We start from the raw sequence: 57671 nt of genomic DNA, 5'->3' as shown, positions 1-57671 counted from the left end.
CTGCCGGGCGGCAAGCGCAAGGTGCGCCCGGACGGCGTGTGGCAGGCCCCTCAGATTGGGGTGCCGGTCCTCATGGTCGAGGTCGACCGCTCCACCATGACGCCGGCCGACGTCCCCGCGAAGTTCCCCCGCTACCGCGAGCTGTTCCGCACCAAGGTCCGCAACAACGACCCGGCCCTCGCCGACCGGGAACCGGCCGACCGTACGGTGCACTGGTGGCGCCGGGCCTACCCCGGCCACACCCGGCCCGGGTACCCGCCCGTCGCCCTGGTCGCCACCGACGCCGGACCCGTCGCGCTGGAGCGCCGGGCAGCAGGCCGTCGCGGACCTGTCCGCCGACTGCTGGCGCGGCCGGTGGTGCAGGGAGGGCCGCGACTACAACGACGACGCCGTGCCCATCGTCGCGACCACGCTGGAGCTGCTGGCCGGGCACGGGCCGCTTGGGCCCATCTGGTGGCGCTTCGGCCGGCTCGGGGCGGCACTCCCTCGTCGAGGCGCTGGAGAACCCGAACAGCCGGGCCGCCTACGACCTGCGCCAGGCCGCCCGCGAGGACGAGGAGGACAGATGACGGCGCTGGTGGACGTTCGGGGAGGGTGCTGCCGCGGGCTTTGGTGGTGAGGCGTCTGGTGGAGCGGCAGGTGGCCGGTGAGCTGACGTCGCGGCATGTGGGGGCGGTGGCCGTCACGGTCGGTGTGTCGGTGCGCACGGTGTGGCGGTGGCTGGCGGAGGCGAAGGCAACCGGAGAGGTGGACGGGAAGCCCGCTCGTCAGGGCTACGCACTGTCGGATGAGACGTGGGCGCTGCTGGCGGCTTCGGGCGGCAATGTCGCGGAGCTGCGCCGCCGTATGCTGGCCGCCGGCGACGATGGCTCTGCCACCGTCGTGCCGCCTCTGGGGACGTTGCACCGGGTGGTGGCTTTATACGTGAGTAGTGAGAGCACCTGTCGCTCGGCGGCGAGAGCACCCCGTGCCACGGGAGAGTGATGTCGCCGAGTTTCGAGAACACCTGGGTGCTTGCTTCGGGACCATGGTTGTGCACTGCACGACGAGGGGGCCCGGGTGCTGCCGAAGTCCAAGGTCGATCTGTACGCGGCGATCCGCCGTGACTCGCGTTCCGGTCTGTCGAACCGCGCCCTGATGCGGAAGTACGGCGTCGGCTTCCTGACGGTGAAGAAGGCCCTGGAGTCGGCGTGGCCCGAGCCGCGCAAGAAGCTGGCGCCCAGGGCGACGCGGCTGGATCCGTTCAAGCCGCTGATCGACCAGATGCTGCGGGCCGACCTGGACGCCCCGCGCAAGCAGCGCCACACGGTGAAGCGGATCTTCGACCGGCTGGTGGACGAGCACGGCGCCGACGAGGTCTCGTACCAGATGGTCCGCGGCTACGTGGCCGAGCGCCGCGGGGAGATCCGCCTGCAGGCGGGCCTCGGGGTGGTGGACGCGTTCATCCCGCAGACCCACAAGCCCGGTGCGGAGGCGGAGGTCGACTTCGGTGACGTGACGGTGCGTCTGGCCGGCGAGTTGGTGACCTGCTACCTGTTCGCGTTCCGGCTGTCCTACTCCGGCAAGGCGGTGCACCGGATCTTCGCCTCGTGCGGGCAGGAGGCGTTTTTCGAGGGCCACGTCCACGCTCTCAACACGCTGGGCGGGGTGCCGACCGGGAGGGTCCGCTACGACAACCTTAGGGCCGCCGTCGCCCGGGTGCTGGGCTTCTCCCGGCAGCGGGTGGAGGCCGAGCGGTGGACCGCGTTCCGCTCGCACTACGGCCTGGACGTCCTCTACTGCCAGCCCGGCATCGGCGGCGCGCACGAGAAGGGCGGCGTCGAGGGACAGATCGGCTGGTTCCGCCGCAACCACCTGGTCCCCGTCCCCGAGGTCGCGACGCTGGCCGAGCTCAACGCGAGGATCGACCGGTGGGACGAGGAGGACGAGGCCCGCCGGATCCGCTCTCGGCCTCGCACCATCGGCGAGTACTTCGCCGCCGAGCGGTCGCTGCTGGCACCGCTGCCGGAGGAGACGTTCGAGACGGGCCGGCTGTTCACCCCACGGGTCGACCGCTACAGCCAGATCGGGGTGCGCAACAACCGCTACTCGGTGCCCGTGCGGATGATCGGCCGGACCGTCCGGGTCATGCTGCACGCCTCCGAGCTGGTCGTCTACGACGGCCGGGAGGAGATCGCCCGGCACGAGCGGCTGATCGCCAAGGGCGGCACCCGGCTCGATCTGGACCACTACCTGGAGGCCCTGGTCCGCAAGCCCGGCGCTCTGCCCGGGGCGACCGCGCTCGACCAGGCCCGCTCGGCCGGCCGGTTCACCCCGGTCCATGACGCCTGGTGGGCGGCCGTCCGCAAGGCCCATGGGGAGCGCGAAGGCACCCGCGCGCTGATTGAGGTCCTGCTGCTGGGCCGGCACCTGCCCCACGAGCACCTCGTCGCCGGCCTCGCCGCCGCCCTCCGTTCTGGCGCGCTGACCGCCGACGCGGTCGCGCTGGAGGCCCGCAAGGCTGCCGAGGCCGACACCGGGACTCCCGCAGAACCGCGGCCGCCCGCCACCGACCGGGCGACAGTGACCTCGCTGACCGAGCGGCGCCTGGCCCAGCTGCCGCTCGACACGAGGCCGCTGCCCTCGGTGGCCCACTACGACCAGCTGCTGCGACACCGCAGGCCGGACCGCCCGACCCCTTGAAGGAGAACGCCGTGACCTTCCCCCGTCAGCGAGGAATCACCGAGCAGGCTGCCACCGCCGCCATCGACCAGGCCTGCCGGATGCTGCGGCTGCCCACGGTCCGATCTCAGTTCCCCGAACTCGCCGAAAGCGCCGCCCGCGAGCAGATGTCCTACCTCGGCTTCCTCTCCGAGCTGCTGATGTCCGAGTGCGACGACCGGGCCCGGCGCCGCTCGGAACGGCGGATCAAGGCCGCCGGCTTCCCCCGGGACAAGTCCTTGCGGAAGTTCGACTTCGACGCGAACCCGAACATCGACCCGGCGGCGATCCACACCCTCGCGACCTGCGAGTGGATCAAGAAGAGCCTGCCGCTCTGCCTGATCGGCGACTCCGGCACCGGCAAGTCCCACCTGCTGATCGCGCTCGGCACCGAGGCCGCGATGGCCGGCTTCCGGGTCAAGTACGTGCTGGCCACCAAGCTCGTCAACGAGCTGGTCGAGGCCGCGGACGAGAAGCAACTGGCCAAGACCATCGCCCGCTACGGCCGCGTCGACCTTTTGTGCATCGACCTATGCCGAGACCGCGACTATGCCGAAGGGGCACTTGAAGTCGGTGTTCTGATGCTCAGGATGCAGGTTCCTCGTCGGCATAGTCCTGAGTCAGGTCGTACTCATCAACGTCGAGGACGGCCCCGGTGCGGTGGAGGAAGCCGAGCACGTCGCGGCCGAGATGCCAGCCGAACAGCTTCGGGGCTTCTGCGGGGGCGTCGCTGAGGGGATAGTCCTGCCGACCGGGTCCGTCGTTGAAGTAGCGCACGACCTCAAGGACGGCGCTCGGGCCTTGAGGGTCCTCGGCGTCCAGGCGTCGAGCGAGAGTGGCGATGGCGTCGGCGTGCGGGGTGAGTCGTTCGAGCACGCGGGCAATCTGCTCGTCGACGGACAGTCCCGGTTCACGGCAGACGATCTTCCAACGGTGCAGGACCGGGATCGCCTTGGGTTCGGGGATGCGGCTGCCGCGGACGACCGCTTCGTCTGGTTCCAGCCCGAGGACTGCGGTCATTTCCACTGCGGTGGTGACGTGGCTGGACAATGCGAAGTAAACGTACTGATCGACGGGCACGCAGGAAGGATAGGAGTCGGCTCGGTTCGTGGCTCGGGAATTTTCGGCCGCGTGCGGGTTTCTGGAGAACGTCACAGGCGGTCGAGGAAGGCGAGGACCTTGTCGGTGGGCCGGTAGCGGCCCGGCCGGACGGTGACTGGCGCGGTCAGCGCGAGCGCCTTCTCCTTGATGGTCATGTCGGCGTGGACGTAGGCGTCGGTGGAGCGGACGCCGGCGTGGCCGAGCCAGAGCGCGATGACCGTGGTGTCGACGCCTGCCTGCAGCAGCGACATCGCACAACTGTGCCGCAGGACGTGCGGGTGGATGCTCTTCTCCAGCAGGGACGGGCAGGCTCGCGCGGCAGCCTGGGCATGGACGCTCAGACGCTGTGCAACGGCGTCGCGACTGAGGCGCCGCCCGGCGCGGGTGCAGAAGAGGGGGTCGCCGCGACGTCCGACGCGCTCGTTCAGCCAGGAGCCCAGCAGCTTCTGGACGGGGCGGTCGAGCGGGACGGTGCGCTGTTTGCGCCCTTTCCCCTCGCAGCGGACCGCGGCGCCGTCGCCGAGGGTGATGTCGTCGCAGTTCAAGCTGGTGAGTTCGGAGACGCGCAGGCCGGTCTGGACGGCCAGCGCCAGCATGACCTTGTCCCGTCGTCCCTCCCAGCGCCTCGGGTCCGGTGCCGCCAGCAGCGCGTCGACCTCGCCGGCGGTCAGGAACGTGACGGTCCTCTTGTCGAACCGCTTCGGCGGGATGTCGAGAACCCGCTGGATGAGGAGGGCGTGTTCGGGGTGCTGCAGGGCGGCGTAGGAGAACAGGGAGCGGATCGCGGTCAGGCGGACGTTGCGGGTCCGGGTGCTGTTGCCGCGCTCGACCTCCAAGTGGTTTAAGAACGCGGAGATCACGTCCGCGTTCAGGTCGTTCCAGTCGAGCCTCGCCGGGGCGGTCCCGGTTTGCTGCTGGACGAAGCCGAGCAGGAGGCGGAGCGCGTCGCGGTAGGCGGCGATGGTGCGGGGGCTGGCCTGGCGTTGGCGGGCGAGCCGTTCGGTGAAGAACGCCTGCAGGGTGGGTGCGATCAGGGTCATCGGCTGGGCGCCTTGCGGATGCCGTCGCGGCGGGCAGCGGCCAGGGCGAGCAGTTCCGGGGCTGCCGACAAGTACCAGTATGTGCAGGCCGGTTCGCGGTGTCCCATATAGGTCGACAGCGACGGGATCTTCGCCTGGATGTTGTCCTCGGTGCGATACCAGTGCAGCAGGGTCCGGACGGCGAAGGTGTGTCGCAGCTCGTGCAGCCGGGGCCGGTGCGGGGCGTCCAGGCCGACGCCAGCGGTGTCGACCAGGGCCCGGAACACCGGATGCACGCACGCGTAGAGCAGCCGCTTGCCGGTCAGGGACAGGAAGAACGCCGGGTCCTTGCCCCTGGGCATCAGCCTTTCGCGCAGTCTGTCGTACTCGCGAAGCGCGCTCGTGGTGCTGTCCTGCAGCGGGACCAGTCGGGACTTGCCGAACTTGGACTCGCGGATGTGCAGCACTCCCTCGGTCCAGTCGATGTCGTCGCGGTCCAGCTTGATGGCCTCGCCGATGCGCAGGCCGGACGCGGCCAGCAGCCCAACCAGTGTGTGATAGGTCGCCGCTCGCAGCGGCTGCGAGATCGTCTCTTTGGCCGCCGTCATGATCGCTGCGATGTCCGCGTCGGAGTAGAGGAAGATCTGGCCCCGGCGCAGGTTGTAGGGCACCAGCCCCAGCGGCGGCACCTCGGTCGCAGGGTCGATCCCGCTCAGGTAGCGGGCGAACCCGCGAACGGCGGTGATCCGTCGGGGACTGACCGTCGTGACGACCTCGGGCTCGCGGGCCCGCATCCAGTCCAGTGCGGCGGTGACGGTGACGGTCTGTTCACCGCGGCCGTCCATGAAGCTGACGAAGTCCGGCAGCAGATAGGCCGCTTCGGCCATCTGGTGCCCCAGCGAACGGCGAAGCCGCAGGTAGTCGTCGACCGCCTGGCGAAGATCGGTCATGCCGCCTCCGTCCCAGGCCAGGGCTTTGCAACCGCGCGCAGGGCGATGAAGTCGACCTTCGCGTAGAGCGCGGTCGTGGCCAGGTCCTGGTGCCGGAGCACCTGCCCGATCGCGGTGAGACCGGCGCCGTGCCGGAGCATGTCAGCGGCCAGAGCGTGACGTAGTCGGTGCGGCCCGACCTTCGGCGAGCCAGCCCGCCGACAGGCTCGTTCCACGACGTCGCCGACCAGGTCCGCCCGGATCGGACCGTGCGGAGCTTTGCAGGTCAGGAACACGTGACGGGCGTCCGAGCGAGGTCTTGGGCAGGACAGGTAAGCGACCAGGGCCTCGCCGACGTCGGCCGGGAGCGGCAGCCGGTCCTCACGGCGCCCCTTGCCGCGGACAACGATCTCGCCGCATCGCCAGTCGATGTCGCCCAGCAGCAGCCGGGCCACCTCGATCGACCGCAGCCCGAGCCTGGCCACCAGCATCAAGATCGCGTAGTCGCGGACACCGACCACCTCTCGGCGCGGCGTATGGTCCAGCAGTCGCTGAACGTCGCCGGACGCCATCGTCGGAGGCACCGAGGCGAAACGCCAGCCGCCCACCGGAGGCACCGCACCGCCGAGCTTCATCGGGATGACGCCGTGCAGGTGAAGGAACCGCATCAGCGACCGCAGTTCGGCCACCCGCCCCTTCGCCGAGCCTGCCGAGACCCTGGCGCACTCCCGCAACAGGAACGCGTTCAGATCCGCCCCGGTCAGACCCTCCGGTGTGAACTCTCCCTCGGTCCGGGCCTGTTCGGCCAGGAAGCGTCGGGCGGTGTTCCCGTAGCGCAGCATCGTCGACGCCGACAGACCACGCTCGGACTCCATCCAGTGCTGGTACCGCTCCAGCAGAACATCCGCTGGCGACGGTGACACCTGTGGCGCGGGCACCACCCCGGCCTCGCGCAGGAACGTCAGCAGCGGGATCAAGCCGCGCGGCCCGGCTACCCGGCGGCGACCCGACATCCGCAGGTCGGCAAGGTGCTGGTTCAGCCGCCCCTCGTCCAGATCGGCAGCATCGAGGCCCTGCCTCGACAGCCACAAGCCGACCTGCCCCAGATCCTTGAGCATGTTCCTGGTGGTCTGAGTCGTGTACCCGCGCTCCGCCAGCCAGGCCCGATATGCCTCGACCTGCGGTGCCAGAGCACCCGCCTTCCGACGCGTACTTCCGAACGGCATCGCCACCCCCTCGCGGGAGCACCCCGCCCCCACCCTCACGAGGCTGCCCGGCGCGAAAACTATGCAGAGCCACGAACAGCCGAAACCCCACGAAGGAGCGGAACAGCTCGAATGGCATCGGCATAGTCGCGGTTTCGGCATAGGTCAATCTATGCCGATATCCGCATAGATCGACGAGCTGGGCTACATGGAACTCGACCGCCGGGGCGCCGAGTTGCTGTTCCAGGTCCTGACCGAGCGCGAGGAGAAGAACAGCGTCGCCATCGCCTCGAACGAGTCGTTCGCCGGCTGGACCAAGACCTTCACCGATCCCCGGCTCTGCGCGGCCATCGTCGACCGCCTCACCTTCAACGGCACCATCATCGAGACCGGCACCGACTCCTACCGACTCGCCAGCACCCGCGCCCGCGCCGAACAGCAAGCAGCTGCCGGCTGACCCGCCTGGCCGCTCACAGAGCGATCGGTCGATAGCTGAGGGCCTCGTCGACGATCTGCTCAGCCGAGCCGTCCCGGAGTTCGACCGCAGGATGAAAGATCAGGTCGCTGACCCGGGGATGCTGCACGTTGGCTTCAAGAAGCCGCAGGTAGTAGTCGCACTCCGGGTCACCGGCGAGGATCCTGCGGACGACTTCGACGAGTTCGTCCGTGGTGACGTCAGCGATCCGGGGCCGAGCTAGCCGGGCAGCCTCCAACGCGAACTCGCCCAGGCTCCGGCTGCTGTCGTACTCGGTGAAGTTCAAGGCCACGTAGTCGTGGCCCGTCTTCGCGTTGAATGCCTTGATCTCGTCGTCCACGCTCTCGTCCCCGACGAGCACAACCTCGGCGATCCGCTCGATCTCACGGCTGAGCTCGTCCAGCCGCTGCCGGCTCACCGACGGGGGAAGCAGTTCCGCTCTCAGGTCCATGGCCCCGAATTATGCCGTCGGCCCCCGACACGGCCTTCACGGTGCTCTCGGTTCTCACCGACATCTCCCGGCATCTCGATCATGAACCGCTGCCAGAACTCACCGATACTCGCTCTCCGTTTTCACCTACGCAGCCACCACGACCTCGGCCTGCACACCCTCCTCGCCTCACCGCCGCCAACGTCTGGGTCCAAGCCCACGACGGCGTCGGCCGTGCCCATGCTGTTGCCGCGGGGTTGGCGGCCGGACCGGCGAGCGAGGGAAGAGCCGCTCGGCAACAGCCACCAGGTCGCGCCCGTAGGTGCGGTCCTCGACGGTCGCCTCGGCGAGCATGTTCTCGTCCGGGCCATCGAAGGCCTCCCGGCACGGGCAGGACCCGGTTGGCGCCGGCCAGCGAGGTTCAACCAAGGGCGCCGACGGCGAGGGCGGCGTCGAAGGGGGTGTTCATGACGGCACAGCTGCGGCAGAGCGCCAGCGCCCTCAACTACTGCGGTTGGGAAAGCGAGGTCGACGGCGGCGAGGATCGCCAGGGCCAACGCCTCTCCGGGTGACAGGTGGTTCTGTTCACGAGTTTCGGTTCTGCTCCAACTTCGAGATTGGACCAGAACCGAAACGCGTGATCAGCGCCAGTGCTGAAGCGCCCCGCTCCGCAGCGCCCGAAGCCGCGCGGACACCCTCGGGCCGCCCGCTCCCCTAGTGACCCGCCGACGACGCCCTCGCGCGGGAGCCGTGCCCCACGGCGTCCGGGCGGTCGCGCCCAGCCGATCCCGGAGACCTCACACGATCGCTGAGAACGCCGGGTAGCCGGGCAGGTCGGGCACCTCCCACCCCGAGGCGAGCTCGGAGAGCAGCAGCCGCACGGTCGCGGTGAAGGCCGGGTACCCCGTCAGCCCGAGCGCGCCCGTCCAGCGGTGGCGCAGCACCTGGCGGCGGGTGGGTACCGGCCGGCGGGTGCGGTGCATCGGGCCGTCCTCGGGCAGCGCGCGGCGTAGCAGGTGCAGTGTCGAGAAGACCGTCCAGACCACCACCGCCTGCGCCATCCCGGCCTGCCAGAGCATCTCGTCGGCCAGTTCCGGGTACGGGGCCAGCACCTCGAGCCGGTAGGACTGCTCGATCCGCCGGGCCAGGTCGTCGGGCAGCCGGTAGACGCACCAGCAGCTGGAGAACGGCATCCGGCAGTAGGCGGCGGTCAGGAAGACCGACTGGTACCCGGCCGCCTCGAAGTCGATCAGTCGCAGGCCGTCCGCGGTGATCAGGTTGTTGTCGGGGCAGGTGTCTCCCGGCGTGAAGCCGGGGTATCGCTCGCCGCCGGCGGTGCCGATCGCGGTGAGCTCCTCGGCCAGCCCGGGCGGTACGGTCAGGCCGCACTCAGCGAGCAGATCGAGGAAGGCATCGACGTTCTGCCGCTGCCACGGTTCGTCCTCCCAGCTCGGTCGGCCCTGGTCGTGGCGCTGCCAGAGCGCCGCGAACTCGGCACGCCGCGGCACCGAGGACGCGGCCAGCCGACCCAGGCCGCAGGCCCACTCCAGCAGGCCGCGCTCGGCAGCCTTCGGGTCGGTGCCCAGCAGCAAGTCCGCCAGGGTGGGGGCCTCCCCCAGGTCCGCCATCACCAGCAGCCGCCGCTCGGGGTCTGCGGCGATCAGCTCGGGCCCGGCAAGGCCGAGCGAGAGGCCGACCGTCTCGCCGGTGTACGCGCGCCGCGCCTCCGGGCCATCGGCGAACGCCTTGACGACGACGCTGCCGCCGGATGCCGTCCGGCAGCGCAGCACGGTGCTTCGCGAGCTGCCACCGAGATCGACGGGGTCTCGGAGGGGCTGGCCCAGCAGTGCGCCCGCGGCGCGGATGATCTCGTCCACCCCGGCATCCTGCCAGCGCGTCGGCCCCGGTGTCGCGCTGCCACCGGTCACGGCCTTTCTCTCGGGTTCGGAGGTCAAGTGGACGCGGAGGGGCGCCGGGTTCTCCCTGGTCAGTGGCATGAACCATCCTGTGCCTGGTGTGCGACAGGTGTCGTGGACGGGGGCGGCCTGATGCTGTTCTTCGAGAACCTGCTGCGGCGCTCGGGACTCGGTGCGCCGCCCTGCCCATGGACAGTTTCGGTCTGCGACCGCCAGGACTCGATCAGGTGGCGTCACCTTCTAGACGGCTCCGAGTAGCAGCACCAGGAGCGGCAGGACAAACTTGCCTCGAAGCGTTAATTAACCACCAGGAATCCACATCTGTGCATGAGCTGGATTCGGGAGAAAAATGCTAGGGTGAGCGATGTCAGCTGAAGACTTGCCGTCAATGGTCAATCGCAGCTCGCAGAGGCTCAATTTCTTGTGGCTGGAAATCACTGGGCGGTGTCAGCTTAATTGCGAGCATTGCTACGCCGACAGTGGACCCATGGGAACACATGGCAGCATGACCATTGAGCGATGGAAGAGTGTAATCGATCAGGCGGCGGCTCTAGGTGTCAAAGCGGTACAGTTTATTGGCGGAGAGCCTACCCTGCACCCGGGCCTGCCCACACTAATTCGCCACAGCCTGGCTAAAGGGATGGATGTCGAAGTATTTTCGAATCTTTTGCGAATCCCTCGGAGCCTATGGGATGAGTTCTCTCGATCGGGGATCCGCCTTGCTACGAGCTACTACTCCAATGACGCTTCCCAGCACGATGAAATCACTGGCCGAACTGGCAGCTACGTAAATACTCGCAATGGAATCAAAGAGGCCATTTTGCGGGGAATTCCTCTTCGAGTGGGTGTTATTGGTGTTCGCAAGGGCCAGAATGTGGGTCGGGCTGTTCGGGAGCTGAAGTCCCTCGGAGTGAGCGATATTGGAATTGACTACCTGCGCGAGGTAGGACGCGGGCAGCGTGAGCAGGCTCAAGATATGACGCAGCTATGCGGCCAGTGTGCCAGTGGGGTGCTAGCCGTAGGGCCGGACGGCACTGTCTGGCCGTGTGTGTTTTCTAGATGGCTTCCTGTTGGGAGCCTTGCAAGGCAATCCCTGGAGGAGGTAGCGCATGGAGAAGACCTAAGAGTGACACGGAAATCCCTAGCCAACAATTTCAATTCGCGGCTTCATGATTACGACCTAAACTACTGTCCTCCTGACTGCGACCCTTGCCGCTGCGGCCCTTTGCACTGCGACCCTGGCCGCTGCCAACCCTTCTGGCGGTGCGTCCCCCGTGACTGCGGCCCTGACTCGTCAACTTGATTTTGATCCACCTGGCGAGGCAGAGTACGCCGCCAACCTGTTTCCTGGCACGAAGTCGGGCTAGACGACCAGGGCCTTCGGCACATCTATGTTAATTGAGCTCGGAAGCGCGCGACCGCGCCTGCCTGACCCCGGCCGCTGCAGCGAGGAGTTCAAGTCGATGGCGGACTGAAGACACGATCAGGGTAGAAGGCAAACGCCTTGAGGGCTTCGTTCTGAATCTCGACCCTTGGCTTGTCTAGCTAACACGCTGGTCTCGCGGGCAATATGGCGCATTTGGCGATCAACGCCGCTGCCCTGGTGTGGTGGGGGTGACGGCGATGAAGCGGTCAGCAGTTGAGCTGGGCCATCAGCTCACGGTTGGCGGCGCGGGCGGCTTCGAGGTCCTCGTCCCGTTCCGCGAGTTCGCCGCGGAGGTCGAGAATCTGCTGTTCCAGCTCGGTGGTGCGGCGTGTGAGCGTCTCGACGTCGGCCGGGGCCCCGAGGCCGGAGGCCTCCCAAGCCGTCTGGCCCAGGGTCTCTGACAGGCGCCGTTCGAGTCGGGTGATGTGCGCCGAGAGTCGCCCGTTGCGGGCCGTGAGGTTCGCGACGTCGGCCAGCAGCGACTTACGGCTGACCTGCGTTCCGGCGGTCGTGCCGGGCGGGGGCTGGCCCGCTCGGGCGATGACGGCCGCATGCAGGTCTCCGTGACGGTAAATCAGGCTGCGGTGGACGCCGGCGGCGCGGGCGACCGACGAGACGCTGATCTCCTCGCCGGCGGCGGTCAGTTGGTCGAGGGCTTTGAACACCTGGTTTCGGCGACGGTCGGAGTCCGCGGCCCGCGCTCGGGCCAGGTGGTCCGGTGATGTGCTCACGCGTCACGCTCCAGCCGCAGGTCCGGCTCGGGTGGACGGACCCCGGGCATGCCCAGGGAGACGCTGCGGGTCTTGCGCAGGGTCCGGGTTGCGTCCTTGATCTGCTCGCGTTCGTCGTCGGTGAGCCCGTCGAGGTCGGTCTCGACGCGGCGGATCAGAGTCCGGATGCGCTTGATCTCCTCCTCGGAGGGGTCGCTTCGGTGCGTGCCCAGGCGTCGAGGTCGGTTGCTGCGGCGAGGCGTTCGCGGTCCCGCAGCAGGGTGTCGAGGTAGGTCCGCAGCTCGGGCAGGTAGGACGGGTCGGTGCGGAAGTGGTCGCAGCCCACGCAGCGGAACCGGAACGGGCAGCCGTGGCCGCCGGCCTTGACGTTGCTCGGTTCGACGCAGATGCCGTAGGGGACGGAGACCTGGCCGATCCGCAGGCGGGCGTGTTCGTGCTCCAGGAGCTGGCGGGCCTGGGTCCAGATCTTGTTGCCGTGCCGGTCGAACTGGTGCGAGACGAGTTTGTCGACCGCGGCGCGGGTGCGTTTCTCGGTGACCCGGTAGTAGCCCTGGGTGGTCTGCAACGATCGGTGGCCCATGAGCTCGCGCAGCACGTCGGGCAGGGTGCCGGCGTCGGCGTGCCGTTGGGCGTAGGAGTGCCGGTAGGAGTAGGGCACGACGTCCAGCTTGGGGAACTCGGTGCCGTCGGCCAGCAGCAGCGGGGGCATGGCGTTGACCCAGCGGCGGTGAACGTTGCCGATGTGCTGCATCCGGAAGGGCTGGGTGCCGTTCGAGTTCTGCCGGGGCCGGGGGAAGAGGACCAGCTTGGACAGCTCGGTGTCCGGGAAGCGGGCGCGGATGGATTTCTTCTGACGGACGATGATCTCTGCGGTGGAGTCCGGGATCGGCAGGCGGCAGCCGACGCGGTTGTTCTTGAAGTCGGTGTAGACGAGCACGGATTTGCCGTGTTCATCGGTCTCCATGCAGTCCCAGGGCAAGCACCCGATCTCGTCGGGGCGTCGGCCGGTGTCGACGAGGACCTCGATGGCGGCTCGCATGTCGTCGCTGCCGTCGCGGATCTGGTCGAGGGTGGGCAGGCGGTCGCAGAGCTGGCTGAGGATTTCCTTCGGCAGGGCTCTGCCTGGGCCTTCCTCGGTGATGAGCGGGGGCATGTCGTGCCGTCGCAGTGCGAAGTCGTCGGGCAGGTCGGCGAGGATCTCGCCGGGCCGGGTCAGGCCCAGGTCGCGGATTTCGCGCAGGAACCGGCCGGTGAAGCGGCAGACCGTCGTGCGGCGGAAGGCGCTGATCGCGCCGGTGTGGGCCAGGTGGGCCACGTACTGCGTGAACGCCTCGATGTCGCTTCGGCCGAGCGCGGCCATGTCCACCCCGCCGTCATGGCGGGAGCGGACCAGGCTCTGCGAGAGGTGGCGGAGGCAGAGGATCATCTCGGAGAGGCTGTTGGGGATGTTCTTGCCGTAGCGGCGGGGGATCTCGTCCAGCACCCACGCCTTGCAGGCCCGGCGCATCCACTCCTGGTGCAGCGGCGTGAAGTCCAGCTTGCGCCACTGGCCCAGTCCGAAGGCGCCCATGTTCCAGACGTCCTTGATCTGTTCCAGCTCCGGAGTGGAGACGGCGGCCGCAAGCGTGCGGCGCATGCCGTTGACCATGCCGGCCAGGTGGGTGTTGCGGAGGACCTGAACGTCGTCGAACTGCTCGACGCGTTGCTCGCGCAGGTGCCGGACGACGCCTCGCAGCAGAACCGGCGGGGTCTTGACCTCTACGTCCGTGCGGGTCTGAAGGAGGTAGAGGATCTCGGTGGTCACCAGGGCCGGCAGACCCCGCAGGCTCAGCGCGGTGGACTCCGCCGTGCCAGGCTCCATGCGGCACCACGTCTCGAAATCGGCGTCGGTGAGTCGTGCCTCTTGCCACCTCACCCAGTGGGGAGGGCAGAACAGGTTCGAGCTGTTCGCCTGGTGCCGGTGGCAGGCATCCACCGAGCACAGGCCGAAGCCCGGCAGCGGGCGAACGCGCGGGTCGGCGAAGAACTCTTCCAGCGGCGGCCGCCCCAGCTTCGTGAACAACTCGCGGTGCCGCATGCACATCTGCGTGCGGGACGACGTCCAGGGGCGCCGGCACTTGGGGACCGCGCACCCGCCCGAGATGTTGCTGATCTGCTTCGGCTCGGTGGCCAAGAAGTCCTCCGGCGTCTTGCCGCTCTTCTTCCAGCTGCCGCGGCAGGCCGAGCACAACCCCAGGTCCGTCTTCCGGGCCGCCGCCCAGCAGCCGGAACGGGCACAGATGTGCATGCCGAGGAAAGGGTGATCCGGTGACGGCCGAAGAATCCGGGACTTCTCATCCCAGTTCAGAACCTCCAGCGTCTCCGGTCGGATCAGCGCGCGCAGCCGCTTCGCACGGGCGGGCAGCAGATCCGATGCGGGAGCGGGCACCAGCCGCAGGGCCGCGGTCATCCGTTCCTCCGGGGAGCGAGAGCACCGACCCGTTCGACGGCGGACCGCAGTCGCTGCGGATCGGGATGCAAGTAGACCTGCGAGCTGGACACGCTGGCGTGCCCGAGCAGGTCGGCGATCTCGTCCAGGACGGCGCCGGCGTCGGCCGCGTTGCTGGCGAATCCGTGTCGCAGAGCGTGGGGATGGACGCCGTCGCTCAGGCCGGCCCGGCGGGAGAGCCGGTCGAAGAGGTCGTTCAGAGCCCCCGGCGGCATGGGTGCCCCCAGTGGAGGCCGGAACAGGTTCACCAGCACGAAGTCGCTGTTGCGGGCCTCGCGGCAGGCGTCTCGCTCGACGACGTACTGGTCGTAGGCCTGGACCAGCAGGAAGTCGACCGGGACGGCGCGCGAGCGTTTCGACTTCGCCCAGGCGCCGTTGTCGTTGTCCCGGCGCACCACGTGCAGGTGGGAGCCGGGAATCCGGCAGCCCAGCACGCTGGCGTCCAGGACGAAGTGGATGTCCTCGCGCCGCATGCCCACGGCCTCGCTGCGACGCAGCCCGGCCCTGGCCAGCAGAAGGACGATGAACCGGTCCCGGGCCGAGCGGCAGACCCGCAACAAGGCGAGCACCTCCTCGTCGCTTGCGCGGCCGACCGGCTCGTGCGGTTCGGCGGCCCGGTGCCGGGCCTTGGCGTAGTAGCGAAGGTGGCTTCCCTCGCCGCGGGCCTGGACCGGCAAGTCCCGGTCGTCAGCAACCTCGTAGAGCTGGGACAGTACGAATGTCGGCACCGTGCCGAGCGTCGTGCCGTGGGTCAGGAACTCGCGGACGCCAGCCAGCACGGTGTTGATCCGGCGCGGCCCGCGGACGGGTTCACTGCCCGGCCCGGCCACCACCGGACCGCCGTCACCGGTCGAGTGCCGTAGCCAGAACATGAAGCTTCCCAGCCGGCCCGCCGCCGTCGTCCAGTCCCGGCCGGTGCAGCGGCACCACGTCAGGTAGAGCACGACCGCCCCGGCGTACGTACGCGTCGTCGATTCCGCCTGATCGCGGCCGAAGCGCACATGCCGCAAGAACTCGTCCGCTTCCGGCACGGGCACCAACCGCTCGTCGTCCAACACGGTCCAGTACCGCTGTCCCGACGGCATGTGCACCGGGAAGGGCCGCAGACCCTTGGAGATCACCTGATGAGTCACGGGCCTTCAACGACACCCACGACGTGCACGACACGGCCACGCGAACCGTCGTACACAACACCGCTCTTGTGGGTGATGCGACAGTGCACGACGCCTCTACAAACCAGAGAGAACGGCGCCACCTGTCACGCCGCCATGGCCTGCGCCACCGCCGCTGCCCGGCCGGCCGGCCACGCGACTTCCTCCCGCGGTCCTTCCACCCGCACCCGGGCTGTTGTCTCGCGCTCCTCCAGCATTCCCCGTACCGACACCATCGTGCACCCGTCGATCACGGAGCCGAAACAAGCTGTCGCCTTGAGCTCAGCGGTCAAACTGACCTGTCAATCGGTCAAGATCGCGTGTCACAGGACGCCGGGCGGGGCGTCTTCGATGCTGGCGAGCAGGTGGGTGTGGACGGCGCCGGCGGCCTCGCGGGTGGCCGGGTCCGGGTCCTCCAACTGCGCGGCGATCAGCGCGGCGGCCGCGGCGAGGACGGACACCGGGACTATCGCAGGTGCAGGAGCTGGGCGGCCGCGAGCTTGCCGGGCGTCGCCTGGGCGCGGGCGTTCGGGGTTAGGGCGTTGATGCCGCGGGGTAGGGCTGGGTGCTGGTCCCCCGGCTCATTCTCCCGCGCGGCGGGCACCGGTGATCACCACGGCCGGTCGTCCGGCACTGTGGCGGGAAGGGGGCCGTGGTGGCCGCGGTGAGCGCGCGGCCGAGGTCGCCGATCGCGCGCTGCCAGTGGTCGAGTTCCAGCAGCAGGGTGCGCACCAGCTGGTCGACGGCGCTGGCCGGATCGGTGCCGAAGGAGCGGGCCTCGGCGGCGGTCTCGGCGAGGACGTCCTCGTCCAGGTCCTCGAAGGCCTCCCGCCACGGCTCAGCGGTCCGCTCGAACTCCTCCAGCACGGCGCGGAGGGCGCCTTCGACGGCGGCCGGCGACCACGGTGGCGGAGTGCGGGGCGCCCGGACGTTGTCGGTCAGTACCCGGGCCGCGCCGGGCCCCAGCGCCCGGCGCCTGGTCGTGCTCACCCGGCCGAGCCGGGGTCCGCGGTGTCGTGCTCTCCGGTTGGAGGGCGTACTGGTGGCGCTGGGATGTCTGCGGAGCGGAGGAAGCGTCATCGAACTGAATCGTCGACTGACGGTGTCTCGGTGACCTGTTTTGGTTCGAATTGTCTGTCAGATCTGATTGGCCGTCCTGACCTGCCCCGGCTTCAAGGCGTGAAGACTTGAGTGCAGGTCAGAGGTGCGACGACTACTGAGGTGCGGCTTTGACGTGTCGGATCACGGTCGATAGCGTCCGCTTGGTTTTCTCTTTGTCGGCGCGGGGGGCGGCTGGCGTCTCCCGGCTGGCGTTTTACCGGGAGTTTTGAATGCGTACTGTTAGAAGGCTGGCTCTGCCTCTGGGTGTGGCGCTGGCGATACCGGTGGTGGCCGGTTCGATGCCGGTCGTGGCGACGGCCGCTGAGGCCTCCGCTCCGGTGGCGGTGGAGAACTTCGCCTACCCGGACGCTGCGAAGGTCCTGGCAGAGCGGAACATCACCCTGAAGTCGGGCGACGGCCACATCGTGCTCGCGGACTGCGCCGCGGGGCCCGGTCAGGTGCAGCTCTACAGTCGGGCGGCGAACCCGAGCAAGGTCTGCTTCAAGATCAACGGGCCGGCCGGGTACCTCGCGTTGGAGATCCCGAAGATCTACAACATCAAGGGCGATGACCACACGGTCAAGGCGACGGTGAGCACCGACGGCAACGCCTCCACCTTCGACGTGGTCAAGAACACCTGGACCCCGATCGGGGAGGGCGGGACCGCGAGCAGTGCCACGACGCTGCTCGAACTCACCGCCACTGACGGGCCCACCGTACCGGCGAACACCGACTTTCCGGCCGTTGGCACGGTGACGGCGGGGAAGGCCGGCCGCGCCGACGCGCGTTCCTGCACGGCCACGCTCGTCGACCGCTACTGGGTGCTCACCGCGGCCGGCTGCTTCGGCGACGCCTCGGGTGCTCCGGCGGCCGGAACCACTGCCACCGTCAGCGGCCACACCGCCACCGTCGCCGAGTTGGTGACCCGTTCCGACCGTGACCTTGTGCTGGCTCGCTTGGCCACCCCGATCGACGGCGTCACCCCGGCGGCCCTGGCCACCGCCGCACCCACGAGCGGGCAGAGCCTGCAGGTGGCCGGCTTCGGGCGCACCGCTACCGAGTGGGCGCCGCTGAAGCCCCACACCGCCACCCACACCGCCACCGCCGTTGCCGCCACGACCGTGGACACGACGCCGGCCGCCGGGAACGCGGCGGTCTGCCAGGGCGACGCCGGGGCGCCGCTGCTGCGCGACGCCAACGGCACGAGCGAGGTCGTCGCAGTGGCCTCCCGCTCCTGGCAGGGTGGCTGCCTGGGCACCCCCGGGACCGAGACCCGCACCGGCGCGACCAGCAGCCGGGTGGACGGCCTGGCCGGCTGGGTGGCGCAGGTGAAGGCCTCCCGCCCCGGCAGCCAGGTGTTCGCGGTCGGTGGTGACACCAAGATCTGGACCAACGAGGGCTCCTACAGCACGAACGTGTGGGGCACCTTCGGACAGGTGCCGAACAACAGCGGCATCCGCCAGGTCAGCGCCGTCACTATGGGCGACAAGGTCCGCGTGTTCGCGATTGGCAGTGACCAGCAGATCTGGACCGCCACCAGGAGCACCACGACCGGCGCCTGGAGCGTGTTCGAGGCCGTACCGGGCAACAGTGGGATCCAGCAGGTGAGCGCCGTCGCCATGGGGGACAAGGTGCGCCTGTTCGCCATCGGCGGCGACCAGCGCATCTGGAGCGCCACCGGCGACTACACCGCCGGCACCTGGACCGCCTTCGAGGCCCTGCCCAGCAGCGGCATCAAGCAGGTCACCGCCACCACCGTCGGCAACACCGTGCGACTGTTCGCCATCGGCGGCGACCAGCAGATCTGGACCACCACCGGCGACTACACCGCCGGCACCTGGACCCCGTTCGCAGCAGTCCCCAGCAGCGGCATCCAGCACATCACCGCCACCAGCATCGGCAACACCGTGAGCCTCTTCGCCGTCGGCGCCGACCAGCAGATCTGGACCACCGACAGCACCGGCGCCGGCCCCTGGGCTCCGTTCGACGCAGTCCCCAACGCCAGCGGCATCAAGCAGGTGACCGCCACCACCGTCGGCGACACCGTGCGCCTGTTCGCCATCGGCAGCGACAACCAGATCTGGACCGCAGACAAGAAGGCCGACGGCAGCTGGACCACCTTCTACGCCGTCACCAGCAGCGCCATCCAGAACATCACCGCCACCCCGACCGGCTGACCCCGGCACCGGCCCAGAGCCGGCCCGCGCCCTGCTACGGGCCCTGGCCCCCCCGCCGGCGCCGCGCAGTCCCGGGCAGGCCGGTCACCCGGCCGGGCCCACACAGCCACCTGCCGCCCCGCCCCACCAGGCGGGGCGGCAGACCCTGTGCGCGTGCTGCATCCAGCCGCGCCCCCCAAATCCAGCAGTGCTTAGGGCCGTCCACCTCCAGGCCGGCCCCGGGCCGGCACCCCGGTGGGTGCCCCGACACAGACAGGAATACGAATTCCGATGAGGGAATTCTGGACCTCACGAGTCCCACGGTGGCGACTGGCCACCGGGCTCGTGGCAGGCGGCCTCCTCACAGGGCTGCTCACCGTCCCGGCCGCAGCGGCGGACACACCGCCGGCGACCGGGCCAAACCCCGACCGGGTAAAAACGGTTGCCGCCTGGCAGGCCGGCGGCCCCGCGGTGCGCCAAGCCGCGGAGAACGCGCTGACCGGATCCGACGACGACCTGAAGAAGTTCCTGGCCACCGGTCAGGCGGCCGCCGCCGACCAGGACCTGCGGGCGCAGATCGAGGAACTGGTCGCAAAGTCCGGCCCCGGTGTGCGCGAGGCCGGCACGGCCGCGCTGAAGGGTTCCGCAGCCGACCTCAAGGCCTTCCTCGACAAGGGCGTCAAGAAGGCCTTCGAGGACGACCAACGGGTTCTCCTGTCGCAGATCATGGCGGCCGGCGGCCCGGGGGTGAAGGACGCGGCGGGCAAGGCCATGGACGGCTCCCTGGAGGACGTTACGGCGTTCCTCAACGAGGGCCAGTTCAAGGCCAGGAACGACGACGACCGTGTCCACCTCTCCCAGCTGATGGCTTCCGGCGGTTCGGAGGTGAAGAAGGCCGCGGGCGCCGCCCTGGACGGCACCATGGAAGACGTCCAGCTGTTCCTCCAGTACGGCTACCAGACAGCCGCCGCCCACGACCAGGAGACCCTGACGGTCTCCCAGCTGGCGGACCTGACGACCAATGCCTCCACCCAGGCCGGGCAGCAGGCCCAGACTGCCAAGGACGCGGCCGGCAAGGCACTGGACGCCACCAAGCTGGCAAAGGAGGCCGCCGAGCGCGCCGCGTCCGAGACCAAGGCCGCCCAGGGCTCGGCCGGGCAGGCCTCCAACGCCGCCGGGCGCGCGGCGGACGCGGCCACCCGGGCTGCGGCCGCCGCGCAGACCGCCTCCACCGCAGCCAAGGCCGCCAACGAGTCCGCCCGCCAGGCCGCCAACGCCGCGGCCGATGCCGCCTCGGCCGCCACCAAGGCCGGCGACGCCGCCTCCCGGGCACTGGCCGCCGCCGGCGGGGCAGCCGGTGATGCGAGCAAGGCCGACCTGGCCCGCAACGCCGCCGTCACCGCCCGCAACGCCGCCGCCGACGCCCGCACCGCGGGGGAGGCCAGCCAGTGGGCCGGCCGGGCCGCCGCCCAGGCCGGCATCGCCGCGCAGGCCGCCGCCTCCGCCGGCATCAACGCCGCAGCCGCCGCCCAGGCCGCCCTGGAGGCAGCCGGCTACTCCGGTGAGGCCGACGGCGCCGCCGGCCGTGCCCGCCAGGCCGCCGCCCGCGCCAAGAGCGCGGCCACCGAGGCCACCCGCGCCGCCAACGCCGCCGGCAAGATCGCCGGCGACGCCGCGTCCGCCGCCGCCGACGCCCAACGGGCCGCCAACTCCGCCGCCGCGCACGCCGACGCGGCCGCAGCCGCCGCCGACGAGGCCGCCAACCACGCCGGCAACGCGGGGACCTGGGCCAACACCGCCCAGGCCGCCGCCACCGCCGCCAGCGCCGCCGCCGACTCCGCCGCGAACTCCGCCGAACAGGCCCACAAGATCGCGGACGTCGCCCGCGCCAGCGACACCGAGCGCCTCACCGCACAGCAGGCCGCCGAGATGGCCGCCGCCGAGGAAGCCTCCCGACAGGCCGACCAGAAGGCCAAGACCGCCGCCTGGGAATCCGGCAAGGCCACCCGGCTCGCCGCCGACACCGAGCAGCTGATCAAGGACGCCACCGCCGCCAGCACCGACCCCAAGACCGCAGCGCTCAAAGGCCGGCAAGCAGCCCTGCGCCTGATGGACTCCGCCGGCCCCTGGACCAAGGCCGCCGCCCAGAGCGCCCTGGAAGGCGACGACAGCACCGTCCAGGCCTTCCTCACCACCGACCTGACCACCGCCCGCAGCTACGACGACCGCACCAGTGCCATGGCCATCGCCCAGGACCCAGGCAAACTCGAGCTGCGCCTGGCCGCGGAGACCGCCAGCGTCGGCACACCGGAGCAGGTCCGCGCATTCCTGACCACCAGGCAGTACCCGGGCAAGGACGACGACGACCGCGTCCAGCTCTCCCAGATTATGGCTGTGGGCGGCCCTGGAGTGAAGGAGGCCGCCGGCAAGGCGCTCGACGGCACCATTGACGACGTCCGCGCATTCCTGACCACCGGCCAGTACAAGGCCCGCCAGGACGACAACCGCGTCCTGGTCACCCAGGCCATTGCAACCGGCGGCCCCGAAGTCCAGGCAGCCGCCCAGGCCGTCATGTCCGGCCCCGCCGAGCGCCTCGAGCCGTTCCTGCAGTCAGGCCTGTTCAAGGCCCGCGAACGCGACGCGCTGACCGCCACCCATGTGGCCACCATAGCCTCCTACCTCGCCACCATCGACGGCCAGGTCGCCCTCGCCCGCCAGCACGCGGCCGACGCCGCCCAGTCCTACGCCACCGCCCGCGGCGCCGCCGACGAAGCCGCCGGCTACGCTAACCAGGCCCGCGCCAGCGCCACCACCGCCGCAGACTGGGCCGCCAAGGCCGCAGCCTCCGCCCAGGCCGCCCAGGCCTCGGCCCAACAGGCCGCCAACTACGCCAAGCAGGCCCAGGCCTCCGCCGCCTCCGCCACCGACGCCGCCAGCCGTGCCGCGGCCTCGGCTGCCGCGGCCGCCGGGTATGCGTCCCGCGCGAGCAAGTTCGCGGCGGACGCCAAGACGGCCGCCGACCAGGCGAAGGCCTCGGCAATCGCCGCTGCCAAAAGCAGGGACGAAGCGTTCGCGGCCGCCCGGGAGGCCGCACAGCTGATCATGTCGAAGCAGCAGACGGAGGATGTCACCCGCAACGCGGTCGCCTCCGGGACGGTCGTAAACAACGGCGACGAACGCGCCTACTACGTCGAGGTCGTCGAACGGCCCGGCTTCCAGAAGCAGACCATCTCCGACAACCTCGAGCGGTGCGATCACGGCACCATGGGGTTGACGGACAGACTCGTCTACGGCGACGGCAACTGGCGCAAGAACGAGGCGGGAGTGCTGGTCTGCGACGTCACGACCACCGCCCTGTTCACCGGCACCGTCGACTACCTCATGCGGACCTGCCCCGAGGCTGGCCTGACGGTCGAACAGTGCAAGGGCAAGTACAGCGTCTGGGACACCATCGTGCTCAGCAGCACGACCCTGGACCGCAAGACCGTCACGACCACCATCGCGATGACCCGTGAACAGTTCTTCGCCAGCGGTGCTGCCCCAACCTGCTTCCTCGAAGTCTGCTACAGCGGCTCCGGGGCCGGCTTCCTGGCCAACATCCTGTATGGCGACGCCATCGAATGCATCAACCACCCCGGTGTCACGGAGGCGTGCGGCTTCGCTCTGGCGAACCTCCTCCCCGCCGCCACCGTCCTCAAGAGCGCGAAGGCCGTAGCGGCCTTCCGCGCCGCCGCCGCCACCGGCATCGGCGTCGCCGAAGCGACCGCCGCACTCGACGCCGCACTCGGGGCGACAAACCAGGCCCTCGTCAAGAGCCTCACCGCCACGACCGACCTCATCGCCAAGTTCCGCCTCACCCTCAAGGACGGCGCCGGAACCGACGACGCACTCAAGGCCCTTCGCAACGACCCCAACATCTCGCCGAGTCTCCTCGGCCAGCTCGACGGCGAAGGCAGACTGGCAACCGCCCTACGCTCCTGCCCAACCCAAGTTCCCAACAGCTTCCCCGCCGGCACCCTGGTCCTTCTGGGAGACGGCACGACCCGGCCCATCGAGACCCTCCACGTCGGCGACCAGGTGACCGCGACAGACCCAGTCACCGGCACCACCGGCCCGCGCACCATAACCGACACCATCCGCACTCCCGACGACCGCGACTTCACGGAACTCACCATCCAGGACGGTGACGGCCTCAAGGGCACCATCACTGCCACCGACCACCACCCCTTCTGGGTCCAGTCCACCCGCGCCTGGACCGACGCTGCAGCCGTCAAGCTCGGCGACACCCTGCGCACCGACACCGGCGCCACCGTCCAGGTCGCCTCCATCCGGCACTGGACCGGCCTCGAACCCGCCTACAACCTCACCGTCGACGGCCTCCACACCTACTACGTCCTCGCCGGCGACACTCCCCTCCTCGTACACAACATCACGCCCGCGGAGGAAGCCTGCCGGATCTTCGCGATCCTGGCGAAGATGCGAGTCCGCCCCGAGGACAAGGGCGCCACCCAGGGGTGGGCCAGCGTCCGGCAGGCCGATGGGACACTGAAGCTCGAACCCTCCTCTGTCGATAGCGGAGACTTGAAGAGCGCCGAGGTCAAGGAGATCAGTGACTTCCTCCGCAAACCGGAGACCGGCCTTCCCCAATTTCCGAGTGCCATGACTACCTACCCGACCGCTGAGCATGCCGAGGTGAAGATCGCCTGGGACGCTGCGAAGAGACGGGAGGAGGTCAAGGAGATAGAGATCGTGATTAACAACCGCGACGGGGACTGCACATGGGCCCGCCCCGGGGTTGGTTGCGCCTTCTCGATCCCGAAGATCCTCTACACGGACCAGACCGCGATCATCCGGTGGGTCAACAAGGAGGGCGTGCTGCAAAAGACTGAGATCCTCAAGGGAACGCGGGAGAACTGAAAGAATGATTCTGGAAATCAGCATGGCGGGCATCACTAAATATCCTGCGAACTGGGGCGAGACCGAAGAGATGATCTCGGAGGCCATCAGCTCGATCAGCCCCGAGGAAGTTGCTGCCGGACAGTACGGTGTGGGGTCGCAGGTATGGTTCTCTCTCATCGAACCGCAGGCCGAGCACCCATGCGCCTACCTCAGTGTCGCGGCCAACGAGACAACTGGCTTCGGAGCCATCACGTGGTGGACGGACAACCTCCCGCCCCGAGTGGGTGGAATCTACGACTACGTATGGATCTCCGACAACCCCACCCCATCCGAAATTGACGCGCAGCTCGTGTCCGATCCGCACTACCCCCTGTATCATGACCCCGCCAGCGCGATCCCGCTGGCTCAAGTCAGGGGCGTGATCGAAGAGTTCTGTAGCTCCGGCACCGGCGAACGCCCGGAATCCATTTCCTGGGTGACCGGAGAAATCAACGGGCAGAGGCATGACAGGCCGGACTTTGATATTTAACCGGTAAGCGATCGCCACTGAAGTTCGGTGCGGCGGCATGTCCCTGGGGAGCTCGGCAGCAAATACCGGAAGCATCAACCTGGTTCGTGCGCGTGGAATTCGGGGCCGGACGTCCCAGGTACAGGACCGAACCCCGCAGAACGAGGGAGCAGCAGTAGACCGCGAACGACGCGGGAACCCGGGCGGCACCGGCCCGAACCGCAGCGCGGCATAGACTCCCGCCGGTCTTGAGGACGTACGCAGGCCGCCACCCACCAGGGTGGCGGCCTGTTGCGTGCCAGCCGGAGTCCGCTGCGCGGCGGCCTGGTGGCGCTTCGGTCGCCAAGGCTGGCACACCCTGACCGGCGGGCTGGACAACCTGGACGGTGACCGGCTTCTCGCCGTCGAGCGCCGGGCTGCGGCCGCCGCCCGCAGGCTGAGTGGGAGGCGAGCCGCCCGGCCTGCACTGTTGCGAGAAGCTCACCGACGTGGAGTGGGACCGGGCCCGCTGGGGCGAGCGGAGGCTGTGCACGGCCTGCCACAAGGAGGAGTCCGACTGGAAGCGGGCCGAGCTCGCTGCCGAAGAGGCCGCCGCCGCCACGGCCGCCGAGGCCGCCAGTGCGAAGCTGACCTGTGACGGCGAACCTGGACCGATTGCCATCGAAGGTGGACCGAACGCAGTTCGAGACAGCGAAGATGGACCGCCGCATGGCCTCGGCAGGACGCCTCGGCTGCTCGGCCCGCTCCGAGGCACGACCTCGCCTACCGTCCTACCGTGGAGGCATGGCAGCAAGCGAGGGCGAGAATCCCCTTCACCCCGGTATCGCGGTCCTGACCGCATGGATGGCGAGCGACACACCGCTCATCGACCGCCTGAACTACGTGGACCAAGCGACCGTTCACAACTCGGAAGGCCCCGGCCCGGGGGTGGCGACGGTCGTGGGATTGGTCAAACTCGGACAGCGCCTGGTCCATGACCTGGCCGTAGCGAGTGGTGCCGAGGACACGGAGGCTTGGGCCCGTGACTATCTTCAGCGCCTCTCGCTGGAACTGCACAACCGTCCTGATGCTGACGGAGGCTGAGCAGCAGCTGACCTGCGCCGGTCCATCTTCGCTGTCACGAACTGCATTCGGTCCACCTTCGATGGCATTCGGTCCATTTTCTCTGTCACGGGTCAGAAGCACACCGGCTCCTGGTGGCGCCGCTCCTGACCGGTGGCCGTAGCTGCAACACGGGGGTGCAACACGACCGCGTTGCACCGCTGACCTGCGAAAACCCTCGGCGATTCGGGTCGGGAGGAGCATGTTGCGCCCGGCTCGGCCGCTGTGACCTGCGGTGGGGAGTTTGACCGGCGGGCTGGTGAGTTTCGCTCCGGGGCCGGCGGTGAGTTTGCCTGCCTCGGGTGCGGCCGCCCGGGGGTGGAAACTCCCCACCGCAGGTCAGGGCCGGTGAGTTTCGCCCCGGCTGGTCCGTTCGGGCGGCGGCGGGGTTCGGCGCGGTGGCGTGGTGGGCAGAGCCTGCGACATGACGACACCCATGACCAGGCGCCGCCGTCGCCGCCGTTCGGCCGCGCCCACCGCGTCCGCGCCCTCTTCACCGGTCCGCGCCGGATGGCCGCTGGCCCCGTCCCGGACCCGCGGCGGGTGCTGCCGGACCTGGTCCAGCGAGCACATCTCCCCGGGCGGCATGGTCGTGCGCACCACCTGGCACGAGCCCGCCTGCCGGACCTGGGGCCGGCCGTGAACACCCCGGCCGGGCCGGGTGCCCGGTTCGAGTCCGGCACCACGGTCGTGCGCCGCGACATCCACCTCCGCAAAGTCTGGTCAGCCCAACCCCACCGGGCGATCTCCGACACCGGCACCCTGCTCGAGATCGGCTACTGGCCCGGGATCAGCGCCCTCGCCCCGACCACGTGGACGCACGCGCTGCGCACCGGCGACGACACCTCCCGCAAGGACGGCCTGGCCAACCTCGCGGCCGGCACCTGGGAGCTGGAGCCCTGGGCCTGGCGGCACACCGTCCTGCGCTCCCGCTTCGAGACCGGCGAGTGGTTCTCCCTGCACCACTTCCAGGACCCGGCGACCGGTGAGCCGCTGCGCCTGTACGTGAACTTCGAGCGCCCGGCCGTGCGGACGCGGATCGGGATCGACACCCTGGACCTGCTCGTCGACCTGGTGGTCGAGCCCGATCTGTCCTCGGCGACATGGAAGGACGAGGACGAGTACGCCCACGGCCGCCGCCTCGGCTTCATCACCGACGCCGACCACCGATCGGTCGAGCAGGCCCGCGAGCGCGCCCTCGGCCTCCTCCAGGACCGGGCCGGCCCGTTCGCCGACCCGTGGCCCGCCTGGAAGCCGGACCCTGCGTGGCCGCTGCCCGTCCTGCCAAACGGAGCTGGCCAGTTTCTCCGGTAGACGGCGACGGATGCTCGCCCTGTCCGGCTTGGGTGTCGGTGGTGTCTGCCAGACTCACGCTGTGACGGTGGATCTGGTGGGGCTGCGTCAGCTTGTGGAAAAGGTTGTCCAGGGACTCGGTTCCCACACTCACCGGGAGCTTGACGAGTTGTGCCCGCAGCTCGGACTACCGCCGCTGCCCGCAGAGGGGTCGAAGAGCAAGCGGTTGGACGCGTGCCTGGCAGACCTCCAGGAAGAGAGTCTCGCCGGGGTTACGCAGCGGCTCCTCGGCTCAGATCGTGTATTCCTCGGCCGGGCGGACCGGGTCGCTCTCGAAGACGCGCTGTGGGCGGCAGGGCCGGTGGTGGAGATACCCGGGCGGGTACGTCGTGACCTTGCTCGCTCGGTCGACATCCTCATGCTGGTCTATCGGGCGGACCGCTTCATGCGGCTGCTGGAGCAGTGGTGGGTTCTGGAGGAGCCGTTCGAGGCGTTCATGGGGCCGTTGCCGAACGGCCTGCGAGCCCTGATCGACCAACATGTTTTCCGCAACCCCGGCGACTGGTCCACCGAGGAACTGTTTGAGCAGCTGGGCGCGTTCGAGGCCGGGCACGCGCGGTTCGGCCGCTTCCTCGAGGGCCTGGTCGCCCCGGCCACCGTCCCGGATGTGCCGACGCAGAACCGCATCGTTGAGGCGATCAACGCTCTGCTGGGACAGGCTGGCGCCCGCCTGGTGCAGACCGATCTGCGGGATGGCTACCCGTACTTCCAGCTCGTCCACACGGGTTCGGGACTCGGACGCAGCCCGAAGAACCTGATCTTCGCCTCGTCCGCCAAGCCCGACATCCGCTTCCGCAGCGCCGTCGACAACGACATCGAGGTTCTCCAGGGTCTTGACGAGGTCCTGTACTACGACCGGCCGATCGGCCCGGAGGGCGTCCGCTGGTGCGACCTGCAGCAGTGGTGGCAGGACGCCACCGGCACCACCGATGCAGAGGCCGCCAAGACGGCCCTCTACAACCGCCTGCTGGCGTGCCTGCCGGACGAGAAGGACTCCCCGCAGGTCCACCTCTTCCGCCTCTACCACCAGATCCACGGCCCCCACGTCCGGTCTCTGCCCGCCCTGCTTCCGGAGGTCTGGCTGCACTGGGACCACAAGACCGTCAAGAAGCGCGGTGTCGAGGCGCTGCTGCGCCACCGGATGGACTTTCTCATGCTCCTGCCGGGCGGCCGACGCCTGGTTCTGGAGGTCGACGGCCGCCACCACTACGCGGACGGCAAAGCGTACGCAGACACCGTGAGCGGAGACCGCGATTTGAAGCTCCGGGGCTATGAAGTCTTCCGCTTCGGCTCCACCGAGCTGAGCGATCCCGGCCGGGCCCGCCCGCTCCTGCAGGGCTTCTTCGCGGACCTCTTCGACCGCTACGACATGGGCATCCCACCCGCCCCGCAAACCTGACCGCTGCGCCCGGCCGCTTGGTGCCCGCCTCCCGCAGCCTTGGTGCCCGCCCCGGTGCCCGGGCACCAACCTTGATGGCCGCCCCGACGCCCGGCCAGATTCCTTGATGGTCACCCCACTGCCCGGATGCACACCTTGATGGCCACGCCGGCACCCAGGGGCACACCGTGATGGTCACCTTGGAAGGCGCCCCGGATACCTTGGAGACCGCCCCCGCCGCCGACCCGAAAACCTTGGAAGCCAGGTAAAAACCACAGGTCAAAGCATTGGTGACGACGTCTCCGGATACCTTGATGCCCCGCCCGGGGTGTTCCCGGCCGGGGCATCAAGGTACGGGCGCCGGTCAGCCCTGCAGCTGCGTCCAGCCGCACGGGCGCCGGCCTTCGGTACCGAGCGGGTGCCACACAGCGGCGGCGGGTCCGTGCTCGATGAGGTCCTCGAGGCGGGCCGCGCCGGTCGGGACCGCGGCCAGCAGCTCGGCGACGGCTGGCCGTTCCTCGGCCGCCAGGCGCAGCTCCTCCACCGCCGCACCGACGGCGGCGGCCGCGGTGCCGACCAGGACCACCAGCACGCTCGGGAACGCCCTCCACCGCCGCTCCCACGCCCGGCCCGCACCTCCGGCGCCCGGCTGCTCCCACAGCGAGGCGCAGGCCGCCAGCTGCTCCACGGTGTGCTCGGTGCCCGCACTCGGTCGGTGGAGCTCGGCGAACGCCCGCAGCCGCCGCCGGCCGCCGGTGGTGGTCGCGGTGTAGGCGAGCTCGGCGGCGGGCCGGTATGCCACCCCGCCGGGGCCGGCGGGGTGCTCGGGGGCGGGGACGAGGTCGAGCGGTCCGCAGCTCTCGCCGCGGGCGCGGGCGTCGGCGACGAACGCGGTGTGCACCCGGCCGAGGTCGAGGAGGTGGCCGCGCCCGTAGCGCAGGGCGGCCTGCTCGGCGGGCGCAGCCGGGTGGCCCGGGCGGTGGGCCTCGGGGAAGGTCGCGGCGGTGGCCGCCCCTGGGCCGGTGAGGTGCCAGGCCTTCGCGCGTCCGGCCTGGGGAAGGGTGACGAACTCGGCCAGGCCCTCTTCGTGCAGGCGGGCCATGCGCTTCTGGGTCTGCTTGAGGCCGGCCTGCCCGCCGTGCAGCTGGTGGAGCTGCTCGGCGGTGGCCAGCGTGAAGCGGGCAAGCGTCACCAGGACGTCGTGGTCGGTCTCCAGTTCCCCGTTCACGAAAGTGCTCCTCGCGGGTTTCGTGCACGGGGCCGTCCCGTGCTCGGAGAATGAAACCCCGCGTTTCTCGCCGGATTTCTTGGTGAAAGAGCCACTTTTTATAACGATTGCATAACTCCCACTACCAAGGTATCCCGCGTTCTAGCCGGTCTTCTCACCGGTCCGGTAACAGGTCCGTTATCCGGTCCCTTCCAACCTTGGTGGCCAGCTTTGGAGGCGTGGCCCTGACCTGCGGAGATGGCCATCAAGGTGCCGGTGAGTTTCCTTGATGGACCATCAAGGAAACTCACCGATACCTTGGTAGCCCTGGTGAGTTTGCCCGGCGCGCTTCCGTAGCCCCTGTCGTTTCCCCCTCCGAACCCCCTACCGGCCCTTGCGCGCTGAATGAGGGAAAACCAGCAGCTCAGGGCCCGGATCGGGCGCCGGGCGGGATTCCGACAACCCTCTTCTCCCGTCTTTCTGGTTTGGGTTGTGGTTGTTGGTGTCGGTTGGTTGGTTCAGGTTTCCGCGCCTGCGGCGGGCTTTTATTCTTTCTCGCGTCCGGCTGGTGCCGGCCGCTCGCGGATGGGGCGGATCGGCGGCGGCGCGCGGGCCCGGGAGGGCCTGGTGGTCGGTGGGGAGGAAACGGGGCACGGCTGTCAGGGGCGCGGGCTATCCCTCAGAGGCAGCCAGTGACCACCACCCCCAGGAGGAGCCCGTGAGCACCCCTCAGCGCCCCGCCGAGCCCGACGACAACGACCGCGACAACGACGGCCAGGGCGACGCCGTCGAACCCGCCCCGCCATCCCGGCCAGGCCGCACCGCCTACCGGCGCGGCGCCGCCAATCCGAACAGCTCCACCAACCGGCTGCGCGCGGACGTCCTCGGCGCGCTCGGCGTCCTCAAGGTCGCCACCGCCGACCAGCTCCAGCGACTGCTGCGCCCAGGCGCGGCGTCGAACACCGTGATCCGGCAGGCGCTGCGCGACCTCGCCCTGCACGGCCTGGTCGCCTCCGACGGCAACACCAAGACGGGCCACAAGACATGGCGGCTGGAGGGCGCGGCCGGACTGGAGGCGGCCGGGCACGTCCTCGGCCTGCCACGCTCCGACATGGGCTCAACCGCCCGGGGCGCCGGGCGCTCGGGTGCCCAGCACGCGATGGCGGTCAACGAGACCGTGCTCGCCTTCGTACGGGGCGGCACCGTGCCCGGGGCCGCGGGCGGGGTCGGCACGGTGCGGTCCTGGTCGACTGAGACCGAGTTCCTGCTGCCGGGCGGCAGGCGCAAGGTGCGCCCGGACGGGGTGTGGCAGGCCCCGGAGATCGGGGTGCCGGTGCTGATGGTCGAGGTCGACCGCTCCACGATGGCCCCGGCCGACGTCGCCGCGAAGTTCCCCCGCTACCGCGAGCTGTTCCGCGCCAGGGTCCGCGACAACGACCCGGCTCTCGCCGACCGGGAGCCGGCCGACCGCACGGTGCACTGGTGGCGCCGCACCTGGCCCGGCCACACCCGCACCGGCTACCCGCCCGTCGCCCTGGTCGTCACCGACGCCGGACCCCTCGCGCTGGCCAACCGCCAGCAGGCCGTCGCGGACCTGTCCGCCGACGGCTGGCGCGGCCGGTGGTGCTGGGAGGTCCGCGACTACAACGACGACGGCTGGCGCGAGTACGACGACGCCGTGCCCATCGTCGCGACCACCCTGGAGCTGCTGGCCGAGCACGGGCCGCTCGGGCCGGTGTGGTGGCGCTTCGGCCGCTCGGGCCGGCACCCCCTCATCGAGGCGCTGGAGAACCCGAACAACCGGGCCGCCTACGACCTGCGCCAGGCCGCCCGCGAGGACGAGGAGCACAAGGCCCATCAGGAGCTGATGGACTCCCTGGTCTGCATCGACTGCGGCGACGTTCCCGAGGAGGAGAGCTCCTGGGTGTACGGCAGCCGCCAGTGGACCCGCCGCCCCGGCGGCCGCTGCTGGCCCTGCCACCAGGACCGCGAGGAACGCCTGGAACGGGAGGCCGAAGAACAACTGGAGGCCGCCCGCACGGCCAACGCCGCGCTGCGCCCGTGCTGGACGTGCCGGGGCTCGATCGGCGGGAAGGCCGGGTCGCCGCTGGAGCTCGCGGAGAAGGCCGGCCCCGACCGGCTGGAGTGCCCGCAGTGCGTCAGCGACCGGGAGACGCAAAGCCTGGGTCCGCTGATGCTGCCGCTGCCGACCAAACGGGAGCAGATGGCCGCCCTGGTCTCCCCGCCCACCGACCGGTGGTGGCAGGACCGGCTACGCCACGCCAAGCTCTACCCGGCCAAGGACCGCGCCGCCTGAGCACCGGAGCCCGGTGCCTGTCGCGCCCCCTGTCGGTGGGACGGCCTCGACTTCGTGCAGGGCACCGTCGCCAGCATCGGCCTGCGCTGCCTCGACGACCGGGACCGATCGGCGTCGGATTCGGGCGAACTGGTGTCGGGCGGGAGTTGGTCACGGTTACTGTCTTGCCACGGCTCGGGACTTGCCGGGACGACGTGGAGAACGGGGGCGCAGGGTGGATGTGCGGGTGCGTCTGGTCAATGGTGACGCGGTGGAGGTCTCGGCGTTGTGGCAGTGGCTCAACGACGAGCGCGAGTTGCGTGGCCGGGTGGTCCGGGAGCCGGCCCCGATCGGTGCGACCGAACTCGGTGGGTTCGCCGATCTGTTCACGGTCGCGGTGGGTGCCGGAGGTAGCGGCACGGTGTTGGCGACATCGTTGATCGCCTGGATTCGGACCCGACGCACGACTGCGACTGTCACGGTCGAGGCTGACGGCAAACGCATCACCCTCGACATCGCAACCGTCGATGACATCTTCCCGCTCCTGCATGAACTCCTCACCCCCACCACGACCACCGCCGATGAGGGTTGAGCCCGTCCGGGCAGCCGACTGGCTCGCGATCCTGATCGGCGTAGGCAACTACACCGACAGCGAGTTCCCCCGGATCCCCGCCGCGGGCAACAGCCTGAGAGCACTCCAACGCGTTCTGGCGGACCCATTGTTGTGCGCGTGGCCCGGACGCATCGCAACGATCCACGATCCCGCGTCACGGGACGCGCTGTCCCTGACCCTGGCCGATCACGCCGAGCGCACCACCGGTGTTCTGCTCTTGTACTACGTCGGCCATGGCACACTGTCCCCGCGCGGCGATCTGTGTCTGACCGTCACCACCACTCGCGCTGCCCGGCCCGCCATCACGGGCGTGCCATGGGCCGATGTCGCCGAAGCCCTGCGTACCAGCCCCGCCCGCACCAGGATCGCCATTCTCGACTGCTGCTTCGCCGGGCAGGCCATCGAAGCCCTGACCACCGGGACACAAACCACCGTCGCCGACCTCGTCCACGTCGAGGGCGTCTACACCCTCACCGCGACCACCCGAAACCGCACCGCGCACGTCCCGCCCGTCGACCAGCAGACCCACGCCTGCACGTCCTTCACCGGTGAACTCGTCGACCTCATCGCCGAGGGCATCCCCCACGGCCCCGAAACCCTCACGCTCGGCACCGTCTACCCGGTCCTTCGTCACCGCTTGGCCGCGAAAGGCCTGCCCCTTCCCAACCAACGCGGGACCGACCTCGCCGACCGATTCGTCCTCACCTCTAACGCCTGGCGTCCGGTCACCTCACCGACCGGACGACCACCGGGGAGGACACGGGCGCCCGACGCCCGGACGACGGAGACACCCGTGGTACGGGCGCCCGACGCCCCGGCCGGGATCCGACGACGCACCCTCGTGACCGTCGGCGCGTTGACCACGGCCGCGGTGGTGACCGGGACGACAGTAGCGGCGATACTGCGCCTACACGAAACGCAAGACGACAGACTCACCGGCGACGGCACACCTGTGGTGGCCTTCAGCCACGACGGGCTGACCCTCGTCACCATCGGCCGGGGTAAGTTGGGCCTTCGGCTGTGGGACGTGGCCACCGGCGAGACCAGAGCCGAGATCCTTCCCGAGGCAGCCGTCGGGCTGAGCATCAATTCAATGATGTTCAGCCCCGACGGCAAGACATTCGCCACAGCCGGCTTTGACGGAGTCCAGGTACGGGACGCGGCCACCGGCGTGGTCACCGCCAATCTCCTCCCCGGGCACGGCGCGGGAGGGGTGGTGGCGAACGCGGTGGCGTTCAGCCCCGACGGCAAGACACTCGCCGTCGGCCACGAGAGGGGACTCACCCTCGTGGACATAGGCACCGGCAAGGCCACCGTCTCCCTGACCTTGCCCACCGTCGACACGTCCGACCCGTACTACCAACCCCCGGCTCTGAACGCGGTGGCGTTCAGCCCCGACGGGAAGACGCTGGCCGGCGGCGGCTACTACTACGGAGGGAAGGGCTGTTGGCTGTGGGACGTGGCCTCCGGTCACGCCACTATCACCTTCATCGAGGAAGCCACCGAGTCCGTGGCGTTCAGCCCCGACGGCAAGACAGTGGCCACCGGCGGCGTGGGCGGCGCCAGGCTGTGGGACCCCACCACCGGTCGCATCACCGCAACCTTTACCGGCGATCCCACCTACGAGGTTGCGTTCAGTCCCGACGGAACAAAGGTGGCCAGCGGAGGACAGACCGGCGCACGGGTATGGGATGCGGCCACCGGCCACGCCATCGCCACCCGCACGGGCAACCGCACCGACACCGTCGCGTTCAACCCGGACGGCACGATCGTCGCAGTCGGAACCGGGAACGTGCGGGTCGATGACGGCCCATCCGCGCCCCCCGCAACCGCCGGCTGCTGGCTGTGGAAACCTCCCCCACCCAAAACCACACCAACCCATCGCACCGCCTAGTAGTACTTCGTTAGGTCTGACGTGTTCGGGGGCGTCCCGGTCGGCGTGCATCGGGTAACTCGCGGTGGCAGGTGGGGCATTCGCCGGTCCAGGCCCGTATCAGGTCCTGGATGGCGTCGAGGACTCGGTAGAAGGTCAGGCCGGCGCCTCGACTTTTGGGTCGAGGCGCCGGAGGGTGAGGAAGGCGTGGGCGGCGGTGACCAGGGTGACGTGGTGGTGCCAGCCGCGCCAGGTACGGCCCTCGAAGTGGTCCAGGCCTAGGCCGTGCTTCATCTCGCGGTAGTCGTGTTCGATGCGCCAGCGGATCTTCGCCAGGCGCACGAGGCGGCGGATCGCCGTGTCGGGCGGCAGGCTGGTGAGCCAGTACTCGGTGGGCGCGCTCGCACCCGCAGGCCACTCGACCAGGAGGGTCTCGGCGGGCAGGACGCCGTCCCAGGCGGCGCTTGTGCCCGCGTCGGCGGCGGCGAGTGCCCGGGGGATCTTCCCGGCCGGTCGCACCTGCAGGACCCTGAAGCGCGAGCGCATCGCTCCGTGGCTGCCCTGGCGCCAGGTGACCTGCCGAAATGCCCGGCGCCCACCGGCGGTGGCGTGTTCGTGCAGAGGGATGGAATCGGTGCGGTAGCGGGGCAGTGTCCTGCGGCCGGCGCCGCCGTAGGCGGGCGCCTCGGGCTCCGCGTCGTGGCGGTGCGCGGTCTCGTCCCCGCGCACCGCCACGATGTAGTCCAGGCCCCGGGAGCGCAGGGCGTGCCGGAACGCCGCCGCCTGGCCGTAGCCGGCGTCGGCGACCACGGCCTGCGGGGCCAGCCCCCAGGCGATCAGCTCCTCCAGGGTCTCGATCGCCAGCCGCCACTTCTCGACATGCCCGATCTCCGCCGGCAGGCCGGTACGTCGCCGGCGCACGTCGCCGCGGTCGTCCCAGTCCGGTGGGACGAACAGCCGCCAGGACAGCGGGCTGGAGGCCTGGTCGGTGACGGCGTGGACGCTCACCCCGACCTGGCAGAGCGAGCGCTTGCCCAGCGCGCCGCAGTACTGCCGGGAGGTGGCCACGGACTGGTCGCCGGCCTTCGGGAACGAGGTGTCGTCGATCACCCACGCCTCCGGCACGAGGGCGGAGGTCATCTTCCGGGCGATCTGCCGCAGCACCGGCGCGTGGTCCCACGGCGACTGGCTGACGAACTGCTGCAGGGCCTGCATGTTCCCGTCCGGCAGCCGCTCGGCCATCGGCTGGATCGACTTGCGCCGCCCGTCCAGCATCAGCCCACGCAGATAGCAATCACCCTGCCGACGCTGATCCTTGCGCGCCAGGGACGCGAAGACCTCGGCCACGAAGTCGCCGAGGTCCCCGCGAAGCGCTTCCACCTCACCAAGATCCACAGGTCGCAGCATGCACCGCCACGACCGCCAAGATCAAATCAACCTAACGAAGTACTACTAGCGGGCGGCGGGTTACCGACTCGGATGTACCGCAGCCCCGAGCCACCGCCACCAGCTCGGATGCGACCCGTGTGTACCTCATATGCCTGCATGGTGACCAATGGCACGAGCTGTAGAAGAACCGCCACAACCCCAGATAGCGGTTGACAGGGGGCCCGGGTGTGGCCGCCGACCGGGCGGTGGCGTGCCGGACGCCTGCGGCCCTGATGACCGATCCATCCTGTTTGAACAGCTTTCATGCTGGTATGGCGGCAGGGCGTGGAAAAGTTGTCCACAGGTGAATCGGGGTCAGATCTCAAGTACAGCCCGGACGAGAGGATCTGACACCAAATGACCGCTATCAACGCAATCGCGTGCCACCGCCGCCCTGAGGACGTGCCCGCCTGGGGCTTCCACGTCGAGGAGCGCGTGGGCTGGCCGGTGGCGGAGCGCTCCGCGGAGCTCGTCGGTCTGGCCCTGGCCGGGCGCCTGGACCAGACGGTGCCCGTGGACGAGTTCGATGCGCTGGCGCTGCGCGTGCTGAGCCAGGAGTACGCGCCCGAGTGCGCGGTCACCCTGGCGGTGGAGCACTGGCTCGCCCTGCACATCGACGCCGACCCGGACCTGAGGGACCTGTTCTTCTCCGGCGCGGAGTACACCATGGACCGCGTGGACCAGCAGAACCAGTCGCTGCGCACACAGCAGCGGGCGTGGCTGCGCCGCCAGGAGCCCCGGCGCAGCCCGGCGCTGGTGGCGACCGGAGTGGTGGTGTGCGGCTGCCGGGTCCGCTTCGAGGCGGTCGCCTCCACCGGCGAGCCCTGCACGCACTCGCGCCGGTGGATGCGCGACGACCCCGGGTTCAACGAGGGCGCGGGGGAGGAGGTCTTCGAGCAGGGCCTGCAGAGCTGTGCGGACTGCCCGGCGGGGTGCGTGGCCACGGTGGCCTACGTCGACTGCCCGTCGTGCGCGGGCTGGAGGGACACGACCGCCGGGTGAGCACGGTCGCCGCGCTCCAGCCGCTGCCCCGCGCCCCGATCTCCGACTGCCGAGCTGGGCATGCGCTGGGAGCAGGCGGGCGCCGGGGAACACGGCACTGCAACAGGCGGTGCAACGCGCGCAACGCGGGCCCAGTGTTGCATTCCTGACCTGGGTCTTTGTCGCTTCTGGAGGGCCGCCGGGCCGTGTTGCAGTGGGCGTGTTGCACCCTGAACGGCCCGGCGGCCGGGCCTGCGTCGCCTGGGGCCGCGCCGGACCACCTCGACGTGCGGTGGCGGCGCGGAAACGCATGGGAACCTCCAGTTACTGCATGTGTCCACGTCGATACACACGGCATGGAAGGTTCGATTCGCCGCCACCCGGCCAGAGGCTGCGGGAGGCTCCTGCCGAGTCAGAGGCGGCGTCTTGCCTGCTCAGGCTGGAGGCGGCCGCGAGGGCGCCCCGCTAGGCCGATCGTGTGCATACCTGTGCGCCTGTGTTTCTGCCAAGCGCGGGCGGTGCCCCCATGTGTCGCTCGGCCTGGCCGAACCGGCGGGCGGCCCGGCGCGCCCGCCTCGCACCTGCATGCCCGTCCCAGGTCAAGGGCCTGCTTCATCTCCCGGTAGTCGTGCTCGATCCGCCACCGGAGCTTGGCGAGCCGTACCAGGGTGGTCAGCGGGGTGTCTTCGGGCAGGTCGGACAGCCAGAACTGCACCGGCGCGCTCTCGCCGGCGGCCACTCCGCCAGCAGCCAGCCCGGCGAGGAGGCTGCCACGGTCCCCGGCTTACTCCGGGACAGCTGGCGCAGCTCGCCGAACACGGCGTGGAATGGGCATGAGCGGCCGCGGTGGGGGCCGGGGGCGGCCCGGCTCGGGGAAGGCCCGTAGAACGGCTGTGTAGGCGGCGGCGCGGCGGCCGTACCGCCGACCATGACGTCGCCTCTTGGCGCGCCTCCGCCGCGGCTTTGGCGGCCACCAGGTTCGGATCCCCCTCTATGCCGATCGCCGCCAGCAGGTCCTGCTGGTCGGCCTCCAGGCCGGGCCGGCCGGCCCGCTGCGCTTTGCACCCAGCGGCCGAGATGCTCGCCCTCGTACACCGTGTCCTGTGGCAGCATGGTCCAGTCGACTCGGCCGTTGGCCTCGAGCCACCACTGGCGGGCGGTGGCGTAGGCGCGCTGCCAGGTGATCGGCTACACCGGGCACCAGAACGGGGCGATCTCCTCCAGGGCCCGCCGCCGCTCAGGGGTGCTGGGTGATGGCAGCCGACAGGTCACGCCGCGGTGTCATGCGCGTTCAAAAGCCAGAAGCTGCTTCCGGAATGCTGCGGGGGGCATGCCGTAGGCTTCGCGAAATGCCCGGCTGAAGGCCTCCGCGTGACGGAAGCCCCGCTTTGCTGCGATGACGTGCACTGGTACTCCCTGGCGAAGCGGGTCGGACAGGTCTCGGTGTGCTCGCGCGAGTCTTTGCTGATGCAGGAAGCCTGCAACGGTCGTTCCGTCCCCCTCCTGCCGGAACAGACGGTGGAGATAGCTGACGGATATGTGGTGCGCGGCGGCGATGGCGGCGATATCCAGCCGGGGGTCGTCCGAGGTGTCTCGTATGAAGGCCTTGATGCGGAGAGTCAGGGTTCGGCGGTGGGACTCCGGGGTCAAGGACCGGTCGGCGTCGAGTACGCCGGCGAAGAGGGAGGCGATGAGGTCGGCCAGCACGGTGCTCAGCCGCGGGCCGTCGGCCGGCTGATAGGAGTGGCTGTCCGCCGCCAGCTGGGTGAGGAACGTGGCCAGCAGCGCTCCCATGCCGTCTCGGGCCGAGATGCGCTTGCCGATGACCTGGTCGGCGGCACGTGGGGGAAGCGGGATAAGCGCCTTGGGGATCTCGACCCCGATGACCTCGAAGGGCTCCGGACCGGTGCAGAGTTCGAACGACCGCGAGGTGTCGCTGGTGTGGTAGTCGAACACGCTGTGGACGAGGGTCTCTTTGCCCAAGGTGACCATTCCTGTCCCGCGCTTCACCAGGGAAAGATGGTAGGCCTCGGGATCGGACTTCCTTATCAGCTTCGCGGTGCGATGGAAAGTAAGAGGGTGGCATTCCAGGGGGTATACGGTTACCTCACCGAGCGAAATGTTTCGCTGATTGACCCAAAAGTCGGCGGCGTGCTCGCTTCGCATGTCCATCGGTGCATGCGTCTCCGACATGAGGGCCCGCCAGCACTCGAAACGCTCTCCAGGCTGGAGTGCCGAACTCCGAAACGTACTCTCAGGCAGCATGATCACGGGTCTACATCGGTGGCCGTGGACAAAGCAAACGGACTCTCCGGGGCTTGGCAGCCTCGAACCGCGTCGAGCAGGACATATCAGCCCATTTCCTACAAATTGGCCAGCATTTCACTGTCCATCCAGGAGCGGCCAGCGGCGGCAGGCGCGCAGTACACGGTCCCCGGACGGCCGCGCAAGACGGTTTCAGGAGCGGGGCGCAAGGGTGGCTGAGAGTGTCGACTCTCCGTCAAGAGTGTGTGCACTCCTGGTCAATGACGTGACCGTGGGGCTTTGAAAGAGTGATCGACAAGGCCTATCGGCTTTGACTTGTCCCGGGGGCCCTGTGGCGTCCAATTGGCTAATTGGCCTGGCTGCGTTGCCATGCCCCGGCATGCCTTTTCTGGAGTTTTCGTGCGCTTGTATCGCAGGCTGGCCTTGCCGCTCGGTGCGGTTCTGTCTCTACCATTCATGGCCATATCGGGTACGGCCGTGGCCGCGGAATCCGCGCCGCAGCTCGCGGTCGAAGACTTTGCCTATCCCGGCGCCGCGAAGATCCTCGCGGAGCGGAACATCACCCTGAAGACGGGGGACGGGCACATCGTCCTCGCCGACTGTGCGTCAGGGCCGGGTCTGGTGCAGCTGTTCAGCCGGGCCGCAAGCCCGAGTGAGGTGTGTTTCAGGATCACCGGGCCGACCGGTTACCTGGCCCTGGAGATCCCGAAGATCTACAACATCAAGGGCGACGACCACACGGTCAAGGCGACGGTGAGCACCGACGGCAACGCCGCCACCTTCGACGTCGCCAAGAACACCTGGACCCCGATCGGGGAGGGCGGGACCGCGAGCAGCACCACCACGCTGCTCGAACTCACCGCCACCGACGGCCCGGCCGCACCGGCGAACACCGACTTCCCGGCCGTCGGCACGGTGACGGCGGGGAAGGCCGGCCGCGCCGACGCGCGCTCCTGCACGGCCACCCTCGTCGACCGCTCCTGGGTCCTCACCGCAGCCGCCTGCTTCTCAGGTGCCTCCGGCGCGCCCGCCGTGAAGAGCATTGCCACCATCGGCGGGCACACCGTCGACATCGCCGAGCTTGTGCCCCGCGGCGACCGTGACCTCGTCATGGCCCGCCTCGCCGCACCGATTGACGGCATCACGCCCGCCGTACTCGCCACCGCCGCGCCGACGGCGGGGGAGAGCCTGCGCGTTCCCGGCTACGGCCGCACCGCCACGGAGTGGGCCCCCTTCAAGGTCCACACCACGACCCACACCACCGGTGCCACTTCCGCCACCGGCATCGACACCGCGCCCGCCGCCGGTGCGGCGGCGCTCTGCCTGGGCGACGCCGGAGCCCCGATGCTGCGCGAGGCCAACGGCAGGACCGAGCTGGCCGCCGTGGCCTCCCGTTCCTGGCAGGGCGGCTGCCTCGGCGCCGCGGGCGAGACCCGCACCGGAGCGGCCGGCGTCCGCGTGGACGACGTGGCCGGCTGGGTGCAGCAGGTCCGCGCGACCGCCCTCGGCTGGAAGACCCAGACGCTGGTCAAGGCCGACACCGGCCTCTTCCAGGGCACCCGTCTCTACGACGGCACCTGGACGCCGCTCGAGGACGTCCAGGCCAAGGCCGGCAGCATCGGCGGCGTCAAGGCTGTGAGCGCCGCCGGCATCGACGGCGACACCCACGTCGTCGCCCTCGGCGGCGACGGACGCCTCCACCACGCCGTCCACCGGCCCGACGGCACCTGGTCCGCCTTCGGTGACGTCAACGCCGCCGCCGGGGACCTCGGCAAGATCACCCAGGTGTCCGTCTCCTCCACCGGCGCCGACCTGCAGGTCGTCGTCCTCGCCGACGGACAGCTCTTCCACACCATCCGCTACGCCGACGGTAACTGGAGCCACTTCGGTGCCGTCTTCTCCGCCGCCGGGCAGCTGAACGGCGTGACCGCTCTTGCCGCCGCCGGCTCCGGCAGCGACCTGCAGGTGGCCGTCACCGCGGGCGGAAGGGTCTTCCACACCGCCCGCATCGGTGCCACCGGCGACTGGACCGCCTGGGGCGCGGTCGACGCCGCCGCCGGCGCCACCGGCCCCGTCACCTCCCTCGCCATGACCCGCCAGGGCGACGACATGAACCTCGCCGTCGTCACCGACACCGGCGCCCAGTACCACACCGTCCGCTACGTCGACGGCAACTGGAGCGCCTTCCAGCCCCTGACCAGCGTGCTCGGACAGGTCACCGCCACCTCGGTCAGCGCCGCCCCCGTCGACAGCGACGCCCAGTTCGCCATCACCACCACCGACAACCGCCTCCTGCTCACCGCCCGTCACGCCGACGGCAACTGGAGCACCCCCCAGACCGTCGACCTGACCGGCGCCAGCGGCAACCACACCGGCACCGCCATCGCCGGCACCCTCTGACCCGGGCCGGGACCAGGGGAATCCCCACCGCGCGGCGTGGCGCCTTTGCCACGCCGCGCACCTCTGAGCGATGACCAGCGCCGTCGGCACAAGGGCCGACGGCCGGGCGGCACTCCGGTGCCCGACAACAGATTGGGACTGCGAATTCCGATGAGGGTGTCATTGGCATCACGGGCCAGGGCCCGGTCGCGTCTCGCGGCCGGGTTCGTGGCCAGCGGCCTGCTGACAGGCCTGCTGACAGCTCCGGCGATGGCGGCCGACGTACCGCCGGCGACCGGGCCGAATCCGGACCGGGTCGCGGCGGTCGCGGCGTGGCAGGCCGGCGGCCCCGCAGTGCGCCAGGCCGCGGAGAGCGCGTTGACGGGCTCCGACGACGACCTGAAGAAGTTCCTGGCGAGTGGTCAGGCGGCTTCGGCCGACCAGGACCTGAGGGCGCAGATCGAGGAACTGGTCGCGAAGTCCGGTCCCGGTGTGCGCGAGGCCGGCACGGCCGCGCTCAAGGGTTCCGCCGCCGACCTGAAGGCGTTCCTCGACAAGGGCGCGAAGAAGGCCTACGAGGACGACCAGCGGGTCCAGCTCTCCCAGATCATGTCGGCGGGCGGCCCCGGGGTGAAGGACGCCGCCGGCAAGGCCATGGACGGCACTCTGGAGGACGTCAACCGATTCCTCACCGAGGGCCAGCACAAGGCCAGGAACGACGACGACCGCGTCCACCTATCCCAGCTGATGGCCTCCGGCGGACCGGAGGTCAAGAAAGCCGCCGGCGCCGCGCTGGACGGTTCGATGGAGGACGTCCAGCTCTTCCTCCAGTACGGCTACCAGACCGCCGCCGCTCACGACCAGGAGACGCTGACGGTCGCCCAGCTGGCTGACCTGACGACCAACGCCTCCGCGCAGGCCGGGCAGCAGGCCCAGGCCGCCAAGGACGCGGCCGGAAAGGCGCTGGACGCCACCAAGCTGGCGAAGGAGGCCTCGGAGCGGGCGGCGAACGAGACCAAGGCCGCCCAGGGCTCCGCGGGGCAGGCGTCCAACGCGGCCAGCCGTGCGGCGGACGCCGCGACCCGGGCCGCCGATGCCTCCCAGACCGCCTCCTCGGCGGCCAAGGCCGCCAACGAAGCGTCCCGGCAGGCCGCCAACGCCGCCGCTTCGGCGGCGTCGGCCGCCACCAAGGCCGGCGACGCCGCAACCCGGGCGCTGGCCGCCGCGGCCGGCGCCGCAGGCAACGCCGGCCAGGCGGAGGCGGCCCGAAATGCCGCCGTGACCGCGCGCAACGCCGCCGCCGACGCCCGCTTCGCTGGGGAGGCCAGCGCGTGGGCCGGCCGGGCCGCCATGCAGGCCGGACTCGCCGCGCAGGCCGCTGCCGCCTCGGGCGTCAACGCCCAGGCCGCCGCGGAAGCCGCCGCGGAGGCGGCCGGCTACTCCGGTGTCGCCGACGGCGCCGCCGCCCGTGCGCGCCAGGCCGCCGCCCGGGCCAAGAGCGCCGCCGCCGAGGCCACCCGCGCCGCCAACGCCACCCTCACGATCGCGAACCAGGCCGCCGCAGCGGCCGGCGACGCCCAGCGCGCCGCCAACGACGCCGCCGCCCATGCCGAAGCGGCGGCGTCAGCCGCCGAGGAGGCGGCCAAGCACGCCGGTGACGCGTCGACAGCGGCGAACCTCGCGCAGACGGCTGCCGAAGCGGCCGACGCGGACGCCAACTCGGCGGCGAACTCCGCCACGCAGGCCCACAAGGTCGCCGACATCGCCCGAGCCAGCGACACCGAGCGCCTGGCCGCCCAGCAGGCCGCCGAGATGGCCGCCGCCGACGAAGCCTCCCGCGAGGCCGACCTCAAGGCGAAGACCGCGGCCTGGGAGAGCGGCAAGACCACCCAGCTCGCCGCCGACACCGAACAGCTGATCAAGGACGCCACGGCATCCGGCACCGACCCGAAGACCGCCGCGCTGAAGGGACGTCAGGCCGCCTTCCGGCTGCTGGACTCCGCCGGCCCGTGGACCAGGGCCGCAGCGCAGACCGCGCTCGAGGGCGACGACTACGACGTCCGAGACTTCCTGACCACCGACCTCGCCGTCGCCCGCGACCGCGACGACCGCACCAGCGTGATGGTGATCGCCCAGAGCCCCGGCAGGCTCGAGAAGCGCCTCGCCGCCGAGACCGCGTCCATCGGAACCCCCGACCAGGTCCGCGCGTTCCTGGCCACCGGGCAGTACCCGGGCAAGGACGACGACGACCGCGTCCTGCTCTCCCAGATCACGGCCGCCGGCGGCCCGGGCGTGAAGGAGGCCGCCGGCAAGGCTCTGGACGGCACCATCGACGACGTCCGCGCTTTTCTGACCACCGGTCAGTACAAGGCCCGCGACGACGACAACCGCGTCCAGGTCACCCAGGCCCTCGCCAACGGCGGCCCCGAGGTCAAGGCCGCGGCCCAGGCCGTGCTCTCCGGCCCCGCCGACCGACTCGTGCCGTTCCTGCAGAACGGCCTGCCCAAGGCCCAGCAGCGCGATGCGATGACCGCCGCCCACGTGGCAACCATCGCCTCCTACCTCGCCACCATCGACGGCCAGGTCGCCCAGGCCCGCCAGTACGCGGCCCAGGCCGCCCAGTCCTACGCCACCGCCCGCGGCGCCGCCGACGAAGCCGCCGGCTACGCCAACCAGGCCGGCCAGTCCGCCCAGCAGGCCCAGGGCTTCGCCACCCAGGCCGCACAGTCCGCGCAGGCCGCCCAGGCCTCCGCCGCACAGGCCGCCCAGTCCGCCAAGCAGGCCCAGGCCTCCGCGGCCACCGCCAACGCGGCAGCCCGCAGCGCCACCATGTCAGCAGTCATGGCGACCGGCTACGCCGCCCAGGCCCGCCAGTACGCGGCCGACGCCAAGACCGCCTCCGACCAGGCGAAGGCCTCGGCAGCAGCCGCCGCCAAGAGCCGCGACGAAGCGAACGCGGCCGCCAGGCAGGCCGCAGAGCTGGTCATGACGAAGCAGAAGAACGAGAGCACCGAGGGGAAGCTGCAGGACGGCACCGCCGTCGTCGACGACCAGGGCCGGATCTCCTTCATCGAGGCCTCCCCTCAGGGCGACGCGAAGGTGGACGGCGTCCAGGACGACCTGGACCGCTGCGCCGCGGGCGACATGATGCTGTCGATCTACGGCAAGGTCCTGAAGCCCCTGGACACCAGCGTCTGGCACAACGATGCGTCCGGAAAGCCGGTTTGTACCGTCAACCTCACGGTCAGGGCGACCGGCACCACTGACTACATCCTGCGGACCTGCCCCGAACCGAACCTGACGATCGCCGCCTGCCGCGGCAAGTACACCGTCTGGAACACCGTCCTCGTCAGCAGCGAGAAGACGGACGTCCAGTACCCGCAGACCGTCGAACTGACCTACGCCGACTACCTCAAGAACTACAAGCCGAAGAATCACGGCGTCGAAGACCTCTGGAAGATCATCACCGGAGACTTCGTCGACTGCTACCACGACTTCGGCTTCAACAAGCCCTGCGTCCTGGCCGCGGCCAACTTCATCCCCTACGAGAAGCTCCTTGCCAGCGCCAAGTCAGTCGTCGCGTTCCGCTACGCGCTCGAGACCGGCATCGCCATCGAGGACGCCAAGCTCGCCCTCCAGGCGACCCTCGAGGGTTACAGCAAGGCGGCCCTCGCCAAGGTCACCTCCACGGCCGACCTGGTCAGCAAGTTCCGTCTCACCTTGAAGGATGGTGTCGGCACCGAGGCGGCGCTCAACGCGCTGCGCAACGAACCCAACGTCGACCGGGCTCTGGTGGCACAAGCCGAAGCCGAAGCCAAGTTCAACGCGATTGCTCGCGAAACATGCCAGGTCAACAGCTTTCCGACCAATACCCGTGTGCTGCTCGCCGACGGATCACGGCGGGCGATCCAAGAGATCCGCACCGGCGACCAGGTCAGGACCATGGACCCCGGGACCGGCGCTCCGCGCAGGCAGCCGGTGACCGCAACGTTCGCGCATGACACCGAACGGCTCGTTGACATCGGCCTTGCCGATGGCAGCACCCTGTCCACCACGGCCGGCCACAACATGTACGTCGACGGCACCGGCTGGACCCCTGCGTCGAACCTGCGCGTCGGCAACAGCTTGCGCGGCGCGGACGGTTCCCCGCGAGCGGTCACGTCCGTGAACGACCGCACCGGCCTCGCGCCGCAGCAGGTCTTCGACCTGACCGTGGACGGTGACCACACCTTCTACGTGAGCCCCGGCGACAACAGCGGCCAGGACGTCCTTGTCCACAACTGCATCGACATCGTGGCCGACGGCACCCTGGAGAACGCACATACCCTGTCGGATCACGTGGGTCTGAGCGCCAGGCAGATCGAGGACAAGATCGCCAAGAACGGGATAGCCACGGTGTGGACCGACAAGGCCACGGCCGCTCAATCCGTTTCGGATACGTTCAAGCAGTGGTTGGCGCGGTCCCCGAAGAACGCCGCCAAGCTGGAGAAGTGGATCAGCGACCAATCGAAGAAGAGGTTCTTCGATCCGGATGTCGACCTGTTCCCGATCGACTGGGAGCTCAGGGACGCCGGATCGCTTGGCACGGTGTACACCAAGGCCGACGGCAAGATCGTCTCTACCCCGACCGGCAGCAAGGTGGTGATCCGATTGAAGTACGTCAAAAACCACACCGATAAGTTCGTCGTCTACACCTCGTACCCGCAGTAGAGAATGATCACCACCGTGAAGCCACGCGACGATTTCGACGAAGACTTCGGCCTCACCGGGCTCACGAAGTACCTCGCAATGCACCTCACGCTCCGGGACGAGGCCGCCACCCTCGACCTCATCCAGCGGCTTTCTCAACGGGAAGGGCCCGTGTACGCACAGGAGGTGCTGGACGACGCCCGACGCATGGCGCAGTCGCGCCTGCCGGAAGACGCGCTCGCGACCCTGTGGCTGGCGGCCAGCGGAGCGCGTTTCGACCCGGTGGGCTGCGGGCTCGGCATCCGCACGTGGCTGCACCGGGTCGAAAGCTCCTGCACTGCCTTCATCCGCCAGCGCGAGCTGTCCTTCGTCTCCGCGCTCTCGCCGACTGACCCGGACCCCGCGCTCCGGGCAGCCGTGCTGGCGGAGTTGCAGGGACTCGGGCCAGCGCTTGCCGAAGCGGCCGTAACCAGCCTCTGCATTCCGCCGCTACCTGGTCTGGTGCCCGCGTTGGAGGCGGGGGTCGACGAACTCGGCCCAGACCTCGGGTTCCGGCTCTTCCTGCGCGTTGTGAAGGTCTACTTCGTTCCGATCGGCGCGGCCCGGCTGAGCCGGTTCGAGGAGATCGGCCGCAGACTCGGCTACCACGAGTGGGTCGTCGAGGACGGAAACCTCAACATCTGGTCGGACCTGGAGGACTGACAGCGACATTACGCCCCGGATGGGTCCCTCCCACTGGGGCACGTCGAACGGCCGGTTTCCCGCGGATCTCGTGGGAAACCGGCCTGGACTCGATCATCGAGGTGTCCTCTGCCGCCGCGGTCGCCTGGCAGTTTCCCGCCCGCGACCACGCCGTGCGCGAGGCCTGCGAGAAGACCACCCTGAGGATCACCACTGTCCCCTTCTTCGCCCTCGCCGCCTACGTCACCGCCGACTCGATCCGGGTGCTCACCGGCATCGGCGAAGCCGAATGCTCCATCCCGAGCATCGTTCCGACCGCGCTCTCGCTCGCGGTGATGCCGTTCCTGTCCGCCGCCCAGCGCAAGGCCGGACGCGGCACATCGTCGCCGGCCTGGCCACCGCCCTGCGGGCCGGGGTCCTGACCGCGGACGCGGTCGCTACCTGGGTTGTGCCACGCGGCGCCGCCGCAGACAACGAGCTTGCTCGACCGCCCAGCCAAATGCCTATTTGACTTACTCGAACGGCGTGTGCGGCTGTCAGGGGTGGGGCGTAGAGTCGATTTAGCGTTTCAAGCTAGGTGAATAGGCGTGGAGGTCTGGGTGTGTTCGTGACGACCGGGCAGGCCGGGACGGCGCTGGGGTGCTCGATTCCGACGGTGAAGAAGCTGATGGCCACCGGCGTGGTCCCCGGCGTGCGCGCGACAGGCCGGCAGGTGTTCCCGCTGGCCGCGCTCCAGCAGTTGCAGGCCCGCCCGGTGGCGGATCTGGCTGCGTTCGTCGTTGCCGAGGTGGCGGTGCTACGTGCGGACGCCCCGCAGAGGGTCGACGAACCGGACCGGGAGTGGATCGGCTTCGGAGCCTCGCTGAGCCCGGAGCAACTGCTGGCTTCACTGTCGGGCTGGTGGCGGTGCGACCCGGCCCGGGTCGCGGTGCCCGCCGTGTTGCCGGTGACGGTGGCCTCCTTCGTCGTTGCGGTACTGACCGGCCTCACCGAGTGGGAGTCCGACGGCACCGTCGGCACTGCGGGCCGGTTCCGCTTCCCGAAGGCCCGCTTGGCCGGCTACCTGACCGATCTCACCGCCCCCGCCAACGCCGCCACCCCGGCCACCGCGGAGGACGCCTGGCTGGCGAACCTGCTGCTCGGTACCCGCCTGCCGTCGGTCTCGGGCGGCCCGATCGCCTACGTCTCCACCGCTGACCTTGCGGACCAGACCATCACCGAGGGGGAGCAGGCCTGATGGACCGTAAGACGTACACCGCCGAGCTCGCCGGTCTGCGCGAGCTGCGCACCGAGATCACGGCCGCCGAGAAGGCCGTCGCCGCCGCGCAGAAGGAGCTGGACAAGCTCACCGCCCAGCGCTCGCGCCGCGTGGCCGGGCTCGCGGGGTACGAGGGCGCCCAGGCGCCGGCCATCGCGAAGGCCTCCGGGCTGACGCTGGCCGATGTCGTGCGGATCGCCCCGCTGCTGGACCCGACCCCGGCCGCCGTCCGCGCCGCCAAGGCCGACGACCAGGCCGCCGTCACCACTGCACCCGCCCCGGCACCCGTGGCCGAGGCCGAGCCGGTCTCCGGGCCCGTCGCCGCGGTGGCCCCGGCGCTGACCCGCCCGGCCCCGACCGCCGCCGAGGACCAGGCCGTCGTCGAGCAGCCCGCCCCCACTGCCCCCACTGCCCCCACTGCTCCCGTTGCCGCCGCGCCGGTCGTCCCGCCGGTCCCGGTCGCCCCGGTCGCCGCTCCGGTGCATCCGATGGTCGAGGCCGGTCCGCGTGAGCTACCCGCCCTCCCCGAAGGCCCGGCGGGCGCGCGGTTCGAGGCCGTGACGACCGGTCTGGTCTCCAAACGCCCGAACTTCGTCCAGCAGGCCCGCAGCACGGTGTTCCTGGACGCGGCGGCCGGGACGCTCGCGGTCCGCGACCAGATCGTCCGGGTCGACCTCGGCGCCCGCACCCCGGGCGAGATCCTGGACGCCGTCCTGCACGCCGCGCCCGGCACCGAGCGCGTCTACATCACCGCCGGCGCCCCCTGGCACGACGGCGCCGAGCGCTACTCCACGCTCAAGGACGCCGTCGCCGCGTGGCTGAACACTCCGTCCGAGCGGTGGACGACCGCGGTCGGTTCGGGCCGGGACAGGCTCGCCGGGCACTTCGTCCACCAGCGCCAGCCCGTCGGCCGCTACGCCCCGGCCGCCGCGCCGGACAGCGGCAGCACGGAGATCCGGAGCATGGGGGAGTGGTTCGACCCGGACGGCGCCGACGTCGTGACCTGCCGGGACGCGTTCCGGCTGCTGTGGCAGGCGCTGCGCCGCCACTGGGACGACGCCGTCCTCATGGGCTCCCCGTCGCAGACCGGGCGGGACCTGTGGTCGCGCACCATCCCCACGACGGGCAAGTGGGCCGGCGGCTACCCGGTCCTCAGCGAGGAACTGCGGGGGCTGCTGCACGCGACCGGCGGTCAGGGTCGCACCGAGTTGATCCTGCCCCCGCGGGTGCCGGAGCAGTTGCCGGCGCTGGTGGAGTACGACCGCACCTTCGCCTACGCGAAGCACCTGTGGAAGTCCCCGGTCGGCACGCCCCGCCGCGTCACCGCGGCCGCATTCGCGACGATGACCGAGGCCGAGCAGACGAAGGCCCTGATGTCCTGCTCGCACTGGAACATCCGGGTCACCGTCCCGGCCGGCTGGAACCACGTCGGCCTCCTCCCGGCCCCGGTGACCGGTGACCGCGCCTGGATCTACCCGTCCCGGCCGGGGGAGACCTTCACCACCTGGGCGGGCGGGGCCGAGGTCCACCTCGCGCTCGCCAACCACCTGGGGCCGTGGAAGGTCGAGATTCTCGGCGGTCTGCTGTTCGAGGACGGCAAGCCGCTGGACGAGTGGGGCAAGCGCCTCAAGGCGGCCTGGGCGGACCTGACCAACCTCTCCCGGATCCACGGGGACGAGCGGCAGCGCACCGCCGCGTACCTCGCCTCCCGCGCGGTCCGCTCGGTGCTCCTGTTCGGCCTGGGCGGTTTCGCGCAGCGCCCGCGCCTGGTCTCCGGCACCACCCCGGTCGGCGAGGCGCTCCCGGCCGGGGTGGAGATCCTCGGCCAGGACAGCGAGGTCGTCACATGGCAGCGGCAGGCCGGCTTCTCCCGCGACCCGTACGCGCACCCCGAGTGGGCGGCCTACGTCTGGTCGGGAGCCCGCGCCGCGCTGCTGGACATGAAGTACCGCCAGGGCAAGGAGGTCATCGGCTACGCCGGTGCTCTCCACGCGAAGCCGGGCACGGTCGTGTACTTCGGCACGGACGGCATCGCGCTGACCGAGCGCCAGCCCTGGCCCTACCGCGGTGAGCCGGGCGACTACCTCCTCAAGGGGCACCTGACCGGCCCGGTGGAGCACCCGACCAGCCAGGAGGAGTACCTGAAGCTGCGCGGCCTGGGCCGCACCGAACTCGCCGAGAAGGGGGCTGACCAGTGAGTCCGGCCGACCCGAACAACCCGAACGAGGCCGCCCGGTTGACCCAGGAGCTGATCGACGCGGGCTTCACCAAGCGCCAGGTCGCCAAGATGCTCGGCCGCGACGCCAGCCTGGTCTCCCAGTTCTTCACCAAGGGCAAGGGCAAGGCGTTCGTGAACGCGCTGCGCCAGGTCGTCCGGGCGGTGAGCGGCGGCGAACGCGACACCGACGCGCTCGGCGCCGTCGCCCAGGAGAACGTGGAGCGGCGCCGCACAAAGACCGGCCAGAAGGCCCGGGTGCGGGGCAAGGACGTCGTGGGTGCGCCCGGCGAGAGCATGGCCGGCCGCGCCGGGAAGCAGGCCATCCGATCTGGCGCCTCCCATCTTGCTCCGGTGGTCCACGCGACCGGCCAGGCCGACGGACGGCTCGCATTCACGGTGCGGATGCGCGCCGACCAGTACACGATGCCGGCCGGCTCCATGGAGGACTCCCCGGGCCTGCGCCGCGGCTTCATCCCCCGCTCCGACGGCACGGAGGAACGCACCTACGGTTCCGCCTCCACCGGGGGCTTCGACGCGGCGGAGTGGTCCCAGCGGGTCGCCGAGCACCACGGCGACGTGACGGAGGCGATGAAGGCGTGGCTGGTGGAGACCGGCCGCGCCGTCGAGGACGCCGACATTCAGTACCTCGAAGTCCGGGCCTGGGTGCCCGGGGCGTGAGCACACCCCTCTACTTCGGCGAAGGAGTCAAGTGCGTGATGACGCAGGCGTGGGACTGGTCGTCCCTGCAGAGCATGAGCAGGCCGGTCTATGAGATCCCCCGGTACTTGGAGCTGCTGGTGTCCGGCAGCCCGCAGGCGAGCCGCGGGGCCCGCTCGGTCCTGTACTGCGAGGTCGCCAATCAAGGCCAGCTCTACACCGCGGCCGCGGCGTGCGTGGACTTCCTCGCCGGGTACGTCCGCGCAGGCGGGCGGCTGAACAGCGCCGCGCTCCGGATCCTGGAGGAGATCCTCAACGCCAGGACCCCCGGCTCCACCGTCGAGATCGACGGAAGGGCGGTCGACACCGCCGCGTACTGCCGGGAACGGACCCTTGACGTCATCCCCGACATCTTGCGCACCGCCGACCCGGTCGACCTTGACCAGTTCGACGCGGTCTGCTTCCTGATCCCCCAGCTCGCCGACTCCGTACCGCAGATCATCGACTTCCTGCACCGCCACGCCAACCACCCCGTCCCCGGTGTCCGCAAGCCCGTCCTCGAAGCGCTGGAAGAAGCCGAAGAGGTCGTACGGGACGGCCACAACCCCTGACGACCCGCCCCTCCACGCCACCGTCCGGCCGCACCACCCGCGTCCGGCACCACCCGAGCCAGATAGAACAGGAGACGCAACGCCGTGGAGACCGCCACCGCCACCGCCGTCCCGGCCGGGCTGCACATCCGGGCGCTCCCGGCCCCGGCACAGCCCACCACCGGCCAGGCCGCAGGCGCGGTGAACCCGCTGCCGCTGCACCGGTTCCAGAAGGACGCCGTCGCGGCCGCGGTGCGCGAGGTGAAGGACGGCGGCCGGGCCACGATCGTCGCGGCGACCGGCTCCGGCAAGACGCTGATCGCCGCCGGCTGCGCTCGGCGCCTGGCGGCCCGGGGCCGGGTGCTGGTGCTGGTTCCTACGATCGAGCTGCTGGAGCAGACCGCCGAAGCCTGGTCGCTTCGAGGCGGGCGCCGCGGGCTGGCGGTGGCGGCATGCTCGCGGGACGAAGCGCTGGAAAGCGCGGAGGCCGGCGGCCGCATCCACGCCCAGGTGACCACCCAGGCCGCCCGGATCACCGACCTCGTCAACGGCGCCCCCGACGACCAGCCGGTCACCGTCTACGCCACCTACGCCTCGCTGGAGCGCATCGTCGAGGCCCACCAGGGCTGGGGCCTGGCCCAGTGGGACGCCGTGATCATCGACGAGGCCCACCGTACGGCCGGTGCGGAAGGGAAGGCGTGGGCGGTCGTCCACGACGACGCCAAGGTCCCGGCGAAGCGCCGGCTGTACTTCACCGCCACCCCGCGGATCGCGGACGACCGGCGGGCGAAGGACGGCCTGGCCGACCTCGCAGACGGCCAGGAGCTGCCCGCCCTGTGCTCCATGGACTCGGAGGAGATCTACGGCAAGACCGTGTTCACCTGGACCCTCGGCCAGGGCATCGAGCACGGCTACCTCGCCGACTACCGCGTCCTGGTCCCCGTCGTCACTGACGAGGACCTGCGCGAGCTGCTGAACCTCCCCGCCGTCGCCGACCTGCGCTCCCAGCGCAGCAACGAGGAACTGCTGCGCCTGGCCCTGCAGATCGCGGTGCTGCGCGCCGTCGCCGACCTCGGCCTGCGCCGGGTCATCACCTTCCACTCCCGGGTGACCGCGGCCCGGGAGTTCGCCAGCACCCTGCTCGACGCGTCCGAGCTGCTGGAGGACGCGGAGCGTCCGGAGCGGATCTGGGCGAAGGCGGTGGCCGGCACCGACCGGCTCAAGGACCGCCGGGCCGCGTTCGCCGACTTCAAGGCCCACACCGGCGAGGACGGCGAGGAGTGCGGCATCCTCTGCAACGCTCGGCTCCTGTCGGAAGGCATCGACGTCCGAGCCGTGGATGCCGTGTGCTTCGCGGATCCGAAGTCGAGCGTCATCGACATCGTCCAGGCCGTCGGGCGGGCGCTGCGCCAGTCCTACCGCCAGGGCAAGGTGTCCTGGGTCATCATCCCGGTCTACCTGCCGACCCCGGAGGTCGGCGACGACACCGCCACCGCGCACCCGGCCGAGGTCCACGACGCCGGCGAGGCCGTGAAGGCCGAGGCCGACGCCGAGATCGAGGCCAGCTCCTTCCGCACCATCTGGCGGGTCCTGCGCGCGCTCGCAGCCCACGACGCCCGGGTGGTCGGCCGGATCACCGAGCTCCGCGCCTCCCGCTCCCAGGACACCGCGCACACCACCGTCACCAAGGCGGCCGAGAGCCGGGCCACCGGGGATGGGGAGGGCGAGGGCGAGCAGAAGCCGGCCCCGGTCGAGTCGCCGATCGAGTGGCTCAAGATCAATGCGAAGCAGCACGCGGCGAAGATCCTCCAGACCGTGAAGCTGAGGGCGTTCAACCCGCGCGCGGTCGAGTGGCAGCGCATGCACGCGGTCGCCGCCGTGTTCCACCTCCAGCACGGCCACCTCGACCCCACCGACAAGACGAAGCACGCCGAGCTGATCTCCTGGCTCACCCGCCAGCGCCACCTCTACGGCCAGGGCCTGCTCGATGCGGCCCGGGTGTCCGAGCTGGACACGCTCGGCATGATCTGGTCGAAGAACGCCAACGCCTGGGAGCGCGGCTACGCCTACGCGAAGGCGTTCCACCACCAGCACGGCCACCTCGCCATCCCCGCCACCGCGAAGCTCGACGACTACGCCGTGGGCGCCTGGATGCGCCGCCAGCGCAAGGCCGACAACCTCACCACCGACCAGGCCGCGAAGCTGGACGCGCTGGACGAGCTGTGGCGCCTGGAGCCGGACTGGAACAGGTCGTACCGCCGCCTGCTCGCCTACCTCGCCGCCGGCGGAACCCTCGACGGCCCCGCCAACCGCACCGGCGGCGAAGCCGACCCCGCGTTCCGCCCCGGCACCTGGCTCCGCAAGCAGGACAAGGCCCGCACCGAAGGGAAGCTGACCGACCACCAGGCCGCGCTCCTGGACGCGCTCACCAGGCACGCCGAGACCGTCACCGGCTGACCCACCCCGCAAGACCCCGCCGTCCCGGCCCACCGCAGGCCGGGACGGCCGCCCGTACCCGTCCCCGACCCCCGGAGGCACCGCGCGATGACCGACACCACCCGCCCCAACCCGGTTGCCCCGCCTCGGCTGGAGCTGGCCCTGCCCAGCAGCCGGCCCGCGCCCGCCGACCGGGACCTGGGCCGCCCGATCCTCGACTCCCCGCTCGTGCGCGGCTCGGTGTGGCTGCGCTGGTCCGGCCACGACGGCATCCGCACCCTCCACCAGGGCGCCGACCCCGCCCGCGGCTGGACCGAGAAGGACGTCGACGGCCTGGACGGCTGGGTGGCCCTGGTGGAGGGCCGGGTCGTCCTCGGCGCCCGCCCGGACGGCGGCCTGCCGGAGCCCGTTGTCCACGCCGAGGCGTGGGAGGCCGGCGCGACGCTGCACGCCGCCCTCACCCAGCACCCCGTCGAGGCCGACCACGCCCGGGACGAGGACGACGACCAGGAGCACGGGCTGCTCGGCGGCGTCCGCAGCCGGGTCCGCCGCCGGGCGGTCGGGATGACCCTGGAGAGCCTCCAGCAGGCCCTGCACCGGGCCCGGGAGGACGAGCGCGCCGCTGACCGGTACGCCGACGCCGGGGACGAGACCGCCTACGCCACCGCGGCCGACAGCTGCGCCGAGTGGCAGCGCGTGCGCGACCACACCGCCGAGACCCGGGCCGAGCGCTACGACCCCGACCACGACACCGCCCTCCAGCACGCGCTGCGCCGTGAGCGCCACCGCCAGGACGTCGCCGAATGCGCCCGCGAGGCCGCCCACCAGGCCCGCCAGACCACCGACCTGGCCCACCGCCGCCTCGCCGGCACCGCCGCCCAGCCCCTCTACACCGCCCTGGACCGGGCCGGCCTCTACAACCTGAGCGACGACGACCACCAGGCCGTCCGCGAACTCACCCGCACCCTCGACCCCGCCACGCTGCGCCAGGTCACGAGCTGGCTGGAGCGCACCCGTGCTGCGGCCTTCGCGCTGCGCGGCACCGAGCAGGCCCCGCCCGTCCGTCCCAGGGCGCGCCGCAGCCAGTTCTGACGGCCCCTCGGGGCCCCAGGCCCTGCCACCGCCGAGCGCGGCCCAGCCGGAAGTCACCGGCTGGGCCGCACTGCTCTGTCGACAGCGCGCCCGGCTGTCCACAGCCGACCCCGGCCAAGGTGGCGCCATGACGACGAAGAAGACCACAGCGCCCTGCCAGGCCCACGCCGCAGACAGCTGGGACACCTGCCCGGTGACGGAGCTGCGCACCGTCCAGACACGACTCCTGGCGCTGCTGGACCGCTACGCAGACGGCCCGCTGAGCATGGACTACCGGTTCAGCCCGGACGAGACCACCCAGCGGTCAATCCGCCTGCTCGCAGCCCTCCTGAACGTGCCGCCCAGAGCCGTACGCCGCCACGCCCGCGGCTCCCGCTGGCCCGCCGGCCGCAAACTGCGCCAGGCGGTGAACCACCAGACGCAGGAGGAGTTCTGCCCCGTGCGCCTGGCCGAGCGGGCAGCCAAGCAGGCCCGCGCGGAAGCGGCGGATGCCCGGCGCCGAGCCGCGCGCGCGAGCCACGGAGAGCAGTAGCTCACCCCGCTCACCCCCCACCGCAGGGTGTGACCTGTTGTTGTTGATGGGTGTGAAATGGCCTCTCACGGTGGGTTGTCTGGACCTTTGGTTGGTGCTGTCGGGTGGGTGTGCGGGGTCGGGTGTCGCTCGTGCTTTGGTGACTGTGTGTGGTGGCGGGTGGGGTCGGAGGTCTGCTGGGGCCGGTCGGGGGTCGGTGGGGTGTTGTGGGCGGGTTTTCGGGTGTGAATTCCGCCGGATATTTCGGTTCGGGTGTTTTGCCGAATTGGGCGGCGTGGTTTTTGGGGTTCGGGTTGGAATGGTCGGGTGGGGCCCGGTACGGGGGGTGGGTGTTCGGTTTGTGCCAGGGGTTCGGTCGGGCCGTCCCGCCGCCTCGCGGTCCGGGCCGGTGCTGTTCGTCGTCGCGGTCCGGGCGCTGCTGCTCTCCTCCGTTGCCGTCCGGGTGCCGCCGTCCGGGCCGCCGGCCTCGGTGGCTCCCCGCGCCTGCCCGGCGCCCGCCTGCCGCCCGCTGCGGCGCCCGGTCCGCCGTCCGGCGCTGCTGCCTGCTGCTGCGCCGTGGTCGTCGTCCTGGTCGGCCGCCAGGCCGTTCCGCTGTGCCCGGTTCGGTCGCGCTGCCCGTCGTCCGGGTCGGTCCGGGTGCTGCTGCGTCCTGGGTGTCGGGGGTGGTGGTGCTGGGTGGCCGTCAGGCCGCTGTGGAGGCCGTCCTGGTGGGGCTGGTAGCTGCCCCTCGGTGCTGTCGCGGCCCCTGTCGCGTTGGTCTGTCGCGGTGGGTGCTGTCGTGTGGTGTGACGTGGGCGGATACCTGGTTTCCCCTGTGTGTGGTCTGGGTGCGACAGCTTCCGCGACAGCCGTGGGGCGGGTGCCGTCCGGGGGTCGGCCGGATGGCCGGGCGTCGGACGCTGCCGGGGCGCCGACCGCCAGGCGCTGGTAGTCCTGGCCGCCGTCCCGGGGGGCGTCCGGGGCGGCCGGGTACGGCGAGGACGTCGGCCGTCGGGAAGGCCGGCCTTCTCGACGGCCTTCTGCTGGCGGTGGTGCTCGGCGGTCTGGTGGTGGGTGCAACGCGGGGTGCAACGCGGTGTTGCACTCGGCTGCAACACGGGGCCGTGTTGCGGGTCTGACCAGGTGTTGTGTGGCTGGGAGGGGCCGGGGCGGGCGTGTTGCGGTGCCGTGTTGCACCCGCCGCGCCCGGTCTGCCGGCCTCGACGTCTGCCCGCGCCGCGCGCCGCCTGGTGCCGCGCCCCGCTGCTGCGCCCTGGTCGCCGTCCTGGTCGGCCGTCAGGCCGGTCCTGCTGCGCCCTGGCCGCCGTCCTGGCCGCTGTCCAGGCCGGTGCCCTTGGAGGCGCCCTGGCGGTCGGTCCAGGCCGCCGTCCTGGCCGTGCTGGTCCCTGGGTTGCCCGGCCGTCTCCGGGCTCGTCTGGCCGCCGTCCTGGTCGTCGCGCCGCTGCGCCCTGCTCTGCTGCCCTGGCTCCGGTGTTCGGTTTGGTGGTGCTGCTCCGGGAATTGCCGGATTGACGGCGCGCGCTGTTTTTCGGGCGGTCTGGATTGGCGGTCGTGGTGTCGGTGGCGAGGACCGTAGGCCCCTTTCCTGCGTGCCTGAATTGGATTTCTGCCCGCTGCGCCGCTCGGGGATTTCGGGGAGCGTCCAGAAAGGAATCAGGAAGGGAATTCATATTCCCGTCTCTGGTGTCACCGGATAGTGCCGGGATGGACGGTTGCCGCGAGTCTGCTTGTTCGCGTCTCGGGCCCGATCGAAAGCCGGTAGGATAGAGCCGTTCGGCGTTCCGGGAAACGCCGCCGGATGCGCTTCGGATGCCGGTTCGGTATCTGCGGTTGAGGTGCCGTCAGGGGCCGCCGTGCGGGGCGCCCGTGAGGGCCCGCCACGGGGCCGGGGAGGACCGAGCCGGACGGGCGGGCCCGGGAGAGCGGGCCGGAGGTGGGGTTGTGGCCAGTACCGGAAGTTCGCGACACATCGTCAACGCCCGGCGCCGCAGGGCCGGGCCGGCACCCCCTCCCGATCGGGGGAAGGGGCCGCTACCCGAGTTTCGCGTCACATCGTCAACGCTCGCCCCGGGCGCAGCCCGGGAAACCCTGCCAGCCAATCGGCCCGTAGGGCCGCCGAAAGGCCAGCCCAGGAAAGGCGGAAAGCCGACCGATCGACGGGCCGTAGGCCCGGCGCATTGCCCCGGGAATGGCGGAGCGCAGCGACGCCCGACACTCGCCACCCAACTGCCAGCACACGCCCACGAATTCGCCACCGGCGAATTCCCCCAGCCACCCGCCGCCCGCCGAGGCGCAGCCGAGGCCACACCACGCAGGGTGACGCCGTAGGCGGCACCCCCCGGCTGACGCCGCGTCAGCGGCGCCCCGGCCGCCAGGCCGGGGATAAGGCCCTTTAGGGCCTTCCGCCCC

Annotated in this window: 39 protein-coding genes and 5 pseudogenes (1 of these 44 running past the window's edge); 29 read left to right on the top strand and 15 right to left on the bottom strand. The window is 70.6% G+C overall.

The window, feature by feature from the left end; translation table 11 throughout:
* The 5 genes and pseudogenes from ACIPSC_RS37050 to ACIPSC_RS37030 form a co-directional block, all read left to right on the top strand.
* Nucleotides 1-156, top strand: a pseudogene (locus ACIPSC_RS37050) (replication-relaxation family protein); its annotated part reaches 39 nt to the left of the window's first position; the annotation flags it as partial.
* A gap of 284 nt (nucleotides 157-440) precedes the next feature.
* Nucleotides 441-569, top strand: a complete 129-nt coding sequence (locus ACIPSC_RS37045) for a hypothetical protein (protein ID WP_400834139.1) — start codon at nucleotides 441-443, stop codon at nucleotides 567-569.
* 70 nt (nucleotides 570-639) lie between these two features.
* On the top strand, nucleotides 640-984 hold the full coding sequence (locus ACIPSC_RS37040; protein ID WP_400834136.1) for a hypothetical protein: 345 nt from the start codon (nucleotides 640-642) through the stop codon (nucleotides 982-984).
* Nucleotides 985-1062: 78 nt separating this feature from the next.
* Nucleotides 1063-2682, top strand: coding sequence for an IS21 family transposase (istA, locus tag ACIPSC_RS37035; protein ID WP_400834133.1), 1620 nt, complete (start codon nucleotides 1063-1065; stop codon nucleotides 2680-2682).
* A gap of 11 nt (nucleotides 2683-2693) precedes the next feature.
* Nucleotides 2694-3434, top strand: a complete 741-nt coding sequence (locus ACIPSC_RS37030) for an ATP-binding protein (RefSeq protein WP_400834102.1) — start codon at nucleotides 2694-2696, stop codon at nucleotides 3432-3434.
* On the opposite strand, the pseudogene ACIPSC_RS37025 reads toward ACIPSC_RS37030, so the two are convergent.
* The 4 genes and pseudogenes from ACIPSC_RS37025 to ACIPSC_RS37010 form a co-directional block, all read right to left on the bottom strand.
* Nucleotides 3397-3720: pseudogene (locus ACIPSC_RS37025) on the bottom strand (DUF4279 domain-containing protein); the annotation flags it as partial. The gene ACIPSC_RS37030 and the pseudogene ACIPSC_RS37025 overlap by 38 nt on opposite strands.
* Nucleotides 3721-3851: 131 nt before the next feature.
* Nucleotides 3852-4841: a tyrosine-type recombinase/integrase gene (locus ACIPSC_RS37020; RefSeq protein ID WP_400834099.1), complete on the bottom strand. Its 990-nt coding sequence runs from the start codon at nucleotides 4839-4841 to the stop codon at nucleotides 3852-3854.
* Entirely contained in the window at nucleotides 4838-5770 is a 933-nt protein-coding gene (locus tag ACIPSC_RS37015; protein WP_400834096.1) for a tyrosine-type recombinase/integrase, read from the bottom strand. Before ACIPSC_RS37015 ends, ACIPSC_RS37020 begins: the two co-directional genes overlap by 4 nt.
* Nucleotides 5767-6867, bottom strand: coding sequence for a site-specific integrase (locus ACIPSC_RS37010; RefSeq protein WP_400834093.1), 1101 nt, complete (start codon nucleotides 6865-6867; stop codon nucleotides 5767-5769). The genes ACIPSC_RS37015 and ACIPSC_RS37010 overlap by 4 nt, the downstream gene beginning before the upstream one ends.
* A gap of 277 nt (nucleotides 6868-7144) precedes the next feature.
* Between ACIPSC_RS37010 and ACIPSC_RS37005 the strand changes: the two are divergent.
* Nucleotides 7145-7411, top strand: a pseudogene (locus ACIPSC_RS37005) (ATP-binding protein); the annotation flags it as partial.
* Nucleotides 7412-7424: 13 nt separating this feature from the next.
* On the opposite strand, the gene ACIPSC_RS37000 reads toward ACIPSC_RS37005, so the two are convergent.
* Both ACIPSC_RS37000 and ACIPSC_RS36995 read right to left on the bottom strand, forming a co-directional pair.
* On the bottom strand, nucleotides 7425-7880 hold the full coding sequence (locus tag ACIPSC_RS37000) for a hypothetical protein (protein ID WP_400834090.1): 456 nt from the start codon (nucleotides 7878-7880) through the stop codon (nucleotides 7425-7427).
* Between the two features lie 776 nt (nucleotides 7881-8656).
* Nucleotides 8657-9736, bottom strand: a complete 1080-nt coding sequence (locus ACIPSC_RS36995) for a hypothetical protein (RefSeq protein WP_400834088.1) — start codon at nucleotides 9734-9736, stop codon at nucleotides 8657-8659.
* 403 nt (nucleotides 9737-10139) lie between these two features.
* Between ACIPSC_RS36995 and ACIPSC_RS36990 the strand changes: the two genes are divergently transcribed.
* Nucleotides 10140-11078: a radical SAM protein gene (locus tag ACIPSC_RS36990; RefSeq protein ID WP_400834085.1), complete on the top strand. Its 939-nt coding sequence runs from the start codon at nucleotides 10140-10142 to the stop codon at nucleotides 11076-11078.
* Nucleotides 11079-11407: 329 nt separating this feature from the next.
* Here the strand turns inward: ACIPSC_RS36990 and ACIPSC_RS36985 are convergent, their stop codons facing one another.
* Complete coding sequence (locus ACIPSC_RS36985; RefSeq protein WP_400834082.1) at nucleotides 11408-11932, bottom strand: DUF6262 family protein; 525 nt, start codon at nucleotides 11930-11932, stop codon at nucleotides 11408-11410.
* 154 nt (nucleotides 11933-12086) lie between these two features.
* A complete protein-coding gene (locus ACIPSC_RS36980) occupies nucleotides 12087-13793 on the bottom strand; it encodes a tyrosine-type recombinase/integrase (RefSeq protein ID WP_400834079.1) in 1707 nt (568 codons plus the stop codon).
* A gap of 214 nt (nucleotides 13794-14007) precedes the next feature.
* Here ACIPSC_RS36980 and ACIPSC_RS36975 point away from each other — a divergent pair, with 214 nt between their 5' ends.
* Nucleotides 14008-14235 carry a hypothetical protein gene (locus ACIPSC_RS36975; RefSeq protein ID WP_400834076.1) on the top strand — a complete coding sequence of 76 codons (228 nt, stop codon included), beginning with the start codon at nucleotides 14008-14010 and terminating at the stop codon, nucleotides 14233-14235.
* 142 nt (nucleotides 14236-14377) lie between these two features.
* Here ACIPSC_RS36975 and ACIPSC_RS36970 read toward each other — a convergent pair whose 3' ends face one another.
* From ACIPSC_RS36970 to ACIPSC_RS36960, 3 genes are all read right to left on the bottom strand, one after another.
* Nucleotides 14378-15553 (bottom strand): tyrosine-type recombinase/integrase, encoded by a 1176-nt coding sequence (locus ACIPSC_RS36970; protein WP_400834073.1) that lies wholly within the window; start codon nucleotides 15551-15553, stop codon nucleotides 14378-14380.
* 341 nt (nucleotides 15554-15894) lie between these two features.
* Nucleotides 15895-16032 carry a hypothetical protein gene (locus ACIPSC_RS36965; protein WP_400834070.1) on the bottom strand — a complete coding sequence of 46 codons (138 nt, stop codon included), beginning with the start codon at nucleotides 16030-16032 and terminating at the stop codon, nucleotides 15895-15897.
* 73 nt (nucleotides 16033-16105) lie between these two features.
* Entirely contained in the window at nucleotides 16106-16561 is a 456-nt protein-coding gene (locus tag ACIPSC_RS36960) for a hypothetical protein (protein WP_400834067.1), read from the bottom strand.
* Nucleotides 16562-16980: 419 nt separating this feature from the next.
* Between ACIPSC_RS36960 and ACIPSC_RS36955 the strand changes: the two genes are divergently transcribed.
* The 6 genes from ACIPSC_RS36955 (at nucleotide 16981) to ACIPSC_RS36930 (ending at nucleotide 28088) form a co-directional block, all read left to right on the top strand.
* A complete protein-coding gene (locus tag ACIPSC_RS36955) occupies nucleotides 16981-18849 on the top strand; it encodes a trypsin-like serine protease (protein ID WP_400834064.1) in 1869 nt (622 codons plus the stop codon).
* Between the two features lie 270 nt (nucleotides 18850-19119).
* Nucleotides 19120-23745 carry a polymorphic toxin-type HINT domain-containing protein gene (locus ACIPSC_RS36950; RefSeq protein WP_400834061.1) on the top strand — a complete coding sequence of 1542 codons (4626 nt, stop codon included), beginning with the start codon at nucleotides 19120-19122 and terminating at the stop codon, nucleotides 23743-23745.
* 4 nt (nucleotides 23746-23749) lie between these two features.
* A complete protein-coding gene (locus ACIPSC_RS36945) occupies nucleotides 23750-24256 on the top strand; it encodes an Imm1 family immunity protein (RefSeq protein WP_400834058.1) in 507 nt (168 codons plus the stop codon).
* A 762-nt stretch (nucleotides 24257-25018) separates the two neighbouring features.
* Complete coding sequence (locus tag ACIPSC_RS36940) at nucleotides 25019-25318, top strand: hypothetical protein (protein WP_400834055.1); 300 nt, start codon at nucleotides 25019-25021, stop codon at nucleotides 25316-25318.
* 657 nt (nucleotides 25319-25975) lie between these two features.
* Nucleotides 25976-26650 carry a DUF402 domain-containing protein gene (locus ACIPSC_RS36935; protein WP_400834052.1) on the top strand — a complete coding sequence of 225 codons (675 nt, stop codon included), beginning with the start codon at nucleotides 25976-25978 and terminating at the stop codon, nucleotides 26648-26650.
* Nucleotides 26651-26711: 61 nt separating this feature from the next.
* A complete protein-coding gene (locus ACIPSC_RS36930) occupies nucleotides 26712-28088 on the top strand; it encodes a hypothetical protein (RefSeq protein WP_400834049.1) in 1377 nt (458 codons plus the stop codon).
* A 343-nt stretch (nucleotides 28089-28431) separates the two neighbouring features.
* On the opposite strand, the gene ACIPSC_RS36925 is transcribed toward ACIPSC_RS36930, so the two are convergent.
* The gene (locus ACIPSC_RS36925; protein WP_400834046.1) at nucleotides 28432-29295 is read right to left on the bottom strand and encodes a replication-relaxation family protein; all 864 of its coding nucleotides are present in this window, start codon (nucleotides 29293-29295) and stop codon (nucleotides 28432-28434) included.
* A 697-nt stretch (nucleotides 29296-29992) separates the two neighbouring features.
* Here ACIPSC_RS36925 and ACIPSC_RS36920 point away from each other — a divergent pair.
* From ACIPSC_RS36920 to ACIPSC_RS36910, 3 genes are all read left to right on the top strand, one after another.
* Entirely contained in the window at nucleotides 29993-31591 is a 1599-nt protein-coding gene (locus tag ACIPSC_RS36920) for a replication-relaxation family protein (RefSeq protein ID WP_400834044.1), read from the top strand.
* A gap of 226 nt (nucleotides 31592-31817) precedes the next feature.
* Entirely contained in the window at nucleotides 31818-32162 is a 345-nt protein-coding gene (locus ACIPSC_RS36915; protein ID WP_400834041.1) for a hypothetical protein, read from the top strand.
* Nucleotides 32152-34077 (top strand): caspase family protein, encoded by a 1926-nt coding sequence (locus ACIPSC_RS36910; protein ID WP_400834038.1) that lies wholly within the window; start codon nucleotides 32152-32154, stop codon nucleotides 34075-34077. The genes ACIPSC_RS36915 and ACIPSC_RS36910 overlap by 11 nt, the downstream gene beginning before the upstream one ends.
* Before the next feature lie 135 nt (nucleotides 34078-34212).
* On the opposite strand, the gene ACIPSC_RS36905 is transcribed toward ACIPSC_RS36910, so the two are convergent.
* Complete coding sequence (locus ACIPSC_RS36905; protein ID WP_400834036.1) at nucleotides 34213-35451, bottom strand: IS701 family transposase; 1239 nt, start codon at nucleotides 35449-35451, stop codon at nucleotides 34213-34215.
* Nucleotides 35452-35841: 390 nt separating this feature from the next.
* On the opposite strand from ACIPSC_RS36905, the gene ACIPSC_RS36900 reads away from it, so the two are divergent.
* Complete coding sequence (locus ACIPSC_RS36900; protein ID WP_400834033.1) at nucleotides 35842-36486, top strand: hypothetical protein; 645 nt, start codon at nucleotides 35842-35844, stop codon at nucleotides 36484-36486.
* 574 nt (nucleotides 36487-37060) lie between these two features.
* Here ACIPSC_RS36900 and ACIPSC_RS36895 read toward each other — a convergent pair.
* A pseudogene (locus ACIPSC_RS36895) lies at nucleotides 37061-37215 on the bottom strand (IS701 family transposase); the annotation flags it as partial.
* Nucleotides 37216-37746: 531 nt separating this feature from the next.
* Nucleotides 37747-38730, bottom strand: coding sequence for an AraC family transcriptional regulator (locus tag ACIPSC_RS36890; protein ID WP_400834030.1), 984 nt, complete (start codon nucleotides 38728-38730; stop codon nucleotides 37747-37749).
* A gap of 477 nt (nucleotides 38731-39207) precedes the next feature.
* Between ACIPSC_RS36890 and ACIPSC_RS36885 the strand changes: the two genes are divergently transcribed.
* From ACIPSC_RS36885 to ACIPSC_RS36835, 11 genes and pseudogenes are all read left to right on the top strand, one after another.
* Nucleotides 39208-41130 (top strand): trypsin-like serine protease, encoded by a 1923-nt coding sequence (locus ACIPSC_RS36885; RefSeq protein ID WP_400834028.1) that lies wholly within the window; start codon nucleotides 39208-39210, stop codon nucleotides 41128-41130.
* A 249-nt stretch (nucleotides 41131-41379) separates the two neighbouring features.
* Nucleotides 41380-45819: a polymorphic toxin-type HINT domain-containing protein gene (locus tag ACIPSC_RS36880; protein WP_400834025.1), complete on the top strand. Its 4440-nt coding sequence runs from the start codon at nucleotides 41380-41382 to the stop codon at nucleotides 45817-45819.
* Nucleotides 45820-45822: 3 nt separating this feature from the next.
* On the top strand, nucleotides 45823-46500 hold the full coding sequence (locus tag ACIPSC_RS36875) for a hypothetical protein (protein ID WP_400834023.1): 678 nt from the start codon (nucleotides 45823-45825) through the stop codon (nucleotides 46498-46500).
* Between the two features lie 80 nt (nucleotides 46501-46580).
* Nucleotides 46581-46865 (top strand): annotated as a pseudogene (locus ACIPSC_RS36870) (cation transporter); the annotation flags it as partial.
* 215 nt (nucleotides 46866-47080) lie between these two features.
* A complete protein-coding gene (locus ACIPSC_RS36865) occupies nucleotides 47081-47716 on the top strand; it encodes a DNA-binding protein (RefSeq protein WP_400834021.1) in 636 nt (211 codons plus the stop codon).
* On the top strand, nucleotides 47716-49935 hold the full coding sequence (locus tag ACIPSC_RS36860) for a hypothetical protein (RefSeq protein ID WP_400834020.1): 2220 nt from the start codon (nucleotides 47716-47718) through the stop codon (nucleotides 49933-49935). The genes ACIPSC_RS36865 and ACIPSC_RS36860 overlap by 1 nt, the downstream gene beginning before the upstream one ends.
* Nucleotides 49932-50633, top strand: coding sequence for a helix-turn-helix domain containing protein (locus ACIPSC_RS36855; protein ID WP_400834017.1), 702 nt, complete (start codon nucleotides 49932-49934; stop codon nucleotides 50631-50633). Before ACIPSC_RS36860 ends, ACIPSC_RS36855 begins: the two co-directional genes overlap by 4 nt.
* The gene (locus ACIPSC_RS36850; RefSeq protein WP_400834014.1) at nucleotides 50630-51223 is read left to right on the top strand and encodes a hypothetical protein; all 594 of its coding nucleotides are present in this window, start codon (nucleotides 50630-50632) and stop codon (nucleotides 51221-51223) included. Before ACIPSC_RS36855 ends, ACIPSC_RS36850 begins: the two co-directional genes overlap by 4 nt.
* An 84-nt stretch (nucleotides 51224-51307) precedes the next feature.
* A complete protein-coding gene (locus ACIPSC_RS36845; RefSeq protein ID WP_400834011.1) occupies nucleotides 51308-53659 on the top strand; it encodes a Helicase associated domain protein in 2352 nt (783 codons plus the stop codon).
* A gap of 87 nt (nucleotides 53660-53746) precedes the next feature.
* On the top strand, nucleotides 53747-54730 hold the full coding sequence (locus tag ACIPSC_RS36840; protein WP_400834008.1) for a hypothetical protein: 984 nt from the start codon (nucleotides 53747-53749) through the stop codon (nucleotides 54728-54730).
* Nucleotides 54731-54857: 127 nt separating this feature from the next.
* A complete protein-coding gene (locus ACIPSC_RS36835; RefSeq protein WP_400834005.1) occupies nucleotides 54858-55262 on the top strand; it encodes a hypothetical protein in 405 nt (134 codons plus the stop codon).
* Nucleotides 55263-57671: the final 2409 nt, after the last annotated feature.

The sequence above is a fragment of the Kitasatospora sp. NPDC090091 genome (assembly GCF_044747365.1).
In the GTDB taxonomy this organism is placed as follows: domain Bacteria; phylum Actinomycetota; class Actinomycetes; order Streptomycetales; family Streptomycetaceae; genus Kitasatospora.
The sequence above is the reverse complement of the archived record's forward strand: the minus strand, read 5'-3'. Positions and strand labels throughout refer to the sequence as shown.

Excerpts from the sequence above, each read along its gene's own strand:
- ACIPSC_RS37020 (WP_400834099.1), bottom strand. The coding sequence starts at position 4,841 with ATGACCCTGATCGCACCCACCCTGCAGGCGTTCTTCACCGAACGGCTC.
- ACIPSC_RS37015 (WP_400834096.1), bottom strand. The coding sequence starts at position 5,770 with ATGACCGATCTTCGCCAGGCGGTCGACGACTACCTGCGGCTTCGCCGT.
- ACIPSC_RS37010 (WP_400834093.1), bottom strand. The coding sequence starts at position 6,867 with ATGCTCAAGGATCTGGGGCAGGTCGGCTTGTGGCTGTCGAGGCAGGGC.
- ACIPSC_RS37000 (WP_400834090.1), bottom strand. The coding sequence starts at position 7,880 with ATGGACCTGAGAGCGGAACTGCTTCCCCCGTCGGTGAGCCGGCAGCGG.
- ACIPSC_RS36990 (WP_400834085.1), top strand. The coding sequence starts at position 10,140 with ATGTCAGCTGAAGACTTGCCGTCAATGGTCAATCGCAGCTCGCAGAGG.
- ACIPSC_RS36980 (WP_400834079.1), bottom strand. The coding sequence starts at position 13,793 with ATGGAGCCTGGCACGGCGGAGTCCACCGCGCTGAGCCTGCGGGGTCTG.
- ACIPSC_RS36975 (WP_400834076.1), top strand. The coding sequence starts at position 14,008 with ATGCACATCTGCGTGCGGGACGACGTCCAGGGGCGCCGGCACTTGGGG.
- ACIPSC_RS36950 (WP_400834061.1), top strand. The coding sequence starts at position 19,120 with ATGAGGGAATTCTGGACCTCACGAGTCCCACGGTGGCGACTGGCCACC.
- ACIPSC_RS36945 (WP_400834058.1), top strand. The coding sequence starts at position 23,750 with ATGATTCTGGAAATCAGCATGGCGGGCATCACTAAATATCCTGCGAAC.
- ACIPSC_RS36940 (WP_400834055.1), top strand. The coding sequence starts at position 25,019 with ATGGCAGCAAGCGAGGGCGAGAATCCCCTTCACCCCGGTATCGCGGTC.
- ACIPSC_RS36910 (WP_400834038.1), top strand. The coding sequence starts at position 32,152 with ATGAGGGTTGAGCCCGTCCGGGCAGCCGACTGGCTCGCGATCCTGATC.
- ACIPSC_RS36900 (WP_400834033.1), top strand. The coding sequence starts at position 35,842 with ATGACCGCTATCAACGCAATCGCGTGCCACCGCCGCCCTGAGGACGTG.
- ACIPSC_RS36890 (WP_400834030.1), bottom strand. The coding sequence starts at position 38,730 with ATGCTGCCTGAGAGTACGTTTCGGAGTTCGGCACTCCAGCCTGGAGAG.
- ACIPSC_RS36880 (WP_400834025.1), top strand. The coding sequence starts at position 41,380 with ATGGCGGCCGACGTACCGCCGGCGACCGGGCCGAATCCGGACCGGGTC.
- ACIPSC_RS36875 (WP_400834023.1), top strand. The coding sequence starts at position 45,823 with ATGATCACCACCGTGAAGCCACGCGACGATTTCGACGAAGACTTCGGC.
- ACIPSC_RS36860 (WP_400834020.1), top strand. The coding sequence starts at position 47,716 with ATGGACCGTAAGACGTACACCGCCGAGCTCGCCGGTCTGCGCGAGCTG.
- ACIPSC_RS36840 (WP_400834008.1), top strand. The coding sequence starts at position 53,747 with ATGACCGACACCACCCGCCCCAACCCGGTTGCCCCGCCTCGGCTGGAG.
- ACIPSC_RS36835 (WP_400834005.1), top strand. The coding sequence starts at position 54,858 with ATGACGACGAAGAAGACCACAGCGCCCTGCCAGGCCCACGCCGCAGAC.